The 56,851-nt window shown below is 63.4% G+C and carries 52 protein-coding genes (2 of these 52 only partly in view); 34 read left to right on the top strand and 18 right to left on the bottom strand.

Annotation, left to right across the window (positions count from 1 at the left end; translation table 11 throughout):
• The 7 genes from RQH14_RS00800 to RQH14_RS00770 form a co-directional block, all read left to right on the top strand.
• A protein-coding gene (locus RQH14_RS00800) for a gluconokinase, GntK/IdnK-type (RefSeq protein ID WP_311211443.1) crosses the window boundary here: on the top strand, positions 1-1,651 show its 3' portion. The gene continues 647 nt to the left of window position 1, outside the view; only the last 1,651 of its 2,298 coding nucleotides appear in the window; its start codon lies off the left edge, out of view; its stop codon occupies positions 1,649-1,651.
• Between the two features lie 385 nt (positions 1,652-2,036).
• Complete coding sequence (chvE, locus tag RQH14_RS00795) at positions 2,037-3,161, top strand: multiple monosaccharide ABC transporter substrate-binding protein (protein ID WP_311211442.1); 1,125 nt, start codon at positions 2,037-2,039, stop codon at positions 3,159-3,161.
• Positions 3,162-3,287: 126 nt separating this feature from the next.
• Positions 3,288-4,817: a multiple monosaccharide ABC transporter ATP-binding protein gene (gene mmsA, locus RQH14_RS00790; RefSeq protein ID WP_311211441.1), complete on the top strand. Its 1,530-nt coding sequence runs from the start codon at positions 3,288-3,290 to the stop codon at positions 4,815-4,817.
• A gap of 5 nt (positions 4,818-4,822) precedes the next feature.
• Positions 4,823-6,106: a multiple monosaccharide ABC transporter permease gene (gene mmsB / locus RQH14_RS00785; protein ID WP_311211440.1), complete on the top strand. Its 1,284-nt coding sequence runs from the start codon at positions 4,823-4,825 to the stop codon at positions 6,104-6,106.
• A 117-nt stretch (positions 6,107-6,223) separates the two neighbouring features.
• A complete protein-coding gene (locus RQH14_RS00780; protein ID WP_311211779.1) occupies positions 6,224-7,210 on the top strand; it encodes a LacI family DNA-binding transcriptional regulator in 987 nt (328 codons plus the stop codon).
• 26 nt (positions 7,211-7,236) lie between these two features.
• A complete protein-coding gene (pyrE, locus tag RQH14_RS00775) occupies positions 7,237-7,809 on the top strand; it encodes an orotate phosphoribosyltransferase (RefSeq protein WP_024819357.1) in 573 nt (190 codons plus the stop codon).
• A gap of 106 nt (positions 7,810-7,915) precedes the next feature.
• Positions 7,916-9,040 carry an alpha/beta hydrolase gene (locus RQH14_RS00770; protein ID WP_311211439.1) on the top strand — a complete coding sequence of 375 codons (1,125 nt, stop codon included), beginning with the start codon at positions 7,916-7,918 and terminating at the stop codon, positions 9,038-9,040.
• Between the two features lie 30 nt (positions 9,041-9,070).
• Here RQH14_RS00770 and RQH14_RS00765 read toward each other — a convergent pair whose 3' ends face one another.
• Complete coding sequence (locus RQH14_RS00765; protein WP_311211438.1) at positions 9,071-9,778, bottom strand: tyrosine-protein phosphatase; 708 nt, start codon at positions 9,776-9,778, stop codon at positions 9,071-9,073.
• A 9-nt stretch (positions 9,779-9,787) separates the two neighbouring features.
• Positions 9,788-10,609 (bottom strand): HAD-IIA family hydrolase, encoded by an 822-nt coding sequence (locus tag RQH14_RS00760; protein ID WP_035761154.1) that lies wholly within the window; start codon positions 10,607-10,609, stop codon positions 9,788-9,790.
• A 304-nt stretch (positions 10,610-10,913) separates the two neighbouring features.
• On the opposite strand from RQH14_RS00760, the gene RQH14_RS00755 reads away from it, so the two are divergent.
• The 6 genes from RQH14_RS00755 to RQH14_RS00730 all read left to right on the top strand — a co-directional run bounded on the left by RQH14_RS00755 (position 10,914) and on the right by RQH14_RS00730 (position 16,985).
• A complete protein-coding gene (locus RQH14_RS00755; protein ID WP_311211437.1) occupies positions 10,914-12,116 on the top strand; it encodes a hypothetical protein in 1,203 nt (400 codons plus the stop codon).
• 56 nt (positions 12,117-12,172) lie between these two features.
• Positions 12,173-12,883 (top strand): TrmH family RNA methyltransferase, encoded by a 711-nt coding sequence (locus tag RQH14_RS00750; protein WP_311211436.1) that lies wholly within the window; start codon positions 12,173-12,175, stop codon positions 12,881-12,883.
• Positions 12,884-13,049: 166 nt separating this feature from the next.
• Positions 13,050-14,276, top strand: a complete 1,227-nt coding sequence (locus tag RQH14_RS00745) for a lipase family protein (protein ID WP_311211435.1) — start codon at positions 13,050-13,052, stop codon at positions 14,274-14,276.
• 136 nt (positions 14,277-14,412) lie between these two features.
• Complete coding sequence (locus RQH14_RS00740; RefSeq protein WP_311211434.1) at positions 14,413-15,372, top strand: hypothetical protein; 960 nt, start codon at positions 14,413-14,415, stop codon at positions 15,370-15,372.
• A 171-nt stretch (positions 15,373-15,543) separates the two neighbouring features.
• Complete coding sequence (gene fbaA / locus RQH14_RS00735) at positions 15,544-16,563, top strand: class II fructose-bisphosphate aldolase (RefSeq protein WP_311211433.1); 1,020 nt, start codon at positions 15,544-15,546, stop codon at positions 16,561-16,563.
• A complete protein-coding gene (locus RQH14_RS00730; RefSeq protein WP_011773312.1) occupies positions 16,563-16,985 on the top strand; it encodes a DUF3151 domain-containing protein in 423 nt (140 codons plus the stop codon). The genes fbaA and RQH14_RS00730 overlap by 1 nt, the downstream gene beginning before the upstream one ends.
• Positions 16,986-17,051: 66 nt before the next feature.
• On the opposite strand, the gene RQH14_RS00725 is transcribed toward RQH14_RS00730, so the two are convergent.
• Genes RQH14_RS00725 through RQH14_RS00715 form a run of 3 tightly spaced genes read right to left on the bottom strand, consistent with a single transcriptional unit; the run spans position 17,052 to position 19,971 of the window.
• Positions 17,052-17,873, bottom strand: coding sequence for an ABC transporter ATP-binding protein (locus tag RQH14_RS00725; protein ID WP_311211432.1), 822 nt, complete (start codon positions 17,871-17,873; stop codon positions 17,052-17,054).
• Positions 17,870-18,916: an iron-enterobactin ABC transporter permease gene (fepG, locus tag RQH14_RS00720; RefSeq protein WP_311211431.1), complete on the bottom strand. Its 1,047-nt coding sequence runs from the start codon at positions 18,914-18,916 to the stop codon at positions 17,870-17,872. Before fepG ends, RQH14_RS00725 begins: the two co-directional genes overlap by 4 nt.
• Complete coding sequence (locus RQH14_RS00715) at positions 18,913-19,971, bottom strand: iron chelate uptake ABC transporter family permease subunit (RefSeq protein ID WP_311211430.1); 1,059 nt, start codon at positions 19,969-19,971, stop codon at positions 18,913-18,915. The genes fepG and RQH14_RS00715 overlap by 4 nt, the downstream gene beginning before the upstream one ends.
• 180 nt (positions 19,972-20,151) lie before the next feature.
• On the opposite strand from RQH14_RS00715, the gene RQH14_RS00710 reads away from it, so the two are divergent.
• Positions 20,152-21,159, top strand: coding sequence for an iron-siderophore ABC transporter substrate-binding protein (locus RQH14_RS00710; RefSeq protein WP_311211778.1), 1,008 nt, complete (start codon positions 20,152-20,154; stop codon positions 21,157-21,159).
• 143 nt (positions 21,160-21,302) lie between these two features.
• Here the strand turns inward: RQH14_RS00710 and RQH14_RS00705 are convergent, their stop codons facing one another.
• A complete protein-coding gene (locus RQH14_RS00705) occupies positions 21,303-21,935 on the bottom strand; it encodes a uracil-DNA glycosylase (protein ID WP_311211429.1) in 633 nt (210 codons plus the stop codon).
• Between the two features lie 256 nt (positions 21,936-22,191).
• Between RQH14_RS00705 and RQH14_RS00700 the strand changes: the two genes are divergently transcribed.
• The 6 genes from RQH14_RS00700 (at position 22,192) to RQH14_RS00675 (ending at position 26,577) form a co-directional block, all read left to right on the top strand.
• The gene (locus RQH14_RS00700; protein ID WP_311211428.1) at positions 22,192-22,530 is read left to right on the top strand and encodes a hypothetical protein; all 339 of its coding nucleotides are present in this window, start codon (positions 22,192-22,194) and stop codon (positions 22,528-22,530) included.
• Positions 22,531-22,672: 142 nt separating this feature from the next.
• A complete protein-coding gene (locus RQH14_RS00695) occupies positions 22,673-23,308 on the top strand; it encodes a SipW-dependent-type signal peptide-containing protein (protein ID WP_311211427.1) in 636 nt (211 codons plus the stop codon).
• 3 nt (positions 23,309-23,311) lie between these two features.
• A complete protein-coding gene (locus RQH14_RS00690) occupies positions 23,312-23,971 on the top strand; it encodes a SipW-dependent-type signal peptide-containing protein (RefSeq protein ID WP_311211426.1) in 660 nt (219 codons plus the stop codon).
• Positions 23,968-24,492 carry a signal peptidase I gene (locus RQH14_RS00685; RefSeq protein WP_311211425.1) on the top strand — a complete coding sequence of 175 codons (525 nt, stop codon included), beginning with the start codon at positions 23,968-23,970 and terminating at the stop codon, positions 24,490-24,492. The genes RQH14_RS00690 and RQH14_RS00685 overlap by 4 nt, the downstream gene beginning before the upstream one ends.
• 36 nt (positions 24,493-24,528) lie before the next feature.
• On the top strand, positions 24,529-25,056 hold the full coding sequence (locus RQH14_RS00680; protein ID WP_311211424.1) for a hypothetical protein: 528 nt from the start codon (positions 24,529-24,531) through the stop codon (positions 25,054-25,056).
• 231 nt (positions 25,057-25,287) lie between these two features.
• Positions 25,288-26,577 carry an adenylosuccinate synthase gene (locus RQH14_RS00675; RefSeq protein WP_089593539.1) on the top strand — a complete coding sequence of 430 codons (1,290 nt, stop codon included), beginning with the start codon at positions 25,288-25,290 and terminating at the stop codon, positions 26,575-26,577.
• 40 nt (positions 26,578-26,617) lie between these two features.
• On the opposite strand, the gene RQH14_RS00670 is transcribed toward RQH14_RS00675, so the two are convergent.
• Entirely contained in the window at positions 26,618-27,361 is a 744-nt protein-coding gene (locus RQH14_RS00670) for a DUF2306 domain-containing protein (RefSeq protein ID WP_311211423.1), read from the bottom strand.
• Between the two features lie 120 nt (positions 27,362-27,481).
• Here RQH14_RS00670 and RQH14_RS00665 point away from each other — a divergent pair, with 120 nt between their 5' ends.
• From RQH14_RS00665 to RQH14_RS00640, 6 genes are all read left to right on the top strand, one after another.
• Positions 27,482-28,195 (top strand): TetR/AcrR family transcriptional regulator C-terminal domain-containing protein, encoded by a 714-nt coding sequence (locus tag RQH14_RS00665; RefSeq protein WP_311211422.1) that lies wholly within the window; start codon positions 27,482-27,484, stop codon positions 28,193-28,195.
• 131 nt (positions 28,196-28,326) lie between these two features.
• Positions 28,327-29,784 (top strand): MFS transporter, encoded by a 1,458-nt coding sequence (locus tag RQH14_RS00660; protein ID WP_311211421.1) that lies wholly within the window; start codon positions 28,327-28,329, stop codon positions 29,782-29,784.
• Positions 29,785-29,794: 10 nt separating this feature from the next.
• Entirely contained in the window at positions 29,795-30,703 is a 909-nt protein-coding gene (locus RQH14_RS00655; RefSeq protein ID WP_311211420.1) for an SMP-30/gluconolactonase/LRE family protein, read from the top strand.
• Between the two features lie 43 nt (positions 30,704-30,746).
• On the top strand, positions 30,747-30,980 hold the full coding sequence (locus tag RQH14_RS00650; RefSeq protein WP_311211419.1) for a DUF6480 family protein: 234 nt from the start codon (positions 30,747-30,749) through the stop codon (positions 30,978-30,980).
• 61 nt (positions 30,981-31,041) lie between these two features.
• Positions 31,042-31,962, top strand: coding sequence for an NADP-dependent oxidoreductase (locus RQH14_RS00645; RefSeq protein ID WP_311211418.1), 921 nt, complete (start codon positions 31,042-31,044; stop codon positions 31,960-31,962).
• 61 nt (positions 31,963-32,023) lie between these two features.
• A complete protein-coding gene (locus tag RQH14_RS00640; RefSeq protein WP_311211417.1) occupies positions 32,024-34,834 on the top strand; it encodes an FAD-binding and (Fe-S)-binding domain-containing protein in 2,811 nt (936 codons plus the stop codon).
• 34 nt (positions 34,835-34,868) lie between these two features.
• Here RQH14_RS00640 and RQH14_RS00635 read toward each other — a convergent pair whose 3' ends face one another.
• Positions 34,869-36,617 (bottom strand): FAD-dependent oxidoreductase, encoded by a 1,749-nt coding sequence (locus RQH14_RS00635; protein WP_311211416.1) that lies wholly within the window; start codon positions 36,615-36,617, stop codon positions 34,869-34,871.
• Between the two features lie 71 nt (positions 36,618-36,688).
• Here RQH14_RS00635 and RQH14_RS00630 point away from each other — a divergent pair, with 71 nt between their 5' ends.
• Positions 36,689-37,630 carry a LysR family transcriptional regulator gene (locus RQH14_RS00630; RefSeq protein ID WP_311211415.1) on the top strand — a complete coding sequence of 314 codons (942 nt, stop codon included), beginning with the start codon at positions 36,689-36,691 and terminating at the stop codon, positions 37,628-37,630.
• 6 nt (positions 37,631-37,636) lie between these two features.
• Here the strand turns inward: RQH14_RS00630 and RQH14_RS00625 are convergent, their stop codons facing one another.
• A complete protein-coding gene (locus tag RQH14_RS00625; RefSeq protein ID WP_311211414.1) occupies positions 37,637-38,623 on the bottom strand; it encodes a malate dehydrogenase in 987 nt (328 codons plus the stop codon).
• Positions 38,624-38,852: 229 nt separating this feature from the next.
• Here RQH14_RS00625 and RQH14_RS00620 point away from each other — a divergent pair, with 229 nt between their 5' ends.
• Positions 38,853-40,130, top strand: a complete 1,278-nt coding sequence (locus RQH14_RS00620; protein ID WP_311211413.1) for an NAD(P)/FAD-dependent oxidoreductase — start codon at positions 38,853-38,855, stop codon at positions 40,128-40,130.
• A 143-nt stretch (positions 40,131-40,273) separates the two neighbouring features.
• Here the strand turns inward: RQH14_RS00620 and RQH14_RS00615 are convergent, their stop codons facing one another.
• The 4 genes from RQH14_RS00615 to RQH14_RS00600 are packed head-to-tail and all read right to left on the bottom strand — an operon-like array spanning position 40,274 to position 43,977.
• Positions 40,274-41,692, bottom strand: coding sequence for an aspartate ammonia-lyase (locus RQH14_RS00615; protein WP_311211412.1), 1,419 nt, complete (start codon positions 41,690-41,692; stop codon positions 40,274-40,276).
• Between the two features lie 41 nt (positions 41,693-41,733).
• Positions 41,734-42,888, bottom strand: coding sequence for a M20 family metallopeptidase (locus tag RQH14_RS00610; protein ID WP_311211411.1), 1,155 nt, complete (start codon positions 42,886-42,888; stop codon positions 41,734-41,736).
• Positions 42,878-43,549, bottom strand: a complete 672-nt coding sequence (locus RQH14_RS00605; protein WP_311211410.1) for a DUF1028 domain-containing protein — start codon at positions 43,547-43,549, stop codon at positions 42,878-42,880. Before RQH14_RS00605 ends, RQH14_RS00610 begins: the two co-directional genes overlap by 11 nt.
• Positions 43,546-43,977 (bottom strand): RidA family protein, encoded by a 432-nt coding sequence (locus RQH14_RS00600; RefSeq protein ID WP_311211409.1) that lies wholly within the window; start codon positions 43,975-43,977, stop codon positions 43,546-43,548. The genes RQH14_RS00605 and RQH14_RS00600 overlap by 4 nt, the downstream gene beginning before the upstream one ends.
• 133 nt (positions 43,978-44,110) lie before the next feature.
• Here RQH14_RS00600 and RQH14_RS00595 point away from each other — a divergent pair, with 133 nt between their 5' ends.
• Positions 44,111-45,025, top strand: a complete 915-nt coding sequence (locus tag RQH14_RS00595; RefSeq protein ID WP_311211408.1) for a LysR substrate-binding domain-containing protein — start codon at positions 44,111-44,113, stop codon at positions 45,023-45,025.
• On the opposite strand, the gene RQH14_RS00590 is transcribed toward RQH14_RS00595, so the two are convergent.
• Together RQH14_RS00590 and RQH14_RS00585 are read right to left on the bottom strand one after the other, a co-directional pair.
• Complete coding sequence (locus RQH14_RS00590) at positions 45,022-45,630, bottom strand: TetR/AcrR family transcriptional regulator (RefSeq protein WP_311211407.1); 609 nt, start codon at positions 45,628-45,630, stop codon at positions 45,022-45,024. The two genes, RQH14_RS00595 and RQH14_RS00590, sit on opposite strands and share 4 nt — an antisense overlap.
• A gap of 129 nt (positions 45,631-45,759) precedes the next feature.
• Positions 45,760-47,730 (bottom strand): primary-amine oxidase, encoded by a 1,971-nt coding sequence (locus RQH14_RS00585; protein WP_311211406.1) that lies wholly within the window; start codon positions 47,728-47,730, stop codon positions 45,760-45,762.
• A gap of 118 nt (positions 47,731-47,848) precedes the next feature.
• Here RQH14_RS00585 and RQH14_RS00580 point away from each other — a divergent pair, with 118 nt between their 5' ends.
• The 3 genes from RQH14_RS00580 to RQH14_RS00570 all read left to right on the top strand — a co-directional run bounded on the left by RQH14_RS00580 (position 47,849) and on the right by RQH14_RS00570 (position 51,587).
• Positions 47,849-48,322 carry a hypothetical protein gene (locus tag RQH14_RS00580; RefSeq protein ID WP_311211405.1) on the top strand — a complete coding sequence of 158 codons (474 nt, stop codon included), beginning with the start codon at positions 47,849-47,851 and terminating at the stop codon, positions 48,320-48,322.
• Positions 48,323-48,368: 46 nt separating this feature from the next.
• A complete protein-coding gene (locus tag RQH14_RS00575) occupies positions 48,369-49,865 on the top strand; it encodes an aldehyde dehydrogenase family protein (protein WP_311211404.1) in 1,497 nt (498 codons plus the stop codon).
• A gap of 213 nt (positions 49,866-50,078) precedes the next feature.
• Positions 50,079-51,587 (top strand): APC family permease, encoded by a 1,509-nt coding sequence (locus RQH14_RS00570; RefSeq protein WP_311211403.1) that lies wholly within the window; start codon positions 50,079-50,081, stop codon positions 51,585-51,587.
• 117 nt (positions 51,588-51,704) lie between these two features.
• Here RQH14_RS00570 and RQH14_RS00565 read toward each other — a convergent pair whose 3' ends face one another.
• Together RQH14_RS00565 and RQH14_RS00560 are read right to left on the bottom strand one after the other, a co-directional pair.
• Entirely contained in the window at positions 51,705-53,072 is a 1,368-nt protein-coding gene (locus tag RQH14_RS00565) for an MFS transporter (RefSeq protein ID WP_311211402.1), read from the bottom strand.
• Positions 53,073-53,301: 229 nt separating this feature from the next.
• Positions 53,302-54,135, bottom strand: a complete 834-nt coding sequence (locus RQH14_RS00560; protein ID WP_311211401.1) for an alpha/beta hydrolase — start codon at positions 54,133-54,135, stop codon at positions 53,302-53,304.
• 96 nt (positions 54,136-54,231) lie between these two features.
• Between RQH14_RS00560 and RQH14_RS00555 the strand changes: the two genes are divergently transcribed.
• Both RQH14_RS00555 and RQH14_RS00550 read left to right on the top strand, forming a co-directional pair.
• Positions 54,232-54,792 (top strand): TetR/AcrR family transcriptional regulator, encoded by a 561-nt coding sequence (locus tag RQH14_RS00555; protein ID WP_311211400.1) that lies wholly within the window; start codon positions 54,232-54,234, stop codon positions 54,790-54,792.
• Between the two features lie 46 nt (positions 54,793-54,838).
• Positions 54,839-55,981, top strand: a complete 1,143-nt coding sequence (locus RQH14_RS00550; RefSeq protein WP_311211399.1) for a phosphatase domain-containing protein — start codon at positions 54,839-54,841, stop codon at positions 55,979-55,981.
• On the opposite strand, the gene RQH14_RS00545 is transcribed toward RQH14_RS00550, so the two are convergent.
• Positions 55,982-56,851, bottom strand: the 3' portion of a protein-coding gene (locus RQH14_RS00545; protein ID WP_311211398.1) for a PHP domain-containing protein. Its footprint extends 861 nt past the window's final position; the window shows 870 of its 1,731 coding nt (coding positions 862-1,731); the start codon falls outside the window, past its right edge; its stop codon occupies positions 55,982-55,984.

The raw sequence follows: 56,851 nt of genomic DNA, 5'->3' as shown, positions 1-56,851 counted from the left end.
GCTGGAAGAGAAGATCGGCCAGCTGTTCATCAACCACAACAACGATTACTCCCCGGCGTACCTCGACGGCGTGCTGGAGAACTTCCACGTGGGCGGTATGCGGTACCGGCCGGGGCCCTCTTCTGCCGTCCAGGAGCACATCCGTTACGCCCAGTCCAAGACCCGCATTCCGCTGCTGATCGCGTCCAATCCAGAGATGGGTGGCGCCGGCAGTTGCGACGACGGCACGTTCGTTTCCACGCACCTGCAGGCAGGCTCGCACCCGGACAAGACCATTGCGCGGCAGATGGGCCAGGTGGCCGGCGTCGAAACTGCTGCGCTGGGCTGCAACTGGGCCTTCGCACCGATCGTCGACATTCACTACAACTGGCGCAACACGGTCATCTCCACGCGGGCCTTTGGCAACACCCCGGAGGTTGTGGTGGAGCGGGCCAAGGAGTACTTCGACGGCATCAGTGAATCACCCACCATCTGCGCCATGAAGCACTTTCCGGGGGACGGCATTGATGAGCGCGATCAACACGTAGTCACCTCGTACAACACCCTTGGCTACGAGGAGTGGAACGCCAGCTACAGGCACGTCTACCGCGAAATGATCGGGCACGGCGTGCAGTCCATCATGGTGGGCCACATCGGCGCTCCTGAGGTGTCCCGGTATTTCCGGCCTGGCTTGTCGGATGCTGAGATCCTCCCTGCGACGCTGGCGCCCGAGTTGTTGCAGGATCTGCTGCGCGGCGAACTCGGTTTCAACGGGCTGGTCCTGACGGATGCTTCGCTGATGGTTGGCCTGACGCAGGCCATGAAGCGGCGCGACCTGGTACCTGCGACCATCGCCGCGGGCTGCGACATGTTCCTGTTCTTCCGGAACCCGGAGGAGGACTTCGGGTACATGCTGGATGGCTATAAGTCCGGAGTTATCAGCGAGGGGCGTTTGCAGGATGCCCTGCGGCGCATCCTTGGCCTGAAGGCGAGCCTGGGCTTGCATGTACGCCAGGAATTGGTGCCCCCCGTTGAGGCACTCGCGGTCATCGGCAGTGAAGCCCACCGGGCCATCGCTGCCGACATCGCTGACAAGACCGTCACCCTGGTGAAGGACACGGCCCGCAACCTGCCGATCACCCCTCAGACGCATCCGCGGATCCGTCTCTACGGCATCTCGGGTGGCGCCGACTTCACCCGAGCAGATCCTCTCGCCTACCTGGACACTGTCCGGGAAGAACTGGAAGCCGCAGGATTCGAGGTCAGCGTCTTCAGGACCGCGGAACAGCGCGAAGCCGCGGGGGAGGCCGGAATGAACTTCATGCGGGTCCTGTCCGAGGAAGCCACAGGCGACTATGCGGAGCGATACGACGCCGCCTTCGTCTTCGCGAACGTGAAGGGTTTCGCGCAGGAGGCCTCAATCCGGATCAAGTGGTCCTCGCCCATGGCCGCCGAGATCCCTTGGTACGCCACGGAGGTTCCCACGGTGTTTGTCTCCTTGAACCAGCCGAACCACTTGATCGACGTGCCCATGGTCAAGACCGTCATTCACGCACACGCAGCAACGCGTGAGGCCATTCGCGCCACGATCCAAAAGATCCAGGGCAAGTCCGGGTTCCAGGGGACCTTCAACCAGAACGTCTTCTGCGATTCGTTCGACACCCGCCTCTGATTTCCCTGTTCCCAGCAGGGAAGAGTTCCTCCCCGCCATCATGGAGGAGCGATCGAAGCCCGGTACTGCCCACAAGGCGGTGCCGGGCTTTTTCCTGCCATCCGGATGGTTGGCCCTGCCGTCCGGAAATATTGAGGCCGCGAATTGTGAACGCTAACAACGTTTCAAGTCAATAGTCCTGTGAGCGGTTCTGGTCTGCAATCATTTCGTGATCCAAGGCACTTGACCAACGGTATTGTTAGCGTTCACAATGGCATTCGCATCACCTTTCAGTGGCTCGTGTCGCCCCACCGCACGCAAGCCCACATCGCTTTACCGTGCCGGACGCGCAGATGCTCCGGCTGCATCAGAGTTCGCGGCAAAGCTGCCGCGGAAGGAGAGCATCGTGAGATTGAAGAAACTCCTGGGCGCCGTCGCGGTTGTCCTGACCTTGACCGTGGGAGCCACGGGCTGTGGAAGCCGCGGAGGCACCGCGGAGTCCACCAGCAGCGCGAATCCCAGCGATTCACTGGTAGGCATTTCGATGCCCACCCAAACCTCCGAACGCTGGATCGCAGATGGCGCCAACGTGGAGAAGTCGCTGAAGGACCTCGGCTACAAGACTGACCTCCAGTTCGCCAACGACGACATTCCCACGCAGGTTTCCCAGATTGAGAACATGCTGACCAAGGGCGCAAAGGCCCTGATCATCGCAGCCATCGACGGCACCACCCTGACCGACGTCCTGGCCAAAGCCAAGGAGCAGAACGTCAAGGTCATCGCCTATGACCGACTCATCAACGGAACGCCGAACGTGGACTACTACACCACCTTCGACAACTACACTGTGGGCGTCCAGCAGGCCACCTCGTTGCTGACCGGGCTTGGCCTGGTTGACGCAAGCGGCAAGAAAGTAGAGGGCAAGGGCCCGTTCAACGTTGAGCTGTTCGCGGGAAGCCCGGACGACAACAACGCCAACTTCTTCTGGACCGGCGCCATGGATACCCTCAAGCCGTACCTGGATGCCGGCACCCTGAAGGTCCCCAGTGGCCAGACGAAGTTCGAGCAGGCAGCCATCCTGCGCTGGCAGGCACCCGTAGCCCAGAAGCGCATGGAAGACATCCTTACCTCGGCCTACAGCTCCGGCACTAAGCTGGACGGCGTCCTGTCCCCGTACGACGGACTCTCCATCGGTATCATCTCCGCACTGACCAGCACCGGCGGCTACTCCACCGGAAGCCTTCCCGTGGTCACCGGCCAGGATGCAGAAAAGGGCTCCGTGAAGTCCATCGTCGCAGGCGAGCAGTACTCCACAATCTTCAAGGACACCCGCCAGCTCGGCGCGCAGGCCGTGAAGATGGTTGACGCTGTGCTCAAGGGCACCGAGCCGGAAACCAACGACACCAAGACCTACAACAACAAGGTCAAGGTTGTTCCGGCCTTCCTCCTGAAGTCCGTCATCATCACCAAGGACAACTTCCAGAAGGAACTCATCGACTCGGGCTACTACAAGGAATCCGACGTCAAGTAACTAGTTCCCGGTCTGTGGTCCCGCCGCCCTGTGCTGCAGCGCGCAGTACGGCGGGGCCGCAGCCTCCCTTAGAGCCTGTCGAGTCCTCGGCCCGGCCAAGTTTCAACCAGTCAGCGGGAATTGACGATGAACGTACCCATTCTTCAAATGCGAGGAATCACCAAGACCTTCCCCGGGGTAAAAGCCCTGCAGGACGTCACCCTGGACGTCAACCGAGGTGAAGTTCACGCCATCTGTGGTGAGAACGGCGCCGGGAAGTCCACCCTCATGAAGGTGCTCTCCGGCGTTTACGCCCACAACACCTTCGACGGCGACATCCTCTTCGAGAACGAACCCTGCGAATTTTCGAGCATCACGGACAGCGAAAAGCGCGGCATCGTGATCATCCACCAGGAACTGGCCCTCAGCCCGTACCTGTCCATCGCCGAGAACATCTACCTCGGCAATGAGCTGGCCAAGAACGGCTGGGTGGACTGGCGGAAGACTAACCTGGAAGCCGCCAAGCTGCTGGCCCGGGTGGGCCTCAGTGAAAATCCGGTGACTCCCATCCAGCACATCAGTGTTGGCAAGCAGCAGCTGGTGGAGATCGCCAAGGCGCTGTCCAAAGAGGTAAAACTCCTCATTCTGGACGAGCCCACCGCGGCGCTTAACGATGAAGACTCAGACCACCTGCTGGACCTCATCCTGCACCTCAAGGGCCAGGGCGTCACCAGCATCATCATCAGCCACAAACTCAACGAGATCCGCAAAGTGGCAGACGCCGTCACCATTATCCGCGATGGCAAGTCCATCGAGACCCTGCGGTTGGATCAGGGCCAGATCACCCAGGAACGCATCATCCGTGGCATGGTGGGCCGCGACCTTGAAAGCCTCTACCCGGACCGAACGCCCAATATCGGCGAGGAAGTCCTGCGCATTGAGGATTGGACAGTCCAGCATCCCCAAGACCATTCCCGCATGGTGGTGAACAATGCCAGCCTCAACGTCCGCAAGGGCGAAGTAGTAGGCCTGGCAGGCCTCATGGGTGCTGGCCGGACCGAGTTGGCCATGAGCGTCTTTGGCCGGACGTACGGGCGGGCGGTGTCGGGCAAGGTCTACAAATACGGCCAGGAAATCAATACCTCCACCGTCTCCGACGCCATCGAGCACGGGATCGCCTATGCAACCGAGGACCGGAAGCACTACGGCCTGAACCTGATCGAAGACATCAAGCGCAACATCTCCATGGCCGCACTGAACAAGCTGGCCAAACGCGGCTGGGTGGATGGCAACAAAGAGACCACCGTGGCCAACCACTACCGCAAGAGCATGAACATCAAAGCTCCGTCCGTTGCTGCCATCACCGGCAAACTCTCGGGTGGAAACCAGCAAAAAGTGGTGCTGAGCAAGTGGATGTTCTCAGACCCCGACGTCCTGATCCTGGACGAACCGACCCGTGGAATCGACGTCGGCGCCAAGTTTGAGATCTACACCATCATTGCCGAGCTCGCAGCCGCGGGGAAAGCAGTCATTGTGATCTCCTCTGAGCTTCCGGAGCTCCTGGGCATCTGCGACAGGATCTACACCCTGTCCGCAGGCCACATCACCGGCGAAGTCCCCATCGCCGAAGCCACCCAGGAAACCCTCATGCACTACATGACCCAAGAGAAGGAATAGCGAACATGTCCGCCCTACGAGAATCCCTTGGCTTCCTCACAAGCCGCCTCCGCCAGGTTGGCATCTTCGTCGCCCTGATCCTGATCGTCATCCTTTTCCAGGTCCTGACCGACGGCATCCTGCTACAGCCGCAGAACGTCACCAACCTCGTGGTCCAGAACAGTTACATCCTGATCCTGGCCATCGGTATGGTGATGGTCATCATCGCTGGACACATTGACCTGTCCGTCGGGTCCATCGCCGGCTTCATCGGTGCTGTGGCCGGCGTGATGATCGTGCACTGGGGATGGGCGTGGTGGCTCGCCATCCCGGCTTGCCTCCTGGTCGGCGCGTTGGTGGGAGCGTGGCAAGGTTACTGGATTGCCTATGTGGGCATCCCAGCCTTCATCGTCACCCTTGCCGGCATGCTCATCTTCCGTGGCCTGACGCTCATCACCCTCAAGAACCAGCAGATCACCCCCTTCCCGAACGAACTCCGTGCACTGGGTGGCGGCTTCCTGCCGGACATTTCCGGGGGAACCTCCGTGCTGGAATGGCTGACGGTCATCCTCGGCGTCGGCGGCACTGCAGCCATCCTTTTCCAGGCATTGAAGGAACGCCGGGTACGCCGCAAGTTCAACCTCGAGAATGAGCCGATGGCCTGGTTCGCCGTCAAGAACGGCTTCATCGCAGTGCTGATGCTCATCATCACCTTCCTGCTGGCCAGCTACCGTGGCACCCCGATTGTCCTGATCGTCCTGGCTGTCCTGGTAATCGTCTACTCGGCGCTGATGAACAACAGCATTTTCGGCCGTCACACCTATGCGATCGGTGGAAACCTCCACGCCGCCGAGCTGTCGGGCATCAAGACCAAGAAGGTCACCTTCCGCCTGTTCGTCAACATGGGTGTCCTGGCCGCGTTGGCCGGCCTGGTCTTCACGGCCCGCCTGAACTCGGCCCAGCCTGCCGGTGGTACCGGTTTCGAACTCGACTCCATCGCCGCCGCGTTCATTGGTGGCGCAGCGGTCCAGGGCGGCATCGGCACGGTAGCGGGTGCCATGATCGGTGGCCTGATCATGGGCGTCCTGAACAACGGCATGTCCATCCTTGGCCTGGGTACCGATTACCAGCAGCTCATCAAGGGCTTGGTGCTCCTGCTCGCCGTCGGCTTCGACATCTTCAACAAGAACCGCACCGGTTCCGGTGGAGGGTCCGCCATGGGCCGTCGCTTCAAGTGGAAGACCACGCCTCCGGCAACCGAAGCGGCTCCGGCTTCCAAAGCGGAGCCCGTGGGCGTCGACGCTAAGTAGGATCCCATGTCACGCGGCGAACATCCGCCCCCAGCGGGGCCCCGGGCACAGTCCGGGGCCCTGCTGGGCTCGCCCGCCCCGCTGGGCTCGCCCGCGCTGCCGGTCCGGCCTCCCGTCATGGGTGACGTTGCGAAGATGGCGGGGGTCTCGCACCAAACTGTTTCCCGCGTCCTGAACAACCATCCCAACGTCAGCGGAAAAACCCGGGAACGCGTGGAATCGGCCATCGCGCACCTTGGGTACAGGCGGAACACAGCAGCACGCAGCCTGGTGACCCGTCGGTCCCGGACCATCGGGGTACTTGCATGCGAAACGGGCCAGTTCGGTCCGGCGAACACGCTCCTCGGGGTGGAGCAGGCGGGCAGGGAAGCAGGGTACTTCGTCAGCATCGCGAATCTTCGCGAAGTAACCGGCGAAAGCATCAACGATGCCATTGCGCATTTCCGCAACCAGTCCGTGGACGGCATTGTCATCCTGGTTCCGCACCCCGATGTCCTGGCCGTCCTGCGTGACGTTTCGGTGCCCGTGCCGATCGTTGCCGTGGGTGCAGGAGCCGGTAACCAGCTGACGGGCGCCTCACTCGATCAACGGTTGGGAGCCCGCCTGGCCGTTGACCACCTGATCGATCTGGGGCACCGCAGTATTGCCCATATCTCGGGCCCTCCGCACTGGATCGACGCCGCTGAGCGCATTAAAGGCTGGCAGGAAGCGCTCGGCGCTGCAGGGCTGGAAGCCGATGTCCTCTTGGAAGGTGGTTGGGATGCCGCCTCGGGTTACCGCGCCGGCCGAGACCTCCTGCAGCACGGCAGCATCACGGCGGTCTTCGTAGCCAACGATCAGATGGCCGTGGGCGTCCTTCGCGCCGTCCAGGAAGCGGGACGTCACGTGCCCGGCGACATCAGCGTGGTGGGCTACGACGATCAACCCGAAGCTGAATTCTTCATGCCACCGCTGACCTCCATCAAGCAGGACTTCGAGGAACTCGGCCGCCGCTGCATGGAGGCCGTGCTGCAACAGTTGGATGGAGAGCCGGCAAGCGGCGAACAAATGGTCAACCCCCGCTTGGTGATCCGCTCCACCACGGCCGCCCCTGCGCCTCGCTGAACGTCGCTCCTACTAAACTAGGAGCCATGACTTCCACGCTTGATACTGCTGCTGCCCGCGCCCGCCTTCTTGAACTCATCAAAGAACTGGCGGTGGTCCGCGGCAAGGTGATCCTCTCCAGCGGCAAGGAAGCGGACTACTACATCGACCTCCGCCGCATCTCCCTGCACCACGAGGCCTCCAAGCTGGTGGGCCAGGTCATGTTGGCAATGATCGACGACGCCGGCGTGTCAGTTGAGTGCGCGGGCGGACTCACCATGGGTGCCGACCCCGTCGGTACCGCTGTGATGCACGCTGCTGCCGACGCCGGCCGTGCCGTGGACGCCTTCGTGGTCCGCAAGGCCCAGAAGTCCTACGGCATGGGCCGTCAGGTGGAAGGCCCCTCCGTTGAGGGCCGCAACGTGGTGGTTCTCGAGGACACGTCCACCACCGGCGGGTCCGCACTGACCGCCGTCGAAGGTGTCCGTAAAGCAGGCGGCAATGTGGTGGCCGTCGCTGTGATCGTTGACCGTAACACCGGCGCCAAAGAGAAGATCGAAGCCGAAACCGGCGTTCCGTACCTCTTCGCTTTCGGCAAGGACGAGCTCGGCCTCGACTAAGGAGTTTTTATACAGCTACTGCCCTTAAAGGCGCATCTTAAGGGCATCAGCTGTACACAAACTGGGGGGCTGTGAGGCACCGCCTTTCGAAGCCTATGCTTGCTGCGTGGACGTTCAAGTAGGGAAGCTCCCGGCACCGGCGGAGGCGGATGGAAACCTCCCCGTGCCGGCTTCTCCTGAACCGGAGAAGGCAGAGGATCCGGGCGCATGGGCCCGGATCCTGCCTTACGCTGCCCGCCTCAAGATGACGTCCCGCCGAAACTTCCTCATCACCGCCGGAGCCTCCGCAGCGCTGGCCGGGGACATGCTTTTTACCCGTCGTGTCCAGGCCGAGCGGCGGGCTACCAAGATCCTCAGGGTTCCTGATCCGTACTCGGACCTGTACTTCCCCAAGGCCAGCTGGATCCTGTTCCCCGGGTACAAAACCAGCTGGGAAGAAGCCCAGTGGATTCTGAACTCACTGCGTCCTGCCCTGCATCAGCGCGGCCGCCTTGCCGCCGTCGGATATTCCAACCTGGGACTGGACGTGGACGAGATCGTCCGCGAAATCATCCTCCACGTCCGCGAACTGGAACTGGAGAAGCTCTACTTCTACGGCCACAGTTTCGGCGGGATGCTCGCCACCCAAGTGGCCGCCCGCCTCTTGGAACTGCACGGCGTCGAGACGCAGCTGATTGTCCTGGATTCGAGCCCGTTCAGCCGCGCCGACGTCCTGGACCAGAGCTGGTTTGACGGTGTGGTGTTCCTGTACGAGAATGGCTTCCGCATCCCGTCGGTCCTCCGCGGGGGCTACGAACTGGGGGAGCGCGTGGCGCACAAGGACGAGCGAACATGGCGGCAAATCCTCGACCAAAGCCTGGAACAGCTCTCCCCAATCGCCCCTTCCAGCGTGCTCATCCAGACGGAGTCGGCGTACATTTACCACTTCGACGGACTCCGCCTGGCCGGAAAGATCGGTGGCGCCAAGATGGCCTTTTTGGGCAACGCCAAGGATGGCACCGTGGATTATGAGTCGGCGCGCGCCGGGTGGAGCAAGGTCTTCGGAGCCAACATGGCCCTGCCCACCCTCAGCACCGAAGGCGCCCGACCCGCGCACGCCAGCCCGCAATGGAACGGTGGCGTGTACCGGCCATTGCTCGAGAAAGTCCAGAATGAGCTCCAACCGCTCCCTCCCGAGCCCCAGGAGCCGTCGTACCAAGAGCCCAACGGTAAGGTCATCCGCCCGGCATAGGTGCAGTCCGGACTACCTCAGGCGTCCCGCTCAACGCAGCGATCCAACCTCGACGGCGGTGAGGCCCGCCTCGCGCAGAAAGCTCCGAACGTCGCCGAACTCCTGGGCGAACCCGGCCAGGAAGTGCCGCATGGCAGCCTCGGGGCTCTGCAGGATCATGAGGTCAGGGCTGAAATACTCCGCCGGTGTTGAAGGGACGCTCAGCCGCCACGTTTCTGCCATGACTTCCAGGACGTCCGGCAGGTTGGCTGTGGTGGCCGCATAATCCGTCACCACTTGCTCCTCGGTTCCGCCCGCTGCCAAAAGCCCGATTGCCGACACCACACCTGTCCGGTCCTTGCCCAGCGAACAGTGGACCAGCGTACGTTTGCCACGGGCGACGGGGCGCAGAGCGTCAGCGACCCACTCCGGGCGCAACCGGATCCAGCCCAGATACAAGTCGCCGAGGTCCTCGGCCGTTTCCACGGCTTGGAGCGACCCGGCAATGGCGTTCGGGTCCAGCGGGTTATGGATGAGTTCGACGGCGGGCGGGACGACGGCGGCAGGCCCGCCGCCGTCGTTGTCGTCCTGAACCAGCCACGGGACCAGCGAGCGTTCAAGCTCACTCCGCAGGTCCACGATTGCCTGGATGCCGTGCTCCGCCAGGAAACCCGACGTTGCAGCGGCATCCAAGCCGAACGGCTGGCTCCCCCTGAGTATCCGACCACCGGCCAGGGGACGCAGATTGAGCACAGCCATGGTTGTCCCTTAGATCTGGCTCTTGAGGTCGGCCACCGAGTTCAGGATCTGGTTGGGCCGGAACGGGAAGGACACGATTTCTTCGCGCTGCGTGATGCCGCTCAGGACCAGAACGGTGTGCAAGCCCGCTTCCATGCCGGCCACGATGTCCGTGTCCATGCGGTCACCGATCATGGCCGTGGTCTCGGAGTGGGCGTCGATCTGGTTCATGGCCGAGCGGAACATCATGGGGTTTGGCTTGCCCACAATGTATGGCTCGCGGCCGGTGGCCTTGGTGATCATGGCCGCGATAGCACCGGTTGCCGGCATGGGGCCGTCCTTGGAGGGACCGGTGGCGTCCGGGTTGGTGGCGATGAAGCGGGCTCCGGCCAGGATGTGGCGGACGGCCATGGTGATCGCTTCGAAGGAGTAAGTGCGGGTCTCGCCAAGGACCACGAAGTCGGGATCGGTGTCAGTGAGGATGAACCCGGCCTCGTGCAGGGCCGTGGTGAGTCCGGCTTCACCGATGGTGTAGGCGCGGTTGCCCGAATCCGAGGACTGGACCTGGTCCTTGAGGAACTGGGCCGTGGCCAGCGCGGACGTCCAGATGTTCTCTTCCGGAACCTCCAGACCGGACGCGCGCAGGCGGGCTGCGAGGTCACGGGGAGTGAAGATGGAGTTGTTGGTCAGGACCAGGAAGCGCTTGGACGTGTCCACCCAGCGCTGGATGAGCTCAGCTGCACCGGGGATCGCCTGGTTTTCATGAACCAGGACACCGTCCATGTCCGTAAGCCAGCATTCAATTTCGTGGCCGTTCCGATAAACCGATGTGGACGTGGTTTCTTCTGCCATATTTGCCTCCGGCTGGGGTTGTTCATGCACTGCCACCAGTCTTCCATCAATCCGCGGCGCTAACATCCTGGGATCCCGCTTATGTGGGTAGTTCTGCCCATGTGGATATCCGTTGTGACTTGCGTTGGACGCCTCGGACTCGACTACGCTGGGGGCGGCGCAGGCGTGCCACCACCGTGGGTCGGGGGATCGACATGGTGGTTTTTATGTTCCGCCCACGCTTCAGCAGGTCCCCTCTTCCGGTTTATCCATCGGGTGTCCCCAGAAACATCCCGGTGACCCACTGCCTTCGAAAGGGCCCGCCATGAGCAACAACAACGGAGCGCCTCAGCCTCCCTACAACCCCGAAGGCGTGCCGCAGCAACGCTACGACACCGGTCAGGGCCAGTACGGCCAGTACCAGCCGGGCCAGCCGGGCCAGGAAGGCCAGCCGCACTATGGCCAGACCGAGGCGTTCCCCACGCAGCAACCGCCGACGCAAGCCTTCCCCGCGCAGCAGGGACACCCCGACGGCGAATCCGCCGAAACCGTCCACCGCTACCCCCAGGCCCAGCAGGCCCAGCCGGGCTTCCCACCGCCGGGTGCCGGATACCCGGGCCAGCCTGGCTACCCGGGCGGACCCGGCGGACCCGGTCAGAACCCGGGCGACCACAACAAGAAGTCGCTGTTCCTCATCCTCGGCGGTGTCGCCGTCGTCGTGATTGTTGCGCTGGTGGTGGCCTTCACCTGGCTGATCCCGTCGATGACCAAGCCCACCGCAGTGGAGACCCCGGCGCCGTCTGTAACCTCGTCAGACGAAGCTTCGGATGCAGCGTCCGAGCCCTCTGCCGAACCATCAGCTGAACCATCAGGCGACGCATCGGCGTCGAACGACATTCCTGCCGGAGCCATCCCGCTGCCGGCCGTGTGGGAAGAGCTTGCCGGACCCAGCAATGTCCCTGCCGACGGGGACCCGCTGTTCAGCAAGTGGGTCACGGGCGAATCGTCCTTCCAGTACTTGGCCGAGTGGACCCACGATGAGTCGTTCGGCATCACCAAGGACCCCACCACTGGCGAAGAGATCCAAAAGAAGGCCCAGGGCACGGTAGAAGCCGACGGCGACGGCATCGCGCTCGCCTACGCGTTCTTTGCGGAGTCCGAAGAAGGCAAGTTCGGCAAGGATCCGGCAGAGGTCAAGAAAGCCATCCAGGACATCGAAGCCCGTTACAAAGGCATGACCGCCACGGAGCTGCCCCAGAACCTGGTGGGCCACAAGTGCACCTCCGACTTCAAGACGTCCATGCCGGAAATCCGTGAGTTCCGCCGTGGTGCCGCAGTAGTCATCGGCTTCACCTGCACCAATGCCCGTGGCGAAGCCATCCAGGCCGTGAACTTGTTCTCCGTGACTCCCTGGGGCACCCCGCAGATGCTCGGCGTCAGTGGCCACAAGACGTACTGGGATGCGCACCCGGGACTCTTCGAGCAGTTGGGCAACTCCTACCGCATCAACAAGTGGAAGATGGGCTAAAACCCGCTCTACTCAGCGCGCTCAGGCGGGCGGCGGGTCAGGGCTAAAGTTGAGGGGTGACTGACCTTCCCCCCACCACAGCCCTGCCCACGCCTGCCGGATCTCCCGCTGCCGCCTCTGCGGAGACCGCCGTGGAGGGCGAGGCAGAAGCGAAACCCGAGGTCGGCGTCGGGCCTTGGGAAGGTGAACTGCCCGTAGGTGAGCACTGGGATCCGGACCTGTTGAGGGATGGTGACCGTCGCAACGTGGTGGACCAGTATCGGTACTGGAAGCACGAAGCGATCGTGGCTGATCTGGATTCCAAGCGCCACGACTTCCACATCGCCATCGAGAATTGGCAGCACGATCTCAACATCGGCACAGTGGTGCGGACCGCCAACGCGTTCCTCGCCAAAGAGGTCCACATCATTGGACGACGGCGGTGGAACCGTCGCGGGGCCATGGTCACCGACCGCTACCAGCACGTCCGCCACCACCCCACCGTTGAGGAATTCGTCCAGTGGGCCGAGGGGGAGGGGCTTGCGGTGATCGGCATCGATATTTTCCCGGATTCCGTGCCCCTGGAGACATACGACCTCCCGAAAAACTGCGTGCTGGTGTTCGGACAGGAAGGCCCTGGCCTGTCGCCCGAGGTGCACGATTCCGCCGTCGCTACCCTGTCCATTGAGCAGTTCGGATCCACGCGATCCATGAACGCGGCCTCGGCTGCGGCGATCGCCATGCACGCGTGGGTCCGCCGCCACGTGTTTCAGCAACCCGTCTCCTAGCCCTCGCCGAGTTGGCACTTAACCCCCATGTTTTCCCAAAACATGGGGGTTAAGTGCCAACTCGCGGCAAGAAATATTCATGGAATCCTAGGCCAAGTTGTTACTCATCAGTAACATCTGGCGTGAACCGTGCTCAACGTGGAGCGCGGCCACTACTGGAGGTTCAATGAAGCATCCTTCTTTACGCCTGTCCTCAGCTTTCATCCTTGCTTGCCTGCTGGCGGTAGGTAGCGCCGGGGCTGCCACAGCCGCCCCGGAGCCCGCGGATTTTTACGCCACCCCGGCGGCGCTTCCGCCCACCAACGGAGACGTGATCCGGACTGAGCCCTCGGTCTTCTACGTCGATCCCCTTAAAACCATCCGGGCGCAGGCCGCGGTGCAGCGCATCATGTACCGGTCCGTGAACAGTGCAGGGGTTCCCATCGCTGTGACCGGCACCGTCCTGGTCCCATCCACACCATGGCTGGGTTCTGGCGCACGTCCGCTGGTGGGGTACGCCGTCGGAACCCAAGGGCAGGGCGACCACTGTGCGCCATCCAGGGCACTGGCTGCGGGCGAGGAGTATGAGGGCGTCTTCATCGCCGGCCTCCTGGCGCGCGGATACTCCGTAGCGGTGACCGACTATGAAGGGTTGGGCACCCCGGGCAGCCACACGTATATGGCCCGCGCATCGCAAGCACACGCAGTGCTCGACGTCGTTCGCGCCGCCCAGCGGCTGGGGAACCCGCAGCTCGTGGCCGGCGGACCGGTGGCACTTGCCGGATACTCACAGGGCGGCGGCGCCTCGGCAGCCGCCGTCGAGCTTGCGGCGCAGTACGCGCCGGAACTGAACCTCAAGGGAGCCTATGCCGGCGCTGTCCCGGCGGATCTTCCGGCAGTGGGAGTCAACCTCGACGGCGGGTTGTACACCGGCTTTCTCCTCTACGCAGTGACAGGCATGAGTGCTGCCGGCGGATTGGACCTCAACCCGTATCTCAGCGCTGCCGGCCAAGCGAAAATCGCCGCTACTGACCAGGAATGCACCGTACAGTCGATTGCTTCCAGCGGCTTCCTGGACACCACCAAGCTCACGGTGTCACGGCAGAAGCTGAGTTCACTGTTGGACCTGCCTCAGGTCAAACCGGTGATTGCGGAACAGAAGATCGGCAACGGGCGTGCACCCAAGGTCCCGGTTCTGCTCTCCCACAGCGTGCTGGACGATGTCATCCCTTACCAACAGGGCCGCCAGTTGGCCAAGCGGTGGTGCGCAGGGGGTTCCTCGGTGTACTTCGACACCACTGCCGGCGCTACGCACGTTGGAGGTTACGCGGCGGCAATCCCGCAGGCTTTCCTCTTCCTGGAGCGCCGCTTTGCGGACAGGGCACCGGTGAGCAACTGCTGGATGTACGGATAACCCACCTTCCGCCGAGACGGCAGATAACCCCCATGTTTGGGCCCAGCATGGGGGTTATCTGCCAACTCGCGGGGCTGAATAAGGGGGCACCTGTGGATAACCTTAAGACGCCCACGAGGGCGGACCAGAATGAGGAATGCGCAGGACAAACCTTCCGGACCATCTGACCACGGGCTCGTTTTCCTTGCGCGCATCGGACAAGGCCGGCGTAGCCCGGAAGCGCACTGCTGCCAAGGACCTGGTAACAGTTTCCCGCGGTGTGAGGGTGCCGGTCCTGTCCGGTGCCTCGGGGGCGGCAGCCCTCCGGGCCTACACGGACCTGGATGATGCGTCAGTGTTGGTCATGCTCAGCGCCGCCCGGCTATGGAACGTTCCGTTACCCGGTTACCTCAGCGGGGACAGGCGGATCCACCTGGCCCGGCGGAGGGGATTCAGTTTCCCGCGACGGGTGAACGTGGCCGGGCATTCGTTGACCCTGCTGCCGGATGAGGTGGGAGAGTACGACGGCGTCAGGCTCACCTCGCCTGCGCGGACGTGGCTGGACTTGGCCTCCGTGCTGACGTTGGAAGACCTGGTTGCAGCGGGCGACTCCCTGGTATGCTCCCACGGGCCCGAGTTCCCGGTGCCCAAGGACGCGCTGTGCAGCATCGAGGAGCTGAGGGCCGTCGTCGGGAAGCACGCCGGCCGACGGGGAGTGCGCTCGGCGCGGGAAGCTGTGGAACTCATCCGGGTAGGAGCCGACTCAGCCCCGGAAACGGTCATGCGCCTGGCGCTGATCAACGCGAATCTTCCGGAGCCTGAACTTAATCACGTGGTGCGCGCTCACCTTGGCCGGCCGGTTCTGTGGCCGGACGCGGCCTACCGGCAGTGGAAAGTCTCGCTCCAGTACGACGGCCGGCATCATGGCGGCATTGAGCAGCATCTCAAGGACATCGAACGCCAGGAAAAGTCGCTTTCCCATGGCTGGCTGGAAGTCCGGATCTCCAAGCACGACCTCGAAGGTGAGAGGCCCGCCGTCGTACATAAAGTCCGCCGGGCGCTCCAAAGCCGCGGGTGGGCTCCGGGCGGCACTGAGGGACGCCGAGACGGCAGTTAATGCCCATGTTTTCCCAAAACGTGGGGGTTAAGTGCCAACTCGGCGGAAGTGTTAAGAGCTCCAGTGACCCGAAACACGGCGGCCCGGCGGATATCGCTAGGATGGGTGCTAGCCGTAAGCGGTCTACTCCAGGGTTACCAACCCACAGACGAATTCAGCATAGGAGTCACCATGCCCATTGCAACCCCAGAGATTTACTCCGAGATGATCGACCGCGCAAAGGCAGGCGGATTCGCTTTCCCCGCGGTCAACGTGACGTCGTCGCAGACTCTGAACGCTGCGATCCGCGGTTTCGCCGAGGCCGAATCCGACGGCATCATCCAGGTTTCCACCGGTGGCGCAGCCTACTGGTCCGGCGCCTCGATCAAGGACATGGTTGCCGGTTCCCTCGGCTTCGCCGCGTTCGCCCGCGAAGTTGCCAAGAACTACAACGTCAACATCGCCCTGCACACGGACCACTGCCCCCAGGACAAGCTGGCAGACTTCGTCCTCCCGCTGCTGGCCGCTTCGGAGGAAGCCGTCAAGGCCGGCAAGGACCCGATCTTCAACTCGCACATGTGGGACGGCTCGCACGAGGCGCTCTCCGAGAACCTGCGCATCGGCCGCGAACTGCTTGAGCGCGCTGCTGCTGCCAAAATCATCCTCGAAGTTGAAATCGGCACTGTCGGTGGCGAAGAAGACGGCGTTGAGAACGAAATCAACGAGAAGCTCTACACCACCACCGAAGACGCCCTCGCCACCATTGAGGCACTCGGAGCCGGCGAAAACGGCCGCTACCTCACCGCGCTGACCTTCGGCAACGTGCACGGCGTGTACAAGCCGGGCAACGTGAAGCTCCGCCCGGAACTGCTCAAGCAGATCCAGGCCGAGGTTGGCGCCAAGATCGGCAAGGAAAACCCGTTCGACCTCGTGTTCCACGGCGGCTCGGGCTCCACGGAGCAGGAAATCGCCGACGCTGTTTCCTACGGTGTCATCAAGATGAACATCGACACCGACACCCAGTACGCGTTCACCCGTCCAGTGGCCGGCCACATGCTCGCCAACTACGACGGCGTGCTGAAGATTGACGGCGAAATGGGCAACAAGAAGACCTACGATCCCCGCGTCTGGGGCGCTTCGGCCGAAGCCGGCATGGCCGCGCGCATCGTCGAAGCCGCCCAGCAGCTCGGATCGGTGGGCAAGACCTTCTAATGTCCGACGAATTCCGGAAGAACCTGATGGGGCCGGAGCCCACGCTCCTGCCCGCCGAAACCGAGATCTACCAGCACCTGGCACTCGGCAACGAGGCGCTGGACCTGGTGGCCAAGAACCCCACGTCGTCTCTTCTGTGGGCCATCCTCGCTGAGGAAGCCTGGGCCGAAGGCCGGACCATCGAGTCCTACGCCTACGCCCGCGTCGGCTACCACCGCGGCCTGGATTCGCTGCGCCGCAACGGCTGGCGCGGCGTCGGACCCATCCCGTGGGAGCACGAGCCCAACCAGGGCTTCCTGCGTGCTCTCTACGCGCTGGGCCGTGCGGCGTCGGCGATCGGCGAGGCTGAAGAGCCGGAGCGGATCGAGAAGTTCCTGAACGACTCGGACCCGAAAGCCAAGGCAGCGCTCGAAGCCCGCTAAGGACTCAAGCAAACGACGACGGCGACCCTCACCGAAAGGCGAGGGTCGCCGTCGTCGTTAAAGGCGTTAGTCCGTGACCGCCGAGTGCCGTGGCCGCCCCAACGGGACCACCAGCGGCGTGTGCGTTACGGGGTCGTCGATGATCCGGCAGGCCATGCCGAACACTTCCTCCACCAGGGACTCGGTGATCACGGCAGCGGGAGCGCCCTCGGCCACCACCACGCCGTCCTTCATGGCGATGATGTGGTCCGCGTAGCGGCTGGCGTGGTTGAGGTCGTGCAGCACGGCAACCAGCGTGTGGCCCTTGTCGAGGTTGAGCTCGCGGAAGAGTTCCAACAGCTCGATCTGGTGCGCGATATCGAGGAACGTGGTGGGCTCGTCCAGGAGCATCAACGGTGTTTGTTGGGCGAGGACCATGGCCACCCACACGCGCTGCCTCTGGCCGCCGGACAGTTCGTCCACCAGCCGGCCGGACAAGGACGCGGTGCCCGTGGCTTCCATGGCCTCAACCACCGCAATCTCGTCGGACTCGGACCATTGGCGGAGCAGTTTCTGGTGCGGATACCGGCCGCGGGCCACGAGGTCGGCCACGGTGATGCCGTCGGGGGCGATGGAGGACTGGGGCAGCAGCCCGAGGCGACGGGCCAGCTCTTTTGCCGGAAGCGAGGTGACGGACTTGCCGTCCAGCAGCACTTGTCCACTGCGGGGCTTGATGAGCCGGGCGAGGGCGCGCAGCAACGTGGATTTGCCGCAGGCGTTGGGCCCCACGATCACCGTGAACTGTCCCTCGGGAATGCGTACATTGAGGTTCTCGGAGATGATGCGTTGCTCGTAGCCGATGGTTAGTGCTTCGGCATGGAGCTGGGGCGCGGCAGTAGTGAGGCTCATGATTTCCTTGCTTCCCTGGCCAGCAGCCAGACGAGGTAGATACCGCCAATGCACACCGTCACAACGCCGACGGGCAATTGGATCGGGGCAAACAAACGTTGGGCCGCGAGGTCACTGGCGACCAGGAGGAAGGCGCCCATCACGGCGGATGGCACCAGGGTGATGCCGGCGCTTCGGGTAAGACGACGGGCGAGCTGCGGTGCGGCCAAGGCCACGAACGCGATGGGACCGGCAACCGCCGTGACGGCTGCAGTCAACGCCACGCCCAGGATCAGCAGCAGCAAACGGGTGGGTTCCGCCCGGACGCCCAAGGCGCGTGCGGCGTCGTCGCCCATTTCCAGAAGCTGCATCCGGCGCGCGGCGGCCAGCGTGGCCAGGCCAACCACAACAACCACGACGGCGGCAGGCGCCGCTTGCTCCCACGTGATGCCGTTGAGGGACCCGGCTCCCCAGACGGCTGCCGCCAAGGCGGCCTCAAGTTCTGCCTGCAGGATCAGCCAGTGGTTGAACGCGGCCAGCATCGCGCTGATGCCGATGCCCACGATGATGAGCCGGAATCCTTGGGAGCCGCGTCGGTAAGCCAGCAAGTAGACGGCCAACGCTGTAAGGATGCCGCCGACAAGTGCTCCAGCGGCAATGCCAAGGTAGCCGCCGCCCACCGTCAGCATCACGATGAGGGCCCCGGTGTAGGCGCCGGTATTGAAGCCGATGATGTCCGGGCTGCCCAAGGGATTCCGGGTCATGGATTGGAAGATGCCACCGCTCATTCCCAGGGCCGCTCCGAACACCAGGGCCGCGAGTACCCGGGGAAGCCGCCACTCCATGACGATGGTTTGGGCCAGCCCGGGGGCATCACCGGTGAAGGCTTGCAGGACCTGTTGTACTGAAACGTCGTAGTCGCCGGTCGCCAAACTGATCACGGCAACCGTCAGGGCTGCGAGGATCAACGGAACGCAGACAAGGATGCTCCGGACATCGAGCCGGAAGCTCAGCGAACGGTTGCGGAGCAGGACAATAGGCCGGCCAACATCCAGGCGCGTCACAGCCCACTCACCTTCCGGCGCCGCGCCAAGGCAATGAGCACAGGCGCCCCGATGAACGCGGTCACCACACCCACCTGGAGTTCCCCGGGAGCAGCGATCCTGCCCACAACATCGGACACCAGCAACAGGATGGGGGAGAGCAGCAATGTGGTTGCCAAAATCCATCGCTGGTCCGGCCCGACGATCCACCGGGCGACGTGCGGGATCATGAGCCCCACGAATCCGATCGCGCCGGCACCGGCAGTTGCTGCACCACTGAGGAGGGTGATGGCCACAACGCCCATGATCCGTGTGCGGTTGACGTTGGCCCCGAGGGAGGTGGCGAGGTCGTCGCCCAGCGCCACGGCATTGAGCCCGCGGACGCAGAACAGCGCGATCAGCAGTCCGGCACAAATGAACGGAGCTACAGTCATCACCGACTCCATACTCCGGGTGTCCAGCGAGCCAATGCTCCACGAGCGCAGGTGGTCAAAAGCTTTGGGGTTCAGGAGCGTGAGCCCGGATCCAATGCCGGTGAGCACCGCGCCCAAGGCCACGCCAGCCAGCGTCAGCCGGATGGGATTTACCACGTTCCTGCCGGAGGTGCCGATCAGGTAGACGGCCGCAGTGGTCAGGATGGCACCAATAAACGCAAACCAGATATAGCCGCTCAGCGATCCGATCCCAAAGACGCCAATCGCGATCACAATGGCAAATGAAGCGCCGGCGTTGACACCCAGGATGCCGGGGTCTGCCAGCGGATTCCGTGTGATCGCCTGGATGAGCGCGCCGGCCACGCCCAAGGCCACTCCGACGGCGATGCCCATCAGGGTTCGCGGCAGCCGGTTCTGCAGGATGATCGCGTGATCGGCTGAGTCCTGCGGGTTGGTGAAGGCTTCAAGGACCGTGGACGCTGGGATGAACTTGGCTCCGACGCCCAGGCTCAACATCACGGCACCGAGAAGGACGGCCGCCGCCAGGGCCAGGAAGAGGATCCGCCAGCGGGATTTCACCACCACGCCGGAACTGGCAGCCGCGGTTGCAGCCGAAAGGGCGGGAGCGGCTACTGGGGACATAGCGCCGTCAGTGGGGACACAGCAGGGACCATTTCGAAGAGGGATAACAAAAAGACGGGCATTCCGTGACCGTCATCACAACGTCACGGAAGTGTGCCTTAATTAGGTTAGCCTTACCCAGTGAAAAATGACGATTTTGAAGTACAGCCGCACAAGGCTTCCCGCGTGCGCCGACGTGCAGTGAGCAAGCTCGCTGTGAAGGTGGCCGGCGTCGCTGTGGTGGCAGGCCTCCTCGCGGGCTGCGGCGCCAGTGGTGGCTCAGGTTCGGCCGCCGGCAACGCCGACGTTGCCACCGGCGGCTCCAAGTTCACCACCGCGGACCAGGAAACAGCCAAGTTGGGCACCGATGCCGCTCCCGGCGTTTTCCCCCGCACCCTGAAGCACGCCAACGGTGAGACCACCCTGGAGAAGAAGCCCACCCGCGTGGTGGTCCTCGACACCGGCGAGTTGGACGACGTCGTGACCCTCGGCATCACGCCGGTGGGCATGGCCACCACTGAAGGCGCCAACCCTGTCCCCACCTACCTGGCGGACAAGGTGAAGGATGTGGCGTCGGTGGGCACCATCCAGGACCTCAATCTCGAAGCCATTGCTGCGCTGAAGCCGGACCTCATCCTGGGCAGCCAGCTCCGCGCTGACAAGCTGTACAAGCAGCTATCCACCATCGCACCCACGGTCTTCAGCATCCGTCCCGGCTTCCCTTGGAAGGAAAACTTCCTCCTGGTGGGCAAGTCCCTGGGCGAGGAGGACAAGGCAGTCAAGGCCCTCAACGATTACCAGGCCGAGGCTGACGCCCTCAAGGCAGAGGTGAAGGGCGATCCCAAGATCTCCCTGGTCCGCTTCCTTCCCGGCAAGATCCGCCTCTACGCCAACAAGTCGCTGATCGGTGTCATCCTGAAGGACGCAGGCCTGGCCCGCCCGGAGAACCAGAACATCGACGAACTCGCTGCCGAGATCTCGGCCGAGAACATCGAACAAGGCGACGCCGACTGGATCTTCTACAGCAGCTACGGCGACCCCTCAGCAACCGGCGAAACCTCCGTGGTCGAAGGCGCTGTCTGGCCTAAGCTCGGCGCAGTCAAAGCCGGCCAGGCCAAGGCTGTCAGCGACGACGTCTGGTTCCTCGGCCTCGGCCCCACCGGCGCGCAGCTGATCCTCAAGGACCTCCGCAGCATGCTGGTCGGCTAACGCCGCCCCACCAAAAGCACCCCAACGACGACGGCGGCCCTCACCGGAAAGGTGAGGGCCGCCGTCGTAGGTGCGTTGTGAGGCCCGGTCTACGCGCTTACCCGGAGGTTTGGGGCGCAAAACGGGCCACACAACGAAGGTAATTAGGCCTTACGGGGGATACCCGTGCGTGCCATGGCCTCGGCGTAGGCGCCGTGGATGGCATCCAGGTATTCCTGCTGACGGGCAGGGGTGCCGGCGAAGGAGCGGCCACCCAGCGAGCGGACCTTGAAGGTCTTGAAGCCACGGCGGGCGATGCTGGCCGGAGCCGCCTTCATGAGCTGATCGGCCAGGCGGTGTGCCTCGTTGCCGTGTGCCACCAGGGCGGAGGTGCGCGGCAGGAGCTGCAGGAGGCGCAGGAGCGGCTTCAGGCCCTCGGTGATGTTGGCCGGCGTGAGCTTGCCCGGTTCCTCACTGGGCTCGATCCACGGGTAGGCGTTCCACGGCATCATGAGCGCGGGACGGAGGCCCAACTGCCACTGCATACCGAGCATACGGGTGGCGGCTTCCTCGTCGCCGGGGGTGATGAAGCCCTCACCGGTGGTGGTGCGCTGGTTGGAGAAAAGGCTGACGATGCGGCAGTCATCCATGCTGTGGGCGGGGTCGATGTAGAGGACCTCGCTGCCCGGCTTCTGCTCCTTGATGGAGTCGCACAGCTCGTTGACCTCGGCAATGTGCGGTTCGTAGCGGCGGTTCCAGAGGATTTCTTCGGGTGATTCAGTCGCCAGTTCTTGCATCAGGGGTTAGGTCTCCTAGGTGTTACAGCGCACCGTTCCAAGGGGCCGCGGGCATGCCGCAGCCGAACCTCAAAGGGTGCTGTTGGGGGCTAACTAACCTTACCGGACTATGGGGGTTAACGGGTCCTGCTCCGGCGCGCCCTTTAAATGCGACGCGGCGTGTTGCCCGGAAACGTGTCCGGCGTCTCGACCGCAACTCCCAGCCCAACGGGCCTGCTCTCGACGACGCCATGCGGTGTGGTGCATGATGCGCCGTATGGAGAAACAGGAATCGTCCGCTGCCGCCCTTTCTGCTTTTGAGGGGCTGGGGGAGGACCTGGCGCCCGCCGGCGTGGTGATGGGGCAGATGTTTGGTGCCACCTCCCTCATGCTGAACAAGAAGGCGCTGGCCTGTTTGAACGGCGACAAGGTGGTCTTCAAATTAGGCCGTGATACCGCGGAGCACGCCCGCGCACTCGCGCTTCCCGGCGCCGTGCCCTTTGATCCCTCGAGTTTGAACAGGCCCTACAAAGACTGGGTGGAGCTGCCGTTCGACTCGCATGAACAGTGGCCCGCGTTCGCCGAAGCAGCACTGAAGTTCGTAGCGGGTGGGTAGGGACATATAACCATTTCTGCAGGTCAAAGCGTTGACATACCTTCGCGGGGATGATGGGTTGGAACCAGCGGTTTTGGGGGGAACCAACCGGGGACCTCCACCTCCGGGCTCCGATCTCTTGATCGTCAGCATCACATCAATCGTGGGGGTAATAGTGGTTGCATCAACAGCATCGCCAGAGACGGATCATCGCGGCACCAAGCCCGGAAAGTCACCCAAGATCCGTGCCATCCTTGCCGGCGGGCTGGTCCTTGGCGTGGGCGCAGCCATCACCTTGGCAGCATGGAACGACTCCGAGTTTGCCCAGGGAACCTTCACTGCCGGTGCATTCAACCTTGAGGGCAGCACGGACGGGACCGCCTTCGGAGAGAACCCTGTTTCTGCCCCGGCAACTCTTGGCTTCACCGCCGCGCCGGGCAACCTTGCGCCCGGCGACGTGGTCACAGCACCCTTCGCCGTCAGGCTGGATGGTGCAACAACCAACGACGCCACGGTCACTGTTTCCACTGAAGCATCCACCGGAGCTTTGACCGGATTGACGTACTCGCTCACGCAGTCCACGGATTTCGGGTGCGCTGCAACGGTGACGGAAACGCTGGTGGCCGCCGGGCAGGCATTGGGCACGACGCCGGGCAGCGTCACCTTCGCCTTGACGCAGGGCGCCGGCACGGCCGACGGCGACGCCGTGAACCTCTGCTTCCGGATCACCGCCGACGACGACCTCGTCCAATCCCAATCCGGGACCACCACCTGGGAATTCGCCGCACAATCGCAGTAATCCATGGGCCGACGAGAAGCCGAAACCAAGCGCGGTGCGGCCCTGCTCCGCATCCGCGCACTCCTCGCGGGGGCGTTGGTGCTGGGGATCGGGAGCACCGTGACCCTGGCATCGTGGACTGACAGCGACTTCGCCACGGGTTCCTTCGGAGCGAGCGTGTTCGTCACCGAATCCAACGTCACCAAACCATACAGCGCCTCAGGGACGTGGAGTGCCAACGACGTTTCGCCCGGTGCTGCGCTGGTCTTCACAGCAACTGCCATGAGCCCCGGCAGTGTGGCCTACGCGCCGTTCGCCATCAGGACCAAGGCAACCTCAGTGGCAGGCGAAGTGGTCCTTGGTGTCCCCGTGGTGACCAGCAGCGGTACCGGCACTGCTGATCTGGGTGCCGCCCTGCGCTACCGGGTGGTTCGTTCTGCGACGTGCGAGGCCGCGTCGTTCACGGGGTCGGCAACCTTCGTGGTGGGCAGCGACGGCGCCAAGCCGTTCACGCAAGGGCAAGCGGCCGGCGTCGTCAATTCCTTGGCCGCCGCGACGGCAACGCTCCCCGGGGCACCCACGCAGTTCTGCTTCGAAGTGACGCTTCCGGCGGGCGCCAACAATGCACTGCAGGGCCAAACCACCACCGCTACCTGGCAATTTACTGCCACCTCGAGCTCATGAGCCGCCGTCGGTTCAGCGGCAGGCTGCAGGAAACCGTGTTGAACGTCGCTGCGGCGGGTGGCGCGGTGTGCATCCTTGCGGTGGTTTGCGCGCTGCTGTTCAACATCACGCTGATCATGTTCAAGACGGGGTCCATGTCGCCGGCAATCCCGGCCGGTTCACTGGCCCTAGTCCGCGAGATCCCGGCGGAGGAGATCGCCGTTGGCGACGTGGTGACCGTGGACAGGCCTGGGAAGCTGCCCATTACGCACAGGGTCCAAACGATCGAGTCTGCGGACGGAACCACACGAACCATCACCATGAAGGGCGATGCCAACACCGAAGCCGATCCCGCGCCCTACGTGGTGGAGAACGTCCGGCGGGTCCTCTGGTCCGTGCCGGGGCTCGCGCATCCGCTGGCCGCAGCCGCCAACCCTGTGGTCCTCGGCGCCACCACCGTCGCCGTATCCTCGCTGGTGACCTGGGTGCTGTGGCCGCGGAGTCCACGCCGACGCAGGACCGGGCAGCATGCGGCCGTGTAGCTCAGTGGGGCTGGCCCGGCTGCGGGGTGGTGTGCAGTGACCGCGCTTAAGCGGGCACGGGTAGGACTGTTGCTGGCGCTTCCTCTTGCCATGGTGTTATCGGTGGTGAACCCGCCGCCGTCCGTCACGGAGGCGGCGTGGCAACGGGGACAGTTTTCGGCAGGCAGCTTCGGCGCCATCACCGTTCCTCCCGCAAGCTTGAACGGTTCCTGCGAGTTCCACCCGGTGTTTCTGGGCGTGGGTGCCTATGTCAGGGTTTTTTGGAAACCGCCAGCCGCGTATCCGAACCTGACGGACGCTGTGATCGACGTTCACCTCACAACCGCTGGATCAGCCGTGACAACACTGCAGGGGTATCCGGGAGTGGCAAACACGACGGGAACACCGGCCGGTTACACCACAGATATCCCCGCGACGCTCCTGGGAGGCTTGCTGGGTTTCAACACGCAGTTCCAAGTGGACATCTACATCACGAAGGCCGGTTGGAAGTCCACTCCAGTCTCCGTCAGGGCGAATGCAGGAATCATCGCTGGCATCGGCGGTTCCTGTACAAACGTCGCATGACCATCCACAGCAGAACCCGCCGAAGTTTCCCTGGGGAAAACTTCACCCGGCCGCCTTTCAAGACACCTTGACACCAGAGAAACCCACGTCATCGGCTAAACTTGGCTGGTAAGAGCCCCGAACTCTTGCGTATGCCAGCCCACATGGCAGGCTGCACCGGTATCGTCGGGGCATTCTCATGTACGGCGCCAATCCATCTCGGCTTGGCCCGAAAGAATGGGGGAGGATCCCATGCCCGCTATCGTGATCGTCGGAGCCCAGTGGGGCGACGAAGGCAAAGGCAAAGCAACCGATCTGCTCGGTGGCCGCGTTGACTACGTGGTCAAGCCCAACGGCGGTAACAACGCCGGGCACACCGTGGTTGTTGGCGGTGAGAAGTATGAGCTGAAGCTCCTTCCCGCGGGCATCCTGAGCCCCAACGCCATTCCTATTATTGGCAACGGCTGCGTGGTGAACCTCGAGGCCCTGTTCCAGGAGATCGACGGCCTTGAAGCCCGTGGCGCGGATACGTCCCGCCTGCGCGTCTCGGCCAACGCCCACCTGGTTGCTCCGTACCACCAGGTACTGGACAAGGTGACTGAGCGATTCCTTGGCAGCCGCGCCATCGGTACCACAGGCCGTGGCATCGGCCCTGCCTACATGGACAAGGTGGCCCGCCTGGGCATCCGGGTCCAGGACGTCTTTGACGAGTCCATCCTCCGCCAGAAGGTGGAAGGTTCGCTGCGCCAGAAGAATGAACTCCTGGTCAAGGTCTACAACCGCCGGGACATCGTGGTGGACGAGATCGTGGACTACTTCCTCGCTTTCGCCGAGCGCCTGCGCCCGCTGGTCATCGACAGCACACTTGTCCTCAACAACGCCCTGGATGAAGGCAAGGTTGTGCTCATGGAAGGTGGCCAGGCAACGTTCCTGGACGTCGATCACGGCACCTACCCGTTCGTCACCTCGTCCAACCCCACAGCCGGTGGCGCGTCCGTCGGCTCCGGCATTGGTCCCACCCGCATCTCGCGCTCCATCGGCATCATCAAGGCGTACACCACCCGTGTTGGCGCCGGCCCGTTCCCCACGGAGCTGTTCGACGAGATGGGCGTTTACCTGCAGAAGACCGGCGGCGAGTTCGGCGTGAACACCGGCCGCCCCCGTCGTTGCGGTTGGTACGATGCCGTCCTGGCCCGCCACGCTGCCCGCGTGAACGGCTTCACGGACTACTTCGTCACCAAGCTGGACGTCCTCACGGGCATCGAGCAGATCCCGGTCTGTGTTGCCTACGACGTCGACGGCGTTCGCCACGACGAAATGCCCATGACGCAGACCGAGTTCCACCACGCAGTGCCCGTCTTCGAGTACTTCGACGGCTGGACCGAAGACATCACCGGCGCCCGCACGCTGGAAGACCTCCCGGAGAACGCCCGCAACTACGTGCTGGCCCTGGAAAAGCTCTCCGGCACGCGCTTCTCGGCCATCGGCGTCGGCCCGGACCGCGACCAGACCATCGTTGTTCACGACCTGATCAACGACTAAGTCTTACTCAAGCACGACGACGGCGGGTCACCTTGGTTCCTCACGGAACCGACCGGTGGCCCGCCGTCGTCGTCTCAGGAGTGAGTGCCCGACCCGCCGGGCGGGTTTTGCGACCGGACACTGCGTGGCGCCGTCGAATGGCGTACTCGGCCACCACCAGGTTGATGACCCAGGACGCGCCCATCAGGACTGCACGCGTGGTCTCGTCGGTGGGGCCAACCATCAGGATCCACGGCAGCAGCACCAGGGCTTGCGTTCCAGCTCCCAGTGCGATGGCGTAGGCGCGCGTCATCCAGGCTCCGTGCGCAGCGAAGTCTCGTCGGCGAATTGCCAGGATTCCCAGGATGATGCCCCCCACCATGGCAGTACCAAAGATCAGCCGAAGAACCAGCAGTGCCTCACCGTCAGTTTCCGGGAGGGCGTAGAACATGGACATCCAGAGGCCGGACAGGCCGGCGAGCAGGCCTGCCGGAACCAGAATGCGCCCGACTGTTTCGTGCCAGGACCGCATGTCGCGGCTTAGTCCGGGCACCCGCCTCAGGGTAGGGACGAACTGAAAAGCCCCCAACAGGCTGTACACCGTGACTGTGACGATGTGCGTTATCACCGGGAGGGGCGAGGCGAAGAACCTGGCGTTTTCCGGAGTGACGGTTGCGCCGCCGGTCAGCTGTGTGAGACGCGCCGCGCCGGCAATGACAGGAATGAGGCTGAGGGCAATCAGCGCCGCGGGCACCACCCACTTCATGCGGCGGCTCCGGGAAGATGCGGTGGTATTCGATCTCATGACTCCGCCTAGCAACAGAGGTGTACGGCGTACACCTTTATGATCGAAACACTAGGTGTACGCTGCATACCTGTCAAGGTCATGCTCGGACCTTGGCTGCAGAAGGGGAGGGATGAACGCATGACCCAGCTGGCGGAGGCCGCGCGGCGCGTGCCCTTGAACCGCGACCGAGTGCTGCAAGCAGCCGTCACCCTTGCTGACGAGGTAGGCATCGAATCATTGAGCATGCGCCGACTTGCACAGGAACTGGGCGTAGTTCCGATGGCGCTCTATAAGCACATCGCCAACAAGGAAGAACTCCTCGACGGCATGGTGGACACCATCGTCGGGGAGATCGACCCACCCGTGCCCGGCGCTCCATGGAAGACTGTGGTCCGTCTCCGGGTGCTTTCGGCCAGGCGGGCACTCCTTCGGCATCCGTGGGCCCGCCCTGTCATCGAAACCCGCACCAACACCACGCCGGCGGTCCTCGGATACATGGATTCCTTCGTGGGCATGTTCCTGGCGGGTGGATTCTCCGAGGACCTGACGCACCACGTGATGCATGCACTGGGCAGCCGGATGTGGGGGTTCACTCAAGAGGTCTTTGACGATTCAGCAGGGAACGGCGCCAAGGACCAGCCACGTATCGCGGCGGAAGCCCAAGCTGCGATGGCCCGGCACATGGCGCAGAGCTACCCCAATCTTTTTCGGATTGCCATGGCTGCAGCGCATGACGACCAGTCCGTGGTCGGGAATGGCTGCGACGACCAATTCGAGTTCGAGTTTGCCTTGGACCTGCTTCTCGACGGATTCGAGCGACTCCACGAGCAGAACTGGACATCAGGCGGCTGATTACCGCGGTGTGTAAACGTCGGAACGGTGCTCGATGCGGTGGCGCCCGAAACCCAGCCGGGACTATTTCACCATCCCGCCGGGTTACGCCATGGGAGCGCAACTGGTGATGACGACGCGAAGGGGAGCACATGAGCACAGTGGCTGAAGAAGGAGTCGGGTTCCGATCCCGGCGTGGACCCATTCTGATTGCACTGATGCTCGCCACGGGCCTGGTGGCGATCGATGCCACCATTGTTGCCACGGCGGTGCCATCGATCGTGGAGGACATCGGCGGATTTGCCTCCTTCCCCTGGCTGTTCTCTGCCTACCTCTTGGCGCAGGCAGTTTCCGTGCCCGTCTACGCCAAGCTTTCGGATGTGGTGGGCCGTAAGCCGATGATCCTGGGTGGGATTGGCCTGTTCCTGCTTGGCTCGATTCTCTGCGGGCTGGCCTGGAGCATGCCGGCGCTCATTGCATTCCGTGTGCTCCAGGGGCTCGGGGCCGGCGCGGTCCAGCCCGTGGCAATCACGATCGCGGGCGATATCTACACCTTGGCCGAACGGGCAAAGGTGCAGGGTTACCTGGCCAGTGTGTGGGCGGTCTCTTCCGTGGTGGGCCCAACGCTGGGAGGCGTTTTCGCATCCCTGGGAATCTGGCGCGGGATCTTCCTCATCAACATCCCGTTGTGCCTTCTGGCTGGTTGGATGCTCCTCCGGACCTTCCACGAGGAGGTGGAGCGGACCAAGCACCGCATCGACTACTTGGGCGCGGGGCTGCTGACGGTTTCCTTGAGCCTGCTCATCCTCGGGGCGCTTCAAGGCGGCCAAGCTTGGGCATGGGACTCCGCCATCAGCATCTCTGTTTTTGCCGGCGGGGCCTTGTTGCTGGTTGCGTTTCTCTTGGTGGAAAGGAAGGCTGCAGAACCGGTCCTGCCACCTTGGGTTGTCTCCCGCAGGCTGCTGGCGACGACGGCGATGATCTCGTTCGGCGTTGGTGCGGTCATGCTCGGGCTTACTTCCTACGTCCCAACGTTCCTGGAAGGGTCCCTGAAAACCTCACCCCTCCTGGCCGGCCTCGCCTTGGCGGCCTTGACCATTGGCTGGCCCATCAGTGCGTCGCAAGCGGGCCGCTTGTATCTCCGCATCGGATTTCGGAACACAGGCATCATCGGCATCACGATCACGGTAATCGGCGCAGCCGTCCTCGCCCTCACTGCCTCCACACCCAATATCCTGCTGGTGGCGGTGGCGTGCTTCATCGTTGGGCTCGGACTCGGGCTGGTGGCAACGCCGAGCCTCATTGCCGCGCAAACCAGCGTCGAATGGAACGAACGCGGTGTGGTTACCGGTACCAACCTCTTTGCGCGTTCCATCGGCAGTTCCATTGGTGTGGCTGTTTTCGGTGCCATTGCCAACGCTATCTATGCCAACGGCCCCAGCGGCGGTCCCGATCCGCAAACCACCGTTTCGGCCTCCACTGCCGTGTTCGTGGCTGTGCTTGTCAGTGCAGTCCTTACTGTCGTGGCGGTGGTGGCAATGCCGGCTGAGAAGAAGGGCAACACCACCGAGCCGGCCGCGAAACCCAGCTCTGAACCCGCGAACGATTAGTCTCGAACACATGGATGAACTGATCACCGGCACCTTGGAAAAGTTGTTTGAAGGAACCGTGTGGGCGGAGGGTCCTCTCTGGATTCCGCAGTCGCAGACCGTTCGGTGGAGCGACATTCCCAACAACAGGATCCTTGAGTTTTCGCCTGCTACCGGCGCGACGCGCGAGTACGCCACCGGCGTCGACTACACCAACGGGCGGACGCTGGGCCGTGACGGCAGCGTGGTGCAGTGCAGCCACGGCCGCAGGCGTATTGAGCGGGACCACGACGGCGTGGTGTCGCCAATCGTTGAAGCGTTCGGTGAGCATCGGCTCAACTCGCCCAACGACGTTGTGGTGGCCGGGAATGGGGCGGTCTGGTTCACCGACCCGCCCTACGGAATTTTGCCCGGGACGGTGGAAGGGCACGAAGGTGAGCAGGAGTACGGCGGTTGCTACGTTTTCCGCTTCGACCCGGCAACGGAAGAACTGACACCCGTGGTCACGGATCTGGTACACCCCAACGGGCTGGCGTTCTCTCCGGATGAGTCGCTCCTGTATGTAGCTGACACGGCGGGTCCAGGCCTGGGAGTGCCGTTCCGGATTGCTGTCTACCCCGTTGAGGCCGGCGGCTGCGGAGAGGGCAGGACTTTTATTGAGCTCGAAGACGACGCGGCTTCTGACGGGTTCCGCGTGGACGTCGAGGGGCGGGTATGGACCTCGGCAGGATCGTCTGTGCGCATCTATTCGCCCGACGGTGGTTTGCTGGCCGCCGTCGATGTTCCGGAAAAGGTCTCAAACCTCTGCTTCGGCGGGCCTGATGGGCACGATCTCTACATCACGGCCACCACCTCCCTGTATCGGCTCCGGACCTCGACCCAGGATGCGGTCCGGAGGGAGTCCGGCCCCGGCCTGTCGCCTTGGACAGAGCACCAGTAACCTTGAACACAGCACCAGCACTGCAATCGAGGGAGTGATGGACATGTCAGGAAGCAACCCCGATCCCTACGAGGACAAGATCACAGGCCTGGAACCGGGCGGCGGAGTGCCCCCGGGAGAAACGCCTCCGGGTGAAGCATCAACGGCCGGCCCCCAGGGTCATGACGAGGGCGGCCCCAGGAAGGGCACGCAGTTCCTCTGGCTGGCAGCCATCGGTGCCGGCGTCCTGCTCACGCTGCTGTACTTCATCGGCTACATAGTGGGCTTCTTCGACTAGGCGGCAGGCCGCCGTCGTGCCTCCTTGGAATACCCTGCACTAAATGGGAGTTGGCGCTCATATGAAGGCAATGACTTACAGCGAATACGGAAACCCCGACGTCCTTGAACTGACGGAGCGGCCAATGCCCAAAGTGGGGCCGGGTATGGTCCTGGTCAAAGTGAAGGCGTCCGCGGTCAACCCGGTGGACTGGAAAATTATGGCGGGCTACCTGGACTCGTTCATGGACCTCCAATTTCCGGCGATCCCCGGCTGGGATGTTGCCGGCGTCGTGGAAGCTGTGGGTATTGATGCTCCCCATTTCAAGGTCGGCGAGGAAGTGATCTCCTATGGCCGCAAGGACTACGTCCACGGTGGCAGTTTTGCGGAGTACATCGCACTGCCGGAGCGGTTGCTGGCCCGCAAGCCGGCGTCATTGGACTGGAACGAGTCGGCGGGGCTGCCGTTGGCTGGGCTCACGGCCTTCCAGGTCCTCAACCGCCTGGGTCTGCGGTCCGGTGAGACCGTGCTGATCCACGGCGGCTCCGGCGGCGTGGGGTCGCTGGGTATCCAAATCGCCGCGGCGCGGGGCGCTAGGGTGATCGCCACGGCATCGGAGAAGAACCACGATTTCCTGCGGTCCTTGGGTGCTGAGCCGGTTGCGTATGGTGACGGCCTCCCTGACAGGGTGAAGGCGCTGCGTCCTGAGGGCGTGGACGTCGTGGCCGACTTCGTGGGTGGCAATCTTGAAGCAACGCTGGAGGTGCTGGCCGGGAATGGGCGGCATGCTTCCATCGCCGACAGCGAGGTGGAAGCCCATGGCGGCACCTGGATGTGGGTCAATCCCGTCGGTGCCGAACTGCAGCAACTCGCCGAACTCGTGGACGAGCACAAGATCCGGGTGGAGGTGGCGCAGGCCCTTCCGCTGGCTGAGGCAGCTGACGCGTTCCGGCTCAACATGGAGGGACACACTCGCGGGAAGATTGTGGTCACCGTCACGTAAGGCGGTTGAACTGCTGAGATAATGCAGTCCACTCCCGTATTGGATTGGATGGTGCCCTCTCGTGGCTTCTCTTGACGTGTCAGGCTTCCGCGCTGCGGTGGAGGATCCCGCCGCAGTGAGTACCCGCGCCATCGATCTCCACGCCAATGCCCATGACGCCTCGCATTTCCTGTTGATTCCGCAGGCTGTCATCACGGCGAAGACGGCTGCCGACGTCGGAGGTCTGTTGCGTGCCAGCGCAGCCCAGGGCGTGCCGCTGACCTTCCGCTCCGGCGGTACCAGCCTGAGCGGGCAGGCCGTCACCGACGGCGTGCTGGTGGATGTTCGCCGGAACTTCAGGGACATCGAAGTGCTCGACGACGGCGCCCGGGTCCGCGTCCAGCCCGGCGTCACCGTTCGGGCACTGAACGCGAGGCTGGCAGGCTACGGCCGGAAGTTCGGGCCCGATCCGGCAAGCGAAGCGGCGTGCACGGTAGGCGGGGTGGTAGCCAACAACTCCTCCGGCATGAACTGCGGCACCGTGGACAACACGTACCGCACCCTGGAGTCGCTGACCGTAGTGCTGCCTTCGGGGACGGTCATGGACACCGGGGCGCCGGATGCCGGTGAAAAGCTCCGCACCGTTGAGCCGGAGCTGTACCAGGGCCTTGCACGGCTGGCCGAGCGGGTCCGGAACAACCCGGACTCTGCGCGGAAGATCCGGCAGCAGTTTTCCATGAAGAACACCATGGGCTACGGGCTGAACTCCCTGCTGGACTTCCAGAACCCGGCAGAAATCATGGCACACCTGATCATCGGCAGCGAAGGCACCCTGGGATTCGTGGCTGAGGCGGTCTTCCGCACCATTCCGCGGCTCCAGCACGCTGCAACGGGTCTGCTGGTCTTCCCGGACCTTGAGGCAGCAAACGCCGCGCTGCCCGGGCTGGTGGAAACGGGAGCCGCCACCATTGAACTCATGGACGCGTTGTCGCTCAAGGTGGGCCAGACGCTCAAGGGAACGCCCGCCGTCGTCCATGACATAGCGGTCCGCGACCATGCCGCCCTCCTGGTGGAGTACTCCGCGGGTACTGCCGGTCAGCTGGAAGAGCTTCAGGCGGGCGGTTCGGAAATTCTGCAGGGTCTGGGCTTGTCAGCGCCGGCGCACTTCACCGCCGACGCGAAGGATCGCGGCCGGTTGTGGCAGCTGCGCAAGGGACTCTATGCCTCCGTGGCCGGTGCGCGCCCTCAAGGCACCACGGCCCTTTTGGAAGACATTGTGGTGCCGGTGCCCGTGCTGGGCCGCACTTGCCGGGGCTTGATAGGGCTGTTTGAAAAGTATGGGTACAGCAACAGCGTGATCTTCGGCCATGCCAAGGACGGCAACGTCCACTTCATGCTGACCGACGGCTTTGCCTCGACGTCCGAACTGGACCGCTACAGCGCCTTCACCGAGGACATGGTGGACCTGGTCCTTGCCGAAGGAGGATCGTTGAAGGCCGAACACGGCACGGGGCGGGTCATGGCCCCGTTCGTCCGGCGGCAATACGGCGACGAGCTCTACGACGTCATGCGCACTATCAAGCGCCTTTTCGACCCCGCGGGCATGCTGAATCCGGGTGTGGTGATGGATGAGGACCCCGTGGCCCACCTCCGGCACATCAAGACTGCGCCGCCAGTAGCGGAGGAAGTGGACCGCTGTGTTTCCTGCGGTTATTGCGAACCGGTGTGTCCCAGCAAGGACATCACCCTCACGCCGCGCCAGAGAATCGTCACGTTGCGCGCCATCGAATCTGCGCGACTGGCCGGAGACGTGGCGTTGGTGAAGGAGCTGGAGCGAGACTACGAGTACGAGTCGGTGGACACCTGCGCCGTGGACGGCATGTGCCAAACCGCCTGCCCGGTGGACATCAACACAGGATCACTGGTGAAGCGCCTGAGGAAGAACGACGCCGGCAAACTCGCCAACCGTGCGTGGAACGCCGCAGCCAAGGACTGGGAAGGTGTCACCCGGGTCGCGGCTCTTGCGCTGACGGTGGCTGACAAGCTTCCGACGGCCGTCATCACCCCGCCCAACAAGGCAGCACGGGCAGTCTTGGGGGCAGACACCGTACCTCTCTACTCCGCGGAGCTTCCCGGCGGAGGTTCAGCGCGGAAACGCCCTGCCCCTGCGGGGCCCGTTGACGCTGTGTACTTCCCGGCCTGCGTCAACACCATGTTCGGGCCGGCGGGGTTGGGGCGGGGTGTGCAGTACAGCTTTGAGCAGCTTTCTGCCCGGGCAGGCCTCATACTCCTGGTGCCCCAAGGCATTGACCGCCTGTGCTGCGGAACGCCGTGGTCTTCCAAAGGGATGGCTGACGGCCAGGAAACCATGAAAGCGAAAACCGTGGAAGCACTCCGGACGGCAACCCGTGACGGCGAGCTGCCGATCGTCTGTGACGCGTCGTCCTGCACCGAGGGCCTGCGCCATGCAGTTGAATCGGATATTCCACCGGAAGGTCAACTTCCCCTGCGGATCGTGGATGCCGTGGACTTCGCCGCCGAACGGATTCTGCCCCGGCTGCCCGAGCACGGGAGACTGCACTCATTGGCGCTGCATCCCACGTGCTCGTCAACGCGGATGGGTCTCAATGATGCGCTGGGTGTGGTGGCCGGTGCAGTGGCAGAACGCGTGGACATTCCCGAAAACTGGGGCTGTTGTGCGTTCGCCGGTGACAGGGGCATGTTGCATCCGGAACTGACGGCGTCGGCAACAGCGCGTCAGGCCGCGGACGTAGCGGACCTGGACGCTGCTGCCCACGCCTCCTGCAACAGAACCTGCGAGCTTGGCATGACACGGGCCACGGGCTCCCAGTACCGGCATGTTCTGGAGTTGCTGGAAGAGGTCACCCGGTAAACGTCCTGTCCCTCGGTCAGGTGGTGGCGGTGTTCTACTCGACGAGCTTGCCGGCGACCGAGTCGTCCGCACTGGCCTGGGCCAGGGCTCGGAAGGAATCCGGAGCCGGAGGCAGACTTTCGAATCTGACGCCCTCATCTGTTGACCAGACAAAGTTCCCTTGGAGTGAGGGATCTGCCGCCGGGAAGTCAGCACGGTTGTGGGCGCCGCGGGTTTCGCGGCGTTCGAGGGCGCACTCGAGGGTAGCCCGTGCTGCCAGCAGGGATCCCAGAAGGTCGTAAGCGTGGGCCAGATCATCGAACCCGGCGATGTCCGGGTGGGCGGTGACGAGCTGGGCGCGCTCCTCCAAAGCGGCCAGCTTCTCGAGTCCTTGTTCCAGTCCCTGTTCAGTGCGGACCACCCCGGCGTGTTCGGTCATGAGGTTGCGTAGTTCCCGCTGCAGCCGCCGCGCGGATTCTGTTCCGCGTTCACTGAGCAGTGACTGCATTTCCCCGCGTGCTATTCCTACAGCGGCGGGATCCCGTACGAGGTGGGTGAGCGAATGGACGTAGTCCGCCACATGTTCGCCGGTAATACGTCCGTAGACGAGCAGCTCAATCAGTGAATTGCCGCCGAGGCGGTTTGCGCCGTGCAGCCCGGATGATGCCTCGCCGATTGCATAAAGGCCGTTCACTCCCGTCCGGTGGTCCTCGGGCGCAACCCAGACCCCACCCATCGAGTAGTGAGCGGTGGGAGCAATCTCGATTTTGGTGGTGGTGATGTCCAGCATCTGCAGGTCGATCAGGGTGCGGTAGACCCGTGGCAGCTTTTCCATGATGGTTTCGCGCGGCAGGTGGGAGACGTCCAGGTAGACCCCGCCCTTCTGGGTCCCGCGACCTTCGGCGACCTCGGTGAAGGCGGCCAGCGCAACCCGGTCCCGGGTGGAAAGTTCCATGCGCTCGGGGTCGTAGCGTTCCATGAAGCGCTCGCCGAGGGCGTTGGTGAGGATGCCTCCTTCTCCGCGTGCCGCCTCGGAGACCAACGTGCCGGCCGCGTCGTCGGGCTCCAAGAGGCCGGAAGGGTGGAACTGGACCAGCTCGGCGTCGCGGATCCGGGCTCCGGCCAGGGCAGCCAGCCGGAAGGAATCGCCGGTGTTCTCATCGCGACGGGAAGAGGTGTGCCGCCAGATGCGGGTGTGTCCGCCTGCGGCCAGGATGACCGCGTCGGCGTGGATCTGCACGGGGGTCCCGTCCACGACGTCGAATCCATACGCTCCGAAGATGGTGCCGTCGGCCACGAGCAACCGCGTGATGTAGACAGTGTCAATGATGGGCACGTTCAACTCTGCCGCCCGGCGCATCAGAGTGCGCTGGATCTCCAACCCGGTGTAGTCCCCGGCGTAGGCTGTGCGGCGATACTTGTGCGCGCCGAAGAAGCGCTGGGAGATTCGTCCATCGTCCTCTCGGGCGAAGGGCATTCCCCATTTTTCCAGGTCCTCGATCCCGCGTGCGGCGTTGCGGGCAACGGTTTCCACGATGGACGGGTCGGCCAGGAAGTAGGACTCCCGCAAGGTGTCGGCGGCGTGCTGCTGCCAGCTGTCCTGAGGGTCCATGGTGCCCAAAGCAGCGTTGATGCCACCGGCGGCAAGGCTCGTGTGGGCGTCGTGCTTGCGACGCTTACCCACCGCCAGCACCTGGACTCCTCGCTCGGCGAGTTCAATCGAGGCGCGCAGGCCGGCGCCACCGGTCCCGATCACCAACACGGTGGTGGACATGAGTCGTTCTGGAATGGTGTTGAGGTTCATGGTGCCAACGCTAGAAGGAGCGGCTTGATGTTTCCAATGCATTGTTTGACTGAAGTCGATGCGTTTAGGCTATGAGCATGAAGCTGGAGCAATTACGCTCTTTCGAGGCGATCGCCCGAGTGGGCCATTTCACACGAGCTGCCGAGCAGTTGTACCTCGCGCAACCTTCCCTCAGCAGGCAGATCGCAGCCCTGGAAGCCGATCTTGGAATGGCCCTTTTCCACCGCGGACCGTCCGGGGCGACTCTGACGAATGCGGGGGAACTCCTCCTGCCCATCGCCCGGCGCATGCTCGGCGACGCAGAGACCGCGCGGGAGCAGATGAACGAGCTCGCAGGGTTGCGCCGGGGCCGCATTCGCCTCGGCGCCCCACCTACCCTGTGCGTCTCACTGGTGGCCGATGTGCTGGCCTCTTTCCGAAGCGCGCATCCCGGAATTGAATTGCACATCACTGAAGGCGGTTCGCGCTTCCTGGTTGATGCCCTCAACGAAAGCGCGCTGGATCTGGCTCTGGTGGTCACCCGCGGAGCGGACCCCGCCGTTAAGGGAACTGAGCTGATTCCGTTGCTGACCGAGGAGCTGGTGGTTGTCTCCGCCGCGGGATCGGCGTCGCCGGAAGAACTCACCCTGGAAGAGTTGGCGCGCATTCCGCAGGTGGCTTTCAACCGCAGCTATGATCTGCGAATGGCCACCGAGGCTGCGTTCTCCGCAAAGGGCTTGGAGCCGGTGATCGCGGTGGAAGGTGCCGAGATGGACGCCGTCCTGCGGTTCGTGGAACGGGGGCTGGGCGTGGCGGTGGTGCCGGCAATGGTAGTCATCGGACGGCCCGGACTGCGCAGCGCACGACTGGTCAATCCCTCGCTGACACGAACCGTCAACCTGGCCAGACGCGACGACGTTGGTCCTTCAGCAGCCGCAGCAGCAATGCAGGAGTTGATCTTCAGCACAGTGGACCGGCTGGCGGCACCCGGCACCGACCTTGCACGGCTGGTCACGCCAACGGCACGTCGCTGATAAAGATCAGATCAAGCCGAGTTCAGCCACGGCAGCCCGCTCCTCGAAAAGCTCGTCGGCTGACACATCCATCTTCCTGCGGCTGAAGTCGTTCACGTCCAGTCCCTGAACGATTTCCCAGTCCCCGCCTGAAGTGGTCACCGGGTAGGAATAGATGAGACCTTCGGGCACCCCATATGATCCGTCGGAGGCAACGGCCATGGAAACCCAATCGCCCTCGGGTGTGCCGAGCAGCCAGTCGCGGGCTGCGTCGATGGTGGCCGACGCTGCCGATGCTGCGGAAGACGCACCCCGGGCATCGATGATCGCCGCACCTCGCCGGGCAACCGTGGGGATGAAGTCGTTCTCGATCCAGCCCTGATCATTCACCACCTCGGCCGCGTTCCTGCCGGCGACCTCTGCGTGAAAGATGTCCGGATACTGCGTTGCAGAATGATTGCCCCAGACAGTCATTTTCCGAATATCCCCCACGCTGACGTGGAGCTTTTTAGCGAGCTGTCCAAGGGCGCGGTTGTGATCCAGCCGGGTCAGGGCGCTGAACCGCTCGGCGGGGATGTCCGGGGCATTGTTCATCGCAATCAAGGCGTTGGTGTTGGCCGGGTTGCCTGTCACGCCGATACGGACGTCGTCGGCCGCGACCCGGTTCAGCGCCTTCCCCTGTGCTGTGAAAATAGCGCCATTGGCACTGAGCAGGTCGCCGCGTTCCATGCCCTTGGTCCGCGGACGGGCGCCAACGAGCAAGGCCAGGTTGACGCCGTCGAAAATATGGTCGGCGTCGTCGCCGATTTCCACGGACTCGAGCGCTGGAAATGCGCAGTCATCGAGCTCCATGACAACACCCTCCAGTGCCTTCAATGCGGGCGTGATCTCCAGGAGCCGGAGGTGCACTGGAGTATGGGCACCGAAGAGGGCACCGCTGGCGATCCGGAAGAGGAGGCTGTAGCCGATCTGGCCGGCCGCGCCAGTCACAGCGATCTTTATGGGCGTGCTCATGTCACATTCTCCTTGCTGATCCGAGGTACCCGATGGGCTTTGCAAGCTGTATGCCATGGTGCCACAGGCATGTGGTGTTGCGGAGGGTGGTCATCATAAATTTAGATGCGGTTGTGCTGTTTTATTCACTATGCAGATGCACTTTGTGCACGTGAGAATGAATTAACCGTCACAGAAAAGGGCCGCAGCGTCGATGCGCGCTGTGGCCTTTCGCCACATAGGAGATCACATGTCAAGCCAAGAGGTTGAGGTCCTCGTCGTAGGCGCCGGCCAGGCCGGGGTAGCGATGAGCGAGCACTTGAGCGAGCGGGGGATCCCCCATATCGTCCTGGAACGCCACCGCATTGCCGAGCGGTGGCGTTCAATGAGGTGGGACTCGCTGGTTGCCAACGGACCCGCCTGGCACGACCGCTTCCCGGGACTGGAATTCACCGACATCGACGCCGGTTCGTTCCCGTCCAAGGAGCAGGTTGCCGACTACTTCGTGGCGTACGCCGAGAAGATCGGCGCGCCCATCCGCTGCGGCGTGGAGGTCAAGTCCGTGCGCAGAAACGTCGGCGCGCCGGGCTTCCACGTGCAAACATCCGACGGCGAGTACAACGCACGTTACGTCGTCGCCGCCACAGGGCCGTTCCAGCGTCCGGTGATCCCCGCCGTCGTTCCTGAAACTGACGGCCTGATGCAGATGCACTCAAGCTCGTACCTCAACCCCGGCCAACTGCCGCAAGGTGCAGTCCTGGTGGTGGGGGCCGGTTCCTCGGGCGTGCAGATCGCCGCGGAGATCCAGCGTTCGGGCCGGCAGGTATATCTTTCGGTGGGGCCGCATGACCGCCCCCCGCGGAACTACCGTGGCCGGGACTTCTGCTGGTGGCTCGGTGTGCTCGGCAAGTGGGATGCCTCCACGCCCGCCCTGGGTGCCGAACATGTGACCATCGCGGTCAGCGGGGCAGACGGCGGCCACACCGTGGATTTCCGGGCGCTCGCCGGGAACGGCATCAAGCTCGTGGGGCGGACCATGGAGATCCACGACGGCACCATGCGCTTCGCGGATGACCTCCGAACCAACATCGCGAACGGCGATGCACACTATCTGGAGTTGCTCGACGAAGCCGACGCCTACGTTGAACGCAACGGTCTGGACCTGCCGGAGGAACCCGAAGCCCGCTTCCTCAGGCCGGACCCGGAGAGCCTCACCAACCCCATCCGCGAGCTCAACCTAGCCGGAGCGGGAATCACCTCCATCGTGTGGGCAACTGGTTTCGCCGTGGACTACAGCTGGCTGCAAGTGGATGCCTTCGACGCCAAAGGAAAGCCGCTGCAGCAACGCGGCGTATCCACAGAGCCGGGCGTGTATTTCCTGGGGCTGCCGTGGCAGTCACGCCGTGGATCCAGCTTCATCTGGGGCGTCTGGCACGACGCAAAGTACGTAGCAGACCAGATCACCATCCAGCGGAGCTACCTCACCCACAATGAGCAGGACGCGCTGGTGGCGAGCGGAGCAGTCTGACCAGAAAAACCAAGTAAAAGGGGACCACGCCAGGCAGGCGTGGTCCCCTTTTGCTGTGGCTAAAGATCGCAAAGCTCGACGGCGGCACTCGCGTGAGTGCCGCCGTCGAGCCTTACTGCGTTGTTGCCTGCGCAGCTATCCGGTCAGCCGAGTCCCGCCAGTGACTTGGCCGAAAGCGCCGCCTCCATTTTCTGTGGGTCGAGCAGTCCGCGCTCCATCACCAGTTCTGCGATGCCGCGATGGGATGCGAGAGCTTCCTTGGCCAGTTCGGCCGCGGCGGCGTACCCGATCAGGGGTGCCAATCCGGTGACCACGCTGATGGATTCGATCATCCGCTGCTGCAGCATCTGCGTATTGGCGGTGATGCCGTCCACGCAGTGTGTCCGGAGTTGGCGGCAGGCCACAGTGAGCCAAGCGATCGACTCAAGCAAGGCGTCAGCAATGACCGGTTCGAAGGCATTGAGTTGGAGTTGCCCGGCCTCCACGGCCATGGTCACGGTGGCATCCGCGCCGATCACCCGGAAGGCAACCTGGTTGACCATCTCCGGGATGACCGGGTTGACCTTCCCGGGCATGATGGAGGACCCTGCCTGCACTGCGGGCAGGAGGATCTCGCCAAATCCTGTTTGCGGGCCGGAGGAGAGCAAGCGGAGATCGTTGCAGATCTTGGAGAGCTTCACCGCAGCCCTCTTCAAGACGCCGGACACGAGCATAAAGACGCCCGTATCGCTGGTGGCCTCCACAAGGTTGGTGGCAGAGGTGAGCTGCAGGCCGGTGATGGAACTGAGCTCATTGATCACAGCTTCCCGATACCCGGGGGAAGCGGTGATGCCGGTGCCGATTGCAGTGGCTCCAAGGTTGGATTCACGCAGGTGGGGAAGGAGTTCAAGGAGCCGTTGGCCATCCTCACGGAGGGTGTCGGCGAAGGCGCCAAACTCTTGTCCCATGGACATGGGTACGGCGTCCTGCAGCTGGGTGCGGCCCACTTTGATGATGCCGGCGAACTCCGTGGCCTTGGCATTAAAGGCTTGGATGAGCCTGGCATGTTCCTCGCAGAACTCCGATATTTCCCGCTGCAGGGCAATCTTGATGGCGGTTGGGTAGACGTCATTGGTGGACTGGCTGCGGTTCACATCATCAATGGGATGCAGTGCGGAGTAGTCGCCTTTGCGGTGGCCCATCAGTTCCAGCGCGCGGTTGGCAATGACCTCGTTGGCGTTCATGTTGGTGCTGGTCCCGGCTCCGCCTTGGATGGTGTCCACCACGAACTGGTCATCCCAACCGCCGTCCATGACTTCCAGGGAAGCCTTTTGGATGGCTGCGGATTTGTCCGGATCCAGAAGACCCAGGCTTTCATTCGCGCGTGCCGCGGAGTACTTCACGGCACCCAAGCTCCAGATGAGGGAACGCAGGGTGCCGATGGTTCGTCCGCTGACGGGGAAGTTGTCCACGGCCCGGAGCGTGCTGATGCCCCAGTAGGAAGCCCCGGGGACGTCCGCGTCCCCGAGGCTGTCGTGCTCTCGTCGTACTCCCGGGCAGGGAGGGGTTACTTGTTCGGTCATTGTCCTGTTCCTGGAAATGCTCACGACGCCGGACTCCCTGGCTACGTTGCCAGGTAGTCCAGTGCCGTGAGTGCCAAGGCGGCTGCGCCGTCGTGAATGGCAAGGTTTGCTGCGTCGCCGACGCAGTGCGCGGCGAACTCGGGTTGGTGGTTGGCTGCCGGGAAGCAGCCCAGTCCTATGTAGGGGTGGATGGCAGGAACCACTTGGGACACATTGCCCATGTCGGTGGACGCCCGGTTCATGGTGGCTTGTTCCGGGGGTGCATTGAAGTCGCGTCCCAGAGCCTGCGCGTGCTGCACGTAGAGCTCAAGTGCACGCAGGTCCGTGCGGAACTCTGAATATGGTTCCGACTCCGGAGTCACCGACAACTCGCAGCCCGATGCCAAGGCCCCTGCTTCGAAGCACCGCTGTACCCGCTCCTCGAGCTCACCCAACCGCGCGAGTGACTCGGCGCGGACGTACCACCGGCCCTCGGTCTTTTCCGGGATGGCGTTGGGTGCTTCACCACCCCGCGTCTGGATTCCGTGGACCCGGGTGCCGGGAGGCAACTGTTGGCGCAGGAGGCCCAACGCCACCTGCGCAACAATGAAGGCGTCGTTGGCGTTCACGCCCTGATCGGGATACGCGGCCGCGTGAGCCGATTTGCCCCGGTATTCCACGTGGTTGTGGGCCACTGCGTAGGGACGGGCTTCTGCGGAATCGACCGGGCTGGGATGTGCCATCATGGCAAGGTCCAGGCCCTGGAAGGCTCCCTTCTTGAGGAGCTCGATCTTTCCGCCGCCGCCTTCTTCGGCTGGGGTTCCGTAGAGTTCCACGGTCAGGTCGTGCTCGGCAGCAAACTGCGCCAACACCACGGCGGCACCGCACGAGATGGCCGTGATGATGTTGTGGCCGCACGCATGGCCAAGGCCCGGAAGGGCATCGTACTCGGCCATGAGCCCCACACGGTGTGAGCCCGTTCCGAAGACGCCGCGGATGGCGGTGGGAAAGCCCAAATACTCTCTCTCCACCTCGAAGCCGTGAGTGGACAGGTACTCTGCGGTCCAGCCGGCGGCCCGATGCTCCTGCCAGCCAAGTTCGGGGTTGGCGTGCAGGGTTTCGGAGAGATGGACCAAATGGGGTTGCTGTGTAGTGACGGAATCCAGCACCCGCTGGCGCTGGACTTCCTGAGTGGTGGTTGCTGTCTCAGCGCTCATCGCCGGCCACCCCGTAACTGACGGAAGCGGCGGGGTCCAGGCCGCGGACAACGTAGTCCTGGCGCTGCGGAAGCCACACGCCCAGGAGCTTCTCCAGTTCCGCGATCGGGTGATCGTGCCAGTCCACCCGGAGGTCAGTGTCGCGCCAGCCGTGGCCGGACACCACCGAGATGCCGGCCGAACGCACGGGGCCTGCCTCGCCGCCGGCCGCCTCGGCCGCTCGAAGGGCAGCCATCAGCCGTACTTCCAGCTCTCCCGCGCTGGCTTCAAAGGCGTCGCAGAGGGCTTGGGCAACACCCGGATGAGCGAGCATGTTGCCCGCGGCCACACTGTTGGCGCCCCGGCCTTCGCCCAACACGCCCAGCGTATGTGCGCCACTGAAGACGGCGGATCCACCGCCTGCGTCCAGGACCACCAGTTGCCGGTAGTCCACCGCAGGTGATTCCTGCACGACGGCGTCAATCGCCTCCTGCGCGGAACAGCCCGCCTGGAGGCGGTCGAGCAACGCTGTTCCCAGCCGGGGATCGGTAATGTTCTGGGAGCTGACAGCGCCGACTCCATCGCGCAGGTGCGCGCACCGCGCCGCAACGGCGGGGGAGGACGAGCAGACCGCCAGGCCAAACCTGCCGTGGCTGTCCGTGGCGGCAATGCTGAACGTCACTGCTGCCCCTCCGAGCTACCCGAGGAGAGCACTGCTGTGGCATCAATTTCCACGAGCCACTCCGGGCGGGCAAGTGCTTGGACCACAATGCCGGTCGAAACCGGGAACACGCCTTTGAGCCAGCGGCCCATGGTGCGGTAGACGGTTTCGCGGTAGCGCGGATCCACCAGGTAGACCGTGACCTTGACGATGTCTTCAAGGCTGCTGCCCGCCTCCTTGAGCAACATGTCGATGTTGGCCATGGCCTTCTCCGTCTGGGCTTCGACGTCGCCAATGCCCACAGACTCCCGCGTCTCAAGGTCCTGCCCGATCTGGCCGCGGAGGTAAACCACGCCATTGGCAACAACGGCCTGGCAAAGATCGTTGTCCAGGTTCTGCTCCGGATAGGTCTCTTTGGTGTTGAACGTACGGATACGTTGGTGTTTCATTTCGCGGCTTGCCTTTCGTTCCTTTAAGTCGGGTGCTCGTATCTTTCAGCTTCCTGTGGGGTTCTAAATCTGTCCAACAGTTCTTTTAGAACGATTGCATCGGCTTTTCTGATGCAGGGTGTATTCTCGTGGCATGGATGTGACCCTCACGCAGTTGCGCTACTTTGTGGAAGCGGCAGCCCAGCTGTCCATGACCGGCGCGTCCGTTCGCCTCAACGTGGCCCAATCAGCAGTCTCAGCAGCCATCGCCCAACTTGAGCGGCACGTTGGAACGCAGTTCTTCATCAGGCAGCGCTCCAAAGGCTTGGTGCTCACCCCGGCAGGCGAGCTGTTCGTCAGGGATGCCCAAGCCATCCTCGCGCAGGTTGAGGAAAGCATTGACCACGCGCGGGGAGAACACCAAAGCGTCTCCGGACGGATCCGCATTGCCTGCTTCAGCACGCTTGCGCCCTTCCTGCTTCCCGGTATCCTGACCAAACTGCGGGAAGACCACCCCGCCCTTGAAGCGGAAGTCATCGAAACCGATACATCGGGCTGCATCGCCGCTTTGGTCAGTGGGCAGGCAGATTTGGCGCTGTGCTACGACCTCGACCTGCCCGAAGTGATAGCCAGTTCGGTGGTGGACACCGTCAGGCCCTACGTGGCACTTCCGCCAAACCACAAGCTGGCCGGATCAAAAACTGTTCAGTTGTCGGCCCTGAGCGGTGAACCCTTTGTGCTGTTGGACTTGCCGCACACCCGTGATCTCATGCTCTCCATCGCCAGGCTGGGTGGCCAGGAGCCGGACATCAGGTTCCGTTCGGCCAGCTACGAAACCGTGCGGACTTTTGTGGCCCGGGGCCTCGGTTATTCCATCCTTCACCAGCGGCCACAGCACCAGTTGACGTACGACGGCGGCCAGCTGGCCGCCGTCGAAATCCGCGACGACGTGCCGGAATTGAAGACAGTCCTGGCGCACCTGAAGTCCCACCGCCCCACGGCGAGGGTGCGGGCGGTAGCGCAGGCGGTCAGGCACCAAATTGTTGCCGCCCGCTCGGCCAGAAGCTAGGCCGGCTGTTTCCGAACAGCCAACCGCGCAAGTGCACGCTCCACCAGATGTCGCTGCCGGGAACCAGTGACGGCATCGGGATCCAGCATTGACGTGACGTGCAAGCCCATCATGACGTTCAGCAGCTCATCGGCAACCGCGTCGGGGTCCACCAAAGGTTCGCATTCGTCGTCGTGCTCTGCTTGGGCAAGGAAACCCATCACCAGGCCACGCCAGTGCAGCAGGGCCTCCCGGCCGACGGAGCGCAGCGCGTCTTCTGTCTGTGCGCGCTGCCAGAAAGAGACTGCCACGCGGGCTTCCACCACAGTGAGGGGGTCCGCCGGGATGATTTCCAGGCACAACCTTCGAAGGGCTGCAAGGCCGCGCCGGCCGGCCGTGCCAGCGGCGATGCGTTCGTTGGTGCGGTCGCAGATCAGCTCATAGGAGGCCAGCAGGAGGGCGTCCTTGTTAGGGAAGTAGTGGGCCAGCACGCCCGGGGCTGCGTAGCCGCACTCCCGGGCGATGTCCCGCATGCTGGCGTTCTCGATGCCCTGCTCCGCGATCAGACGCCACGTGGTCTCGATGATGGAACGGCGACGTTCCTCGTGATCAACCAAACGGGGCATGCTGCTCCTTTGTTTCGGACGTTCGAATGGTGGTTCGTTTGCGCGGGTGGCCAAGGCGGGACCGTGAGCACCCTACCACTGCGGGAACGCCGGGGGCGCCCACCACAGTGGTAGTCGCGGGTGGAACCGTCAGTGTCCGCAGGAGCCGGCGTTCTGCTCTGCCGGAGCGCAGTGCCCGGCCGCGGACGATGGCACGTTGAGGGTGGGGTTCTGATCGAAGAAACCGTGCGGTTTCAGCGTGAAACCGGTGGTGTCAACGGGCATGATGGGCCAGTCCTCGGGGCGGGGGAAGTGGGTCAAACCAAACGAGTGCCACACCACGAGGTCCTGGCCATCGATGTCCCGATCCTGAGCTACGTAAGAGGGAAGCCCTGCACCTCCGGGGTGCTGGTTGACGAAGTCGCCGGCGGCGTAGAGTTCGTCCTCGGCGTGCTGTGTGACCCACAGGTGATGTTTGGCAAAGGCGGCCCGCGAGGCTATGGAGGAATCATCGGCCATGGCCAAGGTGGGGTTGCCCTCCGGATACAGGGTGTAGCCCACAGGGTGGCCAAGGTGGTTCAACGAGGCCGGGTTGCTGATGTGCCACACCCTTCCCTTGGCGCCATCGGCGTCGCGGATTGCCTCCGATTCACGGGCCAACACTGTGCGCTTCTGGGTGAAAGCGTTGCCGTGGGGGTTTCCGGGTCCCTTGGGAAGCCGGACCAGGTCCAGTTCTTCAACCCGGTTCGCGTCGCCGTCGATCATCATGTCAAGCCGGGCGCTGAAGAGATGCTGGTGGTAAGGGGCGCCAAGGCCCGGAGCGATCTCCGATGCGTAGGCGTAGTCCTTATCCGGGAGCGCTGCCGTGAAAACAATGCCCGTGGCCTTCGCTTCGAATTCAATGGTGCCGTCCAGGTAGAGGTACCAGTAGAAGCCGTAGTCGTAATTGCCAACCGTGGTGAAGAAGGAAACCACCAGGCGGCGGTTGCGCCGAACCTCGTTGGAGCCGGCCCATTCGTCCGTGTGCTTCCAGAGGATTCCGGCGTCTTCCTCGTGGATGCAGATGCCGTTCCCGATCACCCGCGGATTGCCGAAATCATCGGCCACCACAGGGGACATGTAGGTGATGTCGCCCAGGCAGTCGCAACCGAGCTTGAGCGAGTTGGCGTCCCGGCCCACCAGGTACTCGCCGGAATCGAAGTAATTCTGCCAGCTTCGGTAGGGGGACGGGTCTCCGTAAGGAACCACCATTTCGGAGATGGATGCGCGGTGAACCACCGGTCGACGCCGTCCCAGGTGCGAGTGGTGAAGCTGGTGGAGCACCAATCCTTCGCGGGCGTCGAAACCTACTCGCAGGTCCCAGCCTGCCCATGACAGGTGATTGCCCTCCAGGGTGAAGCTGGGACCTTCGGGCTGGGTGATCTCTATCGGCTTCAAATCCGTGCGGAGCTCGCCGTGAATGGCGGGGTCCGTGTAGTTGCCGTTGACTTCCGGTACTGGAACCGGGCCGTCGTCGATGAGGTGGTTCACCCGTCGGTTCTCCACATCAACAAACGCAACCAACCCGTCAATCGGGTGGGCCCACGGGTGGTCTGCGGGGTGGTCCTGGCGGAATCCGAGGCCGCGAAGCAGCCGCTTGCCTTCCTCGTTCCCGTACTCGAAGACACCTGCTGACAACGGAGCGACGCGGACCTGCGCCGGGGTCAGGCCACGGCTGGCCAGGGCAGCGTTCCACTGTGCATCTACAGCAAGGATGTCCTCAATGAGTCCGAATTCCTCGAGCAGGACCGGCAGCTGGCCATCGATTTCCGGGGAGAGTTCACGCTCATCCAGTACGAGGCCTGTGGTCAGGGACAGCCTGATGTCCAGCGAAAGCGACTGCGCGGCGTCCCAGAGCATGGCCCTGACCACGCGTGGGGCATCAACGGGGTCTCCCTGCAAGGCGGCCTTGGGCGGTTCGATCAGGCCCAGGTAGGCGAAGCGGGTGGTCTCGGCGACGAGGCCGGCTTCTGCCAGAATCCGGCGGGCATGCTGGATCTCCTGTGCCGAGAGCTGGTCAAGCGGATGCTGTCCCTGGGGAGCCTGCGTCGTTGCGGCCAAGGGGGTGGTCTGAAGGGTCATGGCACTTCCTGAAGTCGAATTTTGATGGTACAACTGTTCAACCAACGCTTTGATGTTACCCACCTCACAGGCCGGCGTAAAGTCCTCGACCCAAATGGCGCCGGCGGCCAGGAGAACAATGAACCAGCAATTCCGCCTACCCTGGCGGCACGGCACCAGCGCGCCCGTTTCCGCAGGCCTTGTAGGTGTCGCAGCTGTGGGCAGCGCTGCAGCCCACGTGGTGGCAGCGGCAAGCGGTCCGGCAGGCGTGATGGCTTGGTGGATGGCGGCGATGGGCGCTGCGTGCTTGACGTGCGCCGCTCCCATGGCAGGTCCTCTCGCCCGGAGGAAGCGGCTCTGTGCCAGGCAGTCTGCCCCCCGCGCCGCCGGCCACCTCCTTGCCATGAGCGCAGTCATGATCCTTATCCATCTGGTCCTCCTTTTGGGGCCTGGCACCCTGTTTGGGCCTGGCAGCGGCCACCACGGCTACGCCCACGGTGCATCCACGCCGGACCACCAACCGGCCATGCTCGCCCTGATCGGCGTTGAACTGCTGTGCCTGATGGCCGCGTCGGCGGCCCTACGTATGACCCGCACCCAACACCACCGCTGAATCACCACCTCTAAACCCCCACTACTGAACCCATCCAGGAGTCACCATGAACCCCACCTCCACCACGTTGTCCTTCGACTGGCACAGCCGTGCCGACACCCTGGCGATTGATGGCAGGTCTTTCGTCGACGGTCGCCGGGCGGCATCAAGCACGAAACTTACCCGCCCTACCATCAGCCCGATTGACGGCCGCGTCCTCGCGGGGTTGGCCGCTTGCGGGTCCCGTGACGTTGATCGCGCGGTAGCAGCCGCCAGACGCGCCTTTCCTGAGTGGTCCCGGTTGGGCGCCGAAAAACGCAAGGGACTATTGCTGGCGTTGGCTGCCTTGATGGAGCAGCATGCCCATGAGTTGGCGCTGCTGGAGACGCTGGACAGCGGAAAACCAATACTTCAGACCACCACCGTGGACGTACCCGGTGCCATCTCGACACTCCGCTGGTATGCGGAGGCCGCTGACAAGCAGAGCGGGGAACTGCCGGCAGTTCCGCCCGGGGCAACAGCCTTGGTGACGCGGGAGCCCTTGGGCGTGGTGGCGGCCATCGTGCCGTGGAACTTCCCGCTGGAAATCGCGGTGTGGAAACTGGCTCCGGCGCTCGCCTCCGGGAACACCGTCGTGCTGAAACCTGCGGAGCAGACCTCCCTGAGCGTGTTGCGCCTCGCCGAGTTGGCCTCGGAAGCGGGGCTCCCGGATGGCGTGCTGAACATTATTACTGGCACAGGCCGGGAAGTAGGGGCGGCTTTGGCGCACCACATGGACGTCGATGCGCTGGCCTTCACGGGCTCCACCGCCGTCTCCCGCACCCTGTTGGAAGCCTCGGGTCGCAGCAACCTCAAACGGCTAAGCCTCGAAGCGGGCGGCAAGAGTTCAAACATCGTCTTTGCCGATACGGCGGACCTGCCTGAGGCGGCCGCCAAAGCTGCCTTCGGCGCCTTCTACAACCAAGGCCAGGTCTGCTCCGCGAACGCACGCATCCTGGTGCAGCGGGATATTTATGACGAGTTCGCTGCCTTGCTGGCAGAGGCGGCTGCAGGCTATCGACCTGCGGATCCACTGGCCGGCTTGGAGGGCAATGGCGCCCTGATCAGCAGCGCCCACACGAACGACGTCGAAGGCTGGATTCGGCGCGGCCGCGCCGAAGGCGAGGTACTTTTCGGCGGTGAGCGGCGCGAAATCCAGGGTTCGGATGCCTACTTGGAGCCCACGTTGCTGGGTGGCCTGGGGTCGGACCACGACGTCCATCGCGAGGAAATTTTTGGACCGGTGGCCGTCCTGCACGCCTTCGACTCGGAGGAGGAAGCGGTGCATTTGGCCAATGACACGGACTACGGATTGGCAGCGTCCGTGTGGACCTCAAATCTGTCCCGTGGCCACCGGGTGGCTGGAGAGCTCCTCGCGGGAACAGTCTCCGTCAACACCGTGGATGCGCTGGGAAACACCACCCCGTTCGGGGGCTTCAAGCAGTCCGGATTCGGCCGTGATCTCTCCCTGCACGCCTTCGACAACTACACCGCGCCTAAGACTACCTGGATCCAGTTCGGCTGATACAAGGCATCTGGAAATCCGCTGATGTGCATCGCTATTCAATGGTTTACGTGATGCAGTTCACAGGCCTACGCTGGGTGTCACAGCAGACCGGACCTGCCACGTCAGCGTAGACGAGAGCCCGCCCGCCCCCTTTCGCACCAGTCGTCAAGACACCTCCCTTCCCACCCTTCCTGCTCAGTAGCAAACTTAAGCAGTAGCAAAGGATCGATCATGGATCAGCCAGTAGCCTCAACGCGGCTCGCGCAAGAGCAAAGCAAGCATCTGCAAAAATCCCTGGGCCGCTTCGACATTTTGTTGTTGGTAGTCGCCGCTGTTATCTCAGTGGAGGTGCTCGGCCAGGTCTCAGGCTTCGGCGGGGAGACCTTCACCTGGACGCTCATCCTCGCCGTCACGTTCATGGTTCCCTACGGGCTCATCTTTGCCGAGACGGGCGGCGCCTTCACGGAAGAGGGCGGCGTCTACGTGTGGACAAAGATGGCGTTTGGCCGGGTGGTTGCGGCCATCACGTCCCTCTTCACCTGGGTGACGCAGCCTGTGTGGGTCGGCGGCGCCATGGCCTTCGTGGCAGTGGAAACGTGGTCCGAGTACGTGGGCCATGTCGACGCCGGCAGCCCGGTGGATTACTTCTTCAAGCTGCTCTTCATCTGGATCACGGTTACTTCAGCGATCATCAGCTTGAAGCACGGCAAATGGCTGCCCTCACTGGGCGCCATCCTCAAAGTTGCGTTCCTGACCTTCTTCATCATTGTCACCATGATTTACGGGCTGCAGCATGGGTTCAACGGCTTGGACCTGGGCTTCTTCTCGCCGACGCTTGCCGGCTTCCTGGGCGTCACTCCACTGTTGTTGTTCTCATTCCTTGGTTTTGAGTCCGGAAACAGTGCTGCGGGGGAGATGAAGAACCCGGCCAAGGACGTTCCCATCTCCGTAGCCCGGTCCTCCATGATTGCGGCGGCGAGCTACCTGCTTCCCATCCTTGCCATCTTGCTGGTGGTTCCTCTGGACCAGATCACAGGAATTGGCGGGCTGTTCGGCGCAATCGCCACCGTCTACACAGTGTTTGGTCCTGCTGCTGAGATCATGCTGTCTATTTCCGCGGTGGTTTTCTGCTTCATCCTGGTTTCCCAAGGTGCCGCTTGGATGATCATCAGTGACCGTATGCAGGCCATGGCTGCGGCGGATGGCTCCTTCTTCGGCGGGTTCTTTGGCCGGTTCCATCCCAAACTGGGAACGCCCATCCGCGTCAATACCCTCTCAGGCGTGGTGGCGACGCTGTTCATGCTCGCAGCGATGCAGCTCAGCGGCACCAGCAGCGCACTGTTCGGCGTGGTGCTCTCCATCGCGATCTCGACGTTCCTGCTGAGCTACCTGATGGCAATCCCGGCAGCAGTGAAGCTCCGGAGCAAGTATCCCCAGGTTGACCGGCCCTTCAAGGTGCCGGTCTCCGATACGGGTTTTCGGATCCTCGGCTATATCTGCTTCGCGTGGATCCTGATCGGGTCTTGGGTGGCCATCTTCCCAGGAACACTGGATGTGCTTTTCGGCTTGCCGTACGACTTCGAGGCAACGTGGGGTGTCTCCCAGTTCACCTTCGAAGCCTTCGCCCTAGGCACCCTTGGATGCATCCTGGCGCTGGGGCTGGTGGGTTATGCCCGCGGCAAGAAGGTGCGTGACGCGGTAACGCCTGTGACCGAGACCGCCGAGCTGATCAACGACTGACTGCGAAACCGCCGGAAAAACGCGAAATCGCCGGAAGGGCCCAGCGAACTGGAGCCCTTCCGGCGATTTCGGTGCACGGACAGCGATTCGGGCAGCGGCCGCCCCGAAGAACCCGGTCTAGCGGGTTTCGAGATCCTCGAGCGTCTTGCCCTTCGTGTCAGAGGACATCAGGGTGGCTGCGGCTGAGACGAGGCAGATGCCCAGCGTGGTCAGTCCGATGACCAGGGGGATGTTTGCCGATCCCGGGGGAGCGATCGCAGTGAACAGGCTGGGGAAGAAGGACGCGATCATGAGCCCGATGTTCTGGGAGACCGCGAAACCGGTGACCCGCATCCGCATGGGGAACTGCTCCTGGAAGAACGTGGCGAACGTGGCGTTCCACATCTGGAAGAGGATGCCCTGCACGATCACCACGCAGAGGAACACCAGGGGCAGGCTGCGCTGTTCGATGGCCCACAGGTAACCCACGGTCAGCAATCCGCCGGCAATACCACCGGCCACCATCAGTGCTCGCCGGCCGATCTTGTCGGACAAGGCGCCGAACAGAGGGATCGTCAGTACGGCGGCCACGTTGGCTGCCAGGGTTACCCAGAGGAACTCGCTGCTGGAAAAGCCGATGCCGTAGCCCTTATGGGTCGCGAAGGAGACGCCGAAGATGAGGGTGGCCATGCCGATCACGTTGGTGAAGGTCATGATGACGCAACGGACCAGAACCCAGGGGTGGGTCCGCAGGAGGTCCACCAGCGGGAAGCGTCGTTTGGTGGTGGTGTCTTCGGACTGGGCCAAGTACGCGGGAGGCTCTTCCACGCGCCGGCGGATGACATAGCCTGCGATGATCACCACGGCGCTGAGCAGGAACGGCAGGCGCCAGCCCCAGGAATGGAACTGCTCGTCGGGGAGGAAGGCGGCGAGCGGAATCAGTACTGCGGTAGCAAGGATTGAACCCACCTGCGTGCCCTGCAAGCTGAAGCTCGCGAAGAAGCCGCGTTTCGCATCCGGAGAGTGCTCCACGATCATCGCGCTGGCGCCACCGAGTTCACCCGCAACGGCGAATCCTTGAATCAGGCGGAGGATCACCAGGAGGACGGGAGCAAGCAAGCCAACCTGTCCGTACGTCGGCAGGAGCCCGACGGCAAAGGTAGCGAAGCCCATGAGCAGCATCGCGAAAACGAGCACCTTCTTGCGTCCGTGCCGGTCACCGTAGGCTCCCAGGATCACGGCACCGAGTGGGCGGGAAACGTAGCCCACGGCGTAGGTAGCAAGTGAGGCGATGATGCCGACGGTGGCATTCTCGGTGGGGAAGAAGATGGTGGGAAACAGCAGCGTGGCCGCCAGTGAATACAGGGCGAAGTCGTAATACTCCAGCGCGCTTCCGATCCAACCGCTCATCGCTGCCTTCTTCGGATCCTTCTGGCCGGTGGTTGGTTCGGGGCCGGTGGTGGGCTCGGGGGAGGGGGCGGGATCCCTCCGGTGCGTGACTGTCACGTCGCTGTACTCCTCTGGCGTCGTTGGCAAGGAACAAGAACTCTTCCCATCCAGGACTGAACAAAGTGGTCATTCAGCGTGAGGAAGGTTACATCTTGAATCGATTCATAAATCATAGGGCGTGACGTGCGCTACGTCAACGCACGACGGCGGCAGGCCACCTTAGGCTCCAGTGGAACCAAGGCGACCTGCCGCCGTCGTAAGTTCTCTTGCTTCAGCCGACGCCGGACTACTTCGCCAGGAACCGCAGCAGGATCTCGTTGATTTCAGCGCCGTGCGTCCAGAGCATGCCGTGTGGGGCATCCTCGATTTCGACGTACTCGGCGGAGGGGAGCCGCTTGGTGAATTCACGTCCGGTGGCGTCGATCGGCAGGATGCGGTCGTCAGTGCCGTGGACGATCAACGACGGGATGGTGACCTTCTCGATGTCGGAGCGGAAGTCCGTGAGCCATGAATCCACAACGGCGAAGGAAGCGTACCAGGACGAGCCCGCGGCGACGTTCCACGAGCTCCGCAAGGCTTCCTCGCTGAGGCGGTTGCCCAGGAAGTTGTCGGTGTTGAAGAAGTCGTTGTAGAAGTTGGTGAACCAGGCGTAGCGGTCCTCGATGGCGGCGTTGCGGATGCCGTCGAACACCGAAGACGGGACGCCGGTGGGATTGTCGTCCGTTTGGAGAAGGAAGGGTTCGAGGGACGCCAGGAAGGCGGCCTTGGCAACGCGGCCTTCGCCGTAGGTGCCGAGGTAGCGCCCTACTTCGCCGGTGCCCATCGAGAAGCCCACCAGTACTGCGTCGTTCAGGTCCAGGGTTTCGAGGACCGTATTGAGATCGGCGGCGAAGGTGTCGTAATCGTAGCCGGTGGTCGGCTTGCTGGACTTTCCGAATCCGCGGCGGTCGTAGGTGATGACGCGGTAGCCGGCGTTGAGGAGGGCTGCGGTTTGCTTCTCCCAGGAGCCGCCGTCCAGCGGGTAGCCGTGAATCAGGACTACGGGCTGACCTGCTCCGTGGTCTTCGTAGTAGAGCTCAATGTCCGTGGTGTTTTCGGTGCCGACCTTGATGAAACCCATGATTTTGTCCCTTTTCTGCGAGTAGAGAACGATCGTTCTCTTCCTGTGTTTTCCATCGTAGAGAACGTTCGTTCTCTTTGCAAGTAGAATGGGTGCATGAATATTTCCGAGGTCCGCGAACGCATCGTTGCCACCGCCGATGAGCTCTACAACGCCAAGGGAATCCAGGCCGTTGGGATGGACGAGTTGCGTTCCGCTGCCGGGGTTTCGCTGAAGAAGCTCTATGGGGAATTCCCGTCAAAGAGCAGTATCGTGATGGCCGTGCTGGAGCGTCGGCATCAGTCGTGGACCGAGGGTCTGGACGCCACAGTCCAACAAGCCGGGACGCCGCGCGAACGCCTCCTCGCCATCTTCGACTACCTTGCCGGCTGGTTCTGCCAGGACTCATTCCGCGGGTGCGGGTTCATCAACAGCTTCGCTGAACTGGGTGCCGTAAGCCCCGAGGTTGCCGAGTATGCGCGGAAGCACAAGGAGTCGTTCCAGGAATATGTGGCGCACCTGACGGTGGAGGCCGGTGCCCCCGCCTACTTGGCGCCGCAACTGGCCATCCTCGCCGAGGGCGCCCAGACCACCGCGGCCATCGCCGGTACGGCCGACGCCGCCGGACAAGCGCGTCAGGCGGCCGAGGTCCTGATCGGCGCTGCTTTGGGCAAGTAGGAGCCAGCGGACTGCAGCCTGGAGCAGCTCGTGGAAGACTGGACGCATGTCTCCCCGTCCCATGAAACCGCGCCCCCAGCCCGACGCCGTCGAAAAGGGCGGCCCCCAACAGCCGCGCAACGGCCGCCGCCATCTTGCGCTGAGGCTCGACGACGCGTGGCTCGGTTTCCAGACGAGCCTCGCCATCCGGCGGGGCAGGGTGGAAACCGTCATTCCCTACACTGGCTACGGCAGCACATCCTGGGTCAGAGTGCTGGCACGCGTCGTCCGCAGTGACCCTCGCGATGCCGCCGGCCACGCCAAACCGTTGCAGGAAAGCATGCGGGGCTGGCGCAACTTCACCAGCGCTCCGGTGGCAAATGCTGACGTTAATGTGACTCTCGCGGGCACCGTTTTCACCGTACGGGCCGATCGCGGAGGTGTGGTGGATGCCCGCATCCCGGTGGCCCTCGATGCCGGGTGGCACACCCTCACCCTGCAATCCGGTGAGTCCCGGGAGGTGGAGGCTCCTGTTGAGATCGTTGCCGACAACGCCGACTTTGGTGTGGTCTCTGACATTGACGACACCGTGATGGTCACGGCCCTGCCCCGGCCGTTCCTGGCTGCCTGGAACACCTTTGTCCTCAACGAACATGCGAGGACCCCCACTCCCGGGATGGCTGTGCTCTATGAACGCATTGCCCGGACCGCCCCCTCGGCCCCCGTGTTGTATCTGTCCACTGGTGCTTGGAATGTTGCCCCCACGCTGTCGCGGTTCCTTTCCCGCAACTTGTACCCTGCCGGTCCCAAGCTGCTGACCGACTGGGGCCCTACCCCTGACCGCTGGTTCCGCAGCGGTCAGGAGCATAAGAGGAACTCCCTGGAGCGACTCGCGGAAGAGTTCCCGCACATCAAATGGTTGCTGGTGGGCGACGACGGACAACATGACGAAGCCATCTACTCCGAGTTTGCCCAGCGGCATCCTGAAAACGTCAAGGCGATCGCCATTCGACAACTCTCCGCCGGTGAGGCGGTCCTCGCCGGCGGCCGTTCAAAGACAGGCGGCCAGCCCACCCCAGGGGTGCCGTGGATCTACGCGCCCGATGGGGCCGGGATGTCGGCCCAGCTCGAAGAGCTGGGCATTATCCGGAGTGAGGTCCGTTCCGCCGATGACCCCGAGGAAGGCGACGTTCAAACGGACGCCGGCTGACTACGCGACGTCGATGAACACCGGGTTCGCGTAGAACCAGGTGTCTGTCCACGGATCAGCGTCGCCGAGGTTGTTTCCGTGGCGGATAGGCCCGGCGGGGTCTACTGATGCGCCGTAGTATCCTGCGCCGTGCCGGTTTCCATCACTTCCTCGGAGGCGGAAGTAGCAGGACTTTTGGACGTCCTTGATGACGTGCTTGATGGTGAACGTTCCGGTGCGGCCGGACACATCCATTTGCTTCCAGACAGTGGTTCCCTGAGCCCTCAAGGTGTCCCGATCGGCCGCTGCGCCCGTAACGGCGCCGCCGATCACATCCACATGGGCGAGTTTCGGAAGGATCCCCGCAAAGTTGCGGTAGTCCGTCGTCGTGATGGTGATGGAAATTTCGACGTCGGCGCCTCGCCGTACCTGCAGCCGGGAACCGAGGGTGACGCCGTTGCGTCCGTTGCTGTTACCGGCACTGTTTCCCCGGACTTCGCGAATGCGGACATCCAGTCCTTGCAGCAGGTGTCCGTGGTCCACCCACATCCGGCCCCTGCGCATGGCGTCCAAAACGCCTGTGTAGGAGCGCTTGGTGACACCGGTGTGGAGGCGGCTGAACTGCCCGGGACAATAATCGCTGCCGCCCTGTTTTTCGCCGGAATCGAACGGGTCAGGCCGTTTGCCGGTGACAGACCAGCGGTCGAACTCGTTGGTCAGGCTGAGGTAGGGCTCCTCTGCCGGGTAGGGGCCGGTCTTCCATGTGTCCTTCACGGTGAGGTGGTTGTCGGAGTTGGACGTGATCCAGAACGGCAGGCCCTCGGCGAGCATGGAATCCCAGACGCCGCCCACGGTTGCCGTGGCCCAGTCGAAGCCACCGTAGGGACGGAA

The organism is Arthrobacter sp. WCS2018Hpa-7 (assembly GCF_031843805.1).
In the GTDB taxonomy this organism is placed as follows: domain Bacteria; phylum Actinomycetota; class Actinomycetes; order Actinomycetales; family Micrococcaceae; genus Arthrobacter.
The sequence above is the reverse complement of the archived record's forward strand: the minus strand, read 5'-3'. Positions and strand labels throughout refer to the sequence as shown.

What these genes read in the sequence shown, in the direction of transcription:
- mmsA (WP_311211441.1), top strand. Translation starts at nt 3,288, where the DNA reads ATGAACGTACCCATTCTTCAAATGCGAGGAATCACCAAGACCTTCCCC.
- mmsB (WP_311211440.1), top strand. Translation starts at nt 4,823, where the DNA reads ATGTCCGCCCTACGAGAATCCCTTGGCTTCCTCACAAGCCGCCTCCGC.
- RQH14_RS00780 (WP_311211779.1), top strand. Translation starts at nt 6,224, where the DNA reads ATGGGTGACGTTGCGAAGATGGCGGGGGTCTCGCACCAAACTGTTTCC.
- pyrE (WP_024819357.1), top strand. Translation starts at nt 7,237, where the DNA reads ATGACTTCCACGCTTGATACTGCTGCTGCCCGCGCCCGCCTTCTTGAA.
- RQH14_RS00765 (WP_311211438.1), bottom strand. Translation starts at nt 9,778, where the DNA reads ATGGCTGTGCTCAATCTGCGTCCCCTGGCCGGTGGTCGGATACTCAGG.
- RQH14_RS00760 (WP_035761154.1), bottom strand. Translation starts at nt 10,609, where the DNA reads ATGGCAGAAGAAACCACGTCCACATCGGTTTATCGGAACGGCCACGAA.
- RQH14_RS00755 (WP_311211437.1), top strand. Translation starts at nt 10,914, where the DNA reads ATGAGCAACAACAACGGAGCGCCTCAGCCTCCCTACAACCCCGAAGGC.
- RQH14_RS00745 (WP_311211435.1), top strand. Translation starts at nt 13,050, where the DNA reads ATGAAGCATCCTTCTTTACGCCTGTCCTCAGCTTTCATCCTTGCTTGC.
- RQH14_RS00740 (WP_311211434.1), top strand. Translation starts at nt 14,413, where the DNA reads ATGCGCAGGACAAACCTTCCGGACCATCTGACCACGGGCTCGTTTTCC.
- fbaA (WP_311211433.1), top strand. Translation starts at nt 15,544, where the DNA reads ATGCCCATTGCAACCCCAGAGATTTACTCCGAGATGATCGACCGCGCA.
- RQH14_RS00730 (WP_011773312.1), top strand. Translation starts at nt 16,563, where the DNA reads ATGTCCGACGAATTCCGGAAGAACCTGATGGGGCCGGAGCCCACGCTC.
- RQH14_RS00725 (WP_311211432.1), bottom strand. Translation starts at nt 17,873, where the DNA reads ATGAGCCTCACTACTGCCGCGCCCCAGCTCCATGCCGAAGCACTAACC.
- RQH14_RS00715 (WP_311211430.1), bottom strand. Translation starts at nt 19,971, where the DNA reads ATGTCCCCAGTAGCCGCTCCCGCCCTTTCGGCTGCAACCGCGGCTGCC.
- RQH14_RS00705 (WP_311211429.1), bottom strand. Translation starts at nt 21,935, where the DNA reads ATGCAAGAACTGGCGACTGAATCACCCGAAGAAATCCTCTGGAACCGC.
- RQH14_RS00700 (WP_311211428.1), top strand. Translation starts at nt 22,192, where the DNA reads ATGGAGAAACAGGAATCGTCCGCTGCCGCCCTTTCTGCTTTTGAGGGG.
- RQH14_RS00690 (WP_311211426.1), top strand. Translation starts at nt 23,312, where the DNA reads ATGGGCCGACGAGAAGCCGAAACCAAGCGCGGTGCGGCCCTGCTCCGC.
- RQH14_RS00685 (WP_311211425.1), top strand. Translation starts at nt 23,968, where the DNA reads ATGAGCCGCCGTCGGTTCAGCGGCAGGCTGCAGGAAACCGTGTTGAAC.
- RQH14_RS00675 (WP_089593539.1), top strand. Translation starts at nt 25,288, where the DNA reads ATGCCCGCTATCGTGATCGTCGGAGCCCAGTGGGGCGACGAAGGCAAA.
- RQH14_RS00670 (WP_311211423.1), bottom strand. Translation starts at nt 27,361, where the DNA reads ATGAGATCGAATACCACCGCATCTTCCCGGAGCCGCCGCATGAAGTGG.
- RQH14_RS00665 (WP_311211422.1), top strand. Translation starts at nt 27,482, where the DNA reads ATGACCCAGCTGGCGGAGGCCGCGCGGCGCGTGCCCTTGAACCGCGAC.
- RQH14_RS00660 (WP_311211421.1), top strand. Translation starts at nt 28,327, where the DNA reads ATGAGCACAGTGGCTGAAGAAGGAGTCGGGTTCCGATCCCGGCGTGGA.
- RQH14_RS00655 (WP_311211420.1), top strand. Translation starts at nt 29,795, where the DNA reads ATGGATGAACTGATCACCGGCACCTTGGAAAAGTTGTTTGAAGGAACC.
- RQH14_RS00650 (WP_311211419.1), top strand. Translation starts at nt 30,747, where the DNA reads ATGTCAGGAAGCAACCCCGATCCCTACGAGGACAAGATCACAGGCCTG.
- RQH14_RS00645 (WP_311211418.1), top strand. Translation starts at nt 31,042, where the DNA reads ATGAAGGCAATGACTTACAGCGAATACGGAAACCCCGACGTCCTTGAA.
- RQH14_RS00635 (WP_311211416.1), bottom strand. Translation starts at nt 36,617, where the DNA reads ATGAACCTCAACACCATTCCAGAACGACTCATGTCCACCACCGTGTTG.
- RQH14_RS00630 (WP_311211415.1), top strand. Translation starts at nt 36,689, where the DNA reads ATGAGCATGAAGCTGGAGCAATTACGCTCTTTCGAGGCGATCGCCCGA.
- RQH14_RS00625 (WP_311211414.1), bottom strand. Translation starts at nt 38,623, where the DNA reads ATGAGCACGCCCATAAAGATCGCTGTGACTGGCGCGGCCGGCCAGATC.
- RQH14_RS00620 (WP_311211413.1), top strand. Translation starts at nt 38,853, where the DNA reads ATGTCAAGCCAAGAGGTTGAGGTCCTCGTCGTAGGCGCCGGCCAGGCC.
- RQH14_RS00615 (WP_311211412.1), bottom strand. Translation starts at nt 41,692, where the DNA reads ATGACCGAACAAGTAACCCCTCCCTGCCCGGGAGTACGACGAGAGCAC.
- RQH14_RS00610 (WP_311211411.1), bottom strand. Translation starts at nt 42,888, where the DNA reads ATGAGCGCTGAGACAGCAACCACCACTCAGGAAGTCCAGCGCCAGCGG.
- RQH14_RS00600 (WP_311211409.1), bottom strand. Translation starts at nt 43,977, where the DNA reads ATGAAACACCAACGTATCCGTACGTTCAACACCAAAGAGACCTATCCG.
- RQH14_RS00595 (WP_311211408.1), top strand. Translation starts at nt 44,111, where the DNA reads ATGGATGTGACCCTCACGCAGTTGCGCTACTTTGTGGAAGCGGCAGCC.
- RQH14_RS00590 (WP_311211407.1), bottom strand. Translation starts at nt 45,630, where the DNA reads ATGCCCCGTTTGGTTGATCACGAGGAACGTCGCCGTTCCATCATCGAG.
- RQH14_RS00585 (WP_311211406.1), bottom strand. Translation starts at nt 47,730, where the DNA reads ATGACCCTTCAGACCACCCCCTTGGCCGCAACGACGCAGGCTCCCCAG.
- RQH14_RS00580 (WP_311211405.1), top strand. Translation starts at nt 47,849, where the DNA reads ATGAACCAGCAATTCCGCCTACCCTGGCGGCACGGCACCAGCGCGCCC.
- RQH14_RS00575 (WP_311211404.1), top strand. Translation starts at nt 48,369, where the DNA reads ATGAACCCCACCTCCACCACGTTGTCCTTCGACTGGCACAGCCGTGCC.
- RQH14_RS00570 (WP_311211403.1), top strand. Translation starts at nt 50,079, where the DNA reads ATGGATCAGCCAGTAGCCTCAACGCGGCTCGCGCAAGAGCAAAGCAAG.
- RQH14_RS00560 (WP_311211401.1), bottom strand. Translation starts at nt 54,135, where the DNA reads ATGGGTTTCATCAAGGTCGGCACCGAAAACACCACGGACATTGAGCTC.
- RQH14_RS00555 (WP_311211400.1), top strand. Translation starts at nt 54,232, where the DNA reads ATGAATATTTCCGAGGTCCGCGAACGCATCGTTGCCACCGCCGATGAG.
- RQH14_RS00550 (WP_311211399.1), top strand. Translation starts at nt 54,839, where the DNA reads ATGTCTCCCCGTCCCATGAAACCGCGCCCCCAGCCCGACGCCGTCGAA.